At 72.7% G+C, this 54,724-nt stretch carries 56 protein-coding genes and 2 pseudogenes (1 of these 58 cut by a window edge); 30 read left to right on the plus strand and 28 right to left on the minus strand.

Annotated features, from left to right (window positions below):
• Positions 1-82: 82 nt before the first annotated feature.
• The 9 genes from AC5WRT_RS33090 to AC5WRT_RS33130 all read right to left on the minus strand — a co-directional run bounded on the left by AC5WRT_RS33090 (position 83) and on the right by AC5WRT_RS33130 (position 11,755).
• Positions 83-1,048: a pirin family protein gene (locus tag AC5WRT_RS33090; protein WP_496097763.1), complete on the minus strand. Its 966-nt coding sequence runs from the start codon at positions 1,046-1,048 to the stop codon at positions 83-85.
• A 456-nt stretch (positions 1,049-1,504) separates the two neighbouring features.
• A complete protein-coding gene (locus tag AC5WRT_RS33095; protein ID WP_496100878.1) occupies positions 1,505-2,857 on the minus strand; it encodes a vWA domain-containing protein in 1,353 nt (450 codons plus the stop codon).
• Positions 2,854-3,711: an AAA family ATPase gene (locus tag AC5WRT_RS33100; protein ID WP_496097813.1), complete on the minus strand. Its 858-nt coding sequence runs from the start codon at positions 3,709-3,711 to the stop codon at positions 2,854-2,856. Before AC5WRT_RS33100 ends, AC5WRT_RS33095 begins: the two co-directional genes overlap by 4 nt.
• A 281-nt stretch (positions 3,712-3,992) precedes the next feature.
• Positions 3,993-4,634, minus strand: a complete 642-nt coding sequence (locus AC5WRT_RS33105; protein WP_496097765.1) for a LutC/YkgG family protein — start codon at positions 4,632-4,634, stop codon at positions 3,993-3,995.
• Positions 4,631-6,109 (minus strand): LutB/LldF family L-lactate oxidation iron-sulfur protein, encoded by a 1,479-nt coding sequence (locus AC5WRT_RS33110; protein WP_496097766.1) that lies wholly within the window; start codon positions 6,107-6,109, stop codon positions 4,631-4,633. The genes AC5WRT_RS33105 and AC5WRT_RS33110 overlap by 4 nt, the downstream gene beginning before the upstream one ends.
• Positions 6,106-6,861 (minus strand): (Fe-S)-binding protein, encoded by a 756-nt coding sequence (locus AC5WRT_RS33115; protein WP_496097767.1) that lies wholly within the window; start codon positions 6,859-6,861, stop codon positions 6,106-6,108. The genes AC5WRT_RS33110 and AC5WRT_RS33115 overlap by 4 nt, the downstream gene beginning before the upstream one ends.
• A 73-nt stretch (positions 6,862-6,934) precedes the next feature.
• Positions 6,935-8,371, minus strand: a complete 1,437-nt coding sequence (locus AC5WRT_RS33120; RefSeq protein WP_496097814.1) for a rhamnulokinase — start codon at positions 8,369-8,371, stop codon at positions 6,935-6,937.
• A gap of 8 nt (positions 8,372-8,379) precedes the next feature.
• Positions 8,380-10,419 (minus strand): bifunctional aldolase/short-chain dehydrogenase, encoded by a 2,040-nt coding sequence (locus AC5WRT_RS33125; RefSeq protein WP_496097768.1) that lies wholly within the window; start codon positions 10,417-10,419, stop codon positions 8,380-8,382.
• 445 nt (positions 10,420-10,864) lie between these two features.
• Positions 10,865-11,755: an NAD(P)H-binding protein gene (locus AC5WRT_RS33130; protein WP_496097769.1), complete on the minus strand. Its 891-nt coding sequence runs from the start codon at positions 11,753-11,755 to the stop codon at positions 10,865-10,867.
• A gap of 170 nt (positions 11,756-11,925) precedes the next feature.
• Here AC5WRT_RS33130 and AC5WRT_RS33135 point away from each other — a divergent pair, with 170 nt between their 5' ends.
• A complete protein-coding gene (locus AC5WRT_RS33135; protein WP_496097770.1) occupies positions 11,926-12,789 on the plus strand; it encodes a LysR family transcriptional regulator in 864 nt (287 codons plus the stop codon).
• A gap of 379 nt (positions 12,790-13,168) precedes the next feature.
• On the opposite strand, the gene rhaI is transcribed toward AC5WRT_RS33135, so the two are convergent.
• Positions 13,169-14,329: an L-rhamnose isomerase gene (gene rhaI, locus AC5WRT_RS33140; RefSeq protein ID WP_496097771.1), complete on the minus strand. Its 1,161-nt coding sequence runs from the start codon at positions 14,327-14,329 to the stop codon at positions 13,169-13,171.
• A gap of 275 nt (positions 14,330-14,604) precedes the next feature.
• Between rhaI and AC5WRT_RS33145 the strand changes: the two are divergent.
• The 6 genes and pseudogenes from AC5WRT_RS33145 to AC5WRT_RS33170 form a co-directional block, all read left to right on the plus strand.
• Positions 14,605-15,701 (plus strand): annotated as a pseudogene (locus tag AC5WRT_RS33145) (sugar ABC transporter ATP-binding protein); the annotation flags it as partial.
• A gap of 293 nt (positions 15,702-15,994) precedes the next feature.
• On the plus strand, positions 15,995-16,315 hold the full coding sequence (locus tag AC5WRT_RS33150) for an L-rhamnose mutarotase (RefSeq protein ID WP_496097772.1): 321 nt from the start codon (positions 15,995-15,997) through the stop codon (positions 16,313-16,315).
• Entirely contained in the window at positions 16,312-17,667 is a 1,356-nt protein-coding gene (locus tag AC5WRT_RS33155; protein WP_496097773.1) for a BNR repeat-containing protein, read from the plus strand. The genes AC5WRT_RS33150 and AC5WRT_RS33155 overlap by 4 nt, the downstream gene beginning before the upstream one ends.
• 54 nt (positions 17,668-17,721) lie before the next feature.
• Positions 17,722-18,747, plus strand: coding sequence for a LacI family DNA-binding transcriptional regulator (locus AC5WRT_RS33160; RefSeq protein WP_496097774.1), 1,026 nt, complete (start codon positions 17,722-17,724; stop codon positions 18,745-18,747).
• Positions 18,748-18,844: 97 nt separating this feature from the next.
• Positions 18,845-20,146 carry an alpha/beta fold hydrolase gene (locus AC5WRT_RS33165; protein ID WP_496097775.1) on the plus strand — a complete coding sequence of 434 codons (1,302 nt, stop codon included), beginning with the start codon at positions 18,845-18,847 and terminating at the stop codon, positions 20,144-20,146.
• A gap of 52 nt (positions 20,147-20,198) precedes the next feature.
• Positions 20,199-20,354, plus strand: coding sequence for a hypothetical protein (locus AC5WRT_RS33170; RefSeq protein WP_496097776.1), 156 nt, complete (start codon positions 20,199-20,201; stop codon positions 20,352-20,354).
• Positions 20,355-20,357: 3 nt separating this feature from the next.
• Here the strand turns inward: AC5WRT_RS33170 and AC5WRT_RS33175 are convergent, their stop codons facing one another.
• Complete coding sequence (locus AC5WRT_RS33175; RefSeq protein WP_496097777.1) at positions 20,358-20,744, minus strand: hypothetical protein; 387 nt, start codon at positions 20,742-20,744, stop codon at positions 20,358-20,360.
• 234 nt (positions 20,745-20,978) lie between these two features.
• On the opposite strand from AC5WRT_RS33175, the gene AC5WRT_RS33180 reads away from it, so the two are divergent.
• Positions 20,979-21,848: a pentapeptide repeat-containing protein gene (locus tag AC5WRT_RS33180; RefSeq protein WP_496097778.1), complete on the plus strand. Its 870-nt coding sequence runs from the start codon at positions 20,979-20,981 to the stop codon at positions 21,846-21,848.
• Here AC5WRT_RS33180 and AC5WRT_RS33185 read toward each other — a convergent pair.
• Entirely contained in the window at positions 21,810-23,426 is a 1,617-nt protein-coding gene (locus AC5WRT_RS33185) for a cytochrome P450 (RefSeq protein ID WP_496097779.1), read from the minus strand. The two genes, AC5WRT_RS33180 and AC5WRT_RS33185, sit on opposite strands and share 39 nt — an antisense overlap.
• Positions 23,427-23,538: 112 nt before the next feature.
• Between AC5WRT_RS33185 and AC5WRT_RS33190 the strand changes: the two genes are divergently transcribed.
• Positions 23,539-24,144, plus strand: coding sequence for a TetR/AcrR family transcriptional regulator (locus AC5WRT_RS33190; RefSeq protein WP_496097780.1), 606 nt, complete (start codon positions 23,539-23,541; stop codon positions 24,142-24,144).
• A gap of 74 nt (positions 24,145-24,218) precedes the next feature.
• Here AC5WRT_RS33190 and AC5WRT_RS33195 read toward each other — a convergent pair whose 3' ends face one another.
• Both AC5WRT_RS33195 and AC5WRT_RS33200 read right to left on the minus strand, forming a co-directional pair.
• On the minus strand, positions 24,219-25,472 hold the full coding sequence (locus AC5WRT_RS33195; protein ID WP_496097781.1) for an FUSC family protein: 1,254 nt from the start codon (positions 25,470-25,472) through the stop codon (positions 24,219-24,221).
• A gap of 222 nt (positions 25,473-25,694) precedes the next feature.
• Positions 25,695-26,189 (minus strand): FBP domain-containing protein, encoded by a 495-nt coding sequence (locus tag AC5WRT_RS33200; RefSeq protein ID WP_496097782.1) that lies wholly within the window; start codon positions 26,187-26,189, stop codon positions 25,695-25,697.
• Positions 26,190-27,101: 912 nt separating this feature from the next.
• Here AC5WRT_RS33200 and AC5WRT_RS33205 point away from each other — a divergent pair.
• Positions 27,102-28,391, plus strand: coding sequence for an ROK family protein (locus tag AC5WRT_RS33205; protein ID WP_496097783.1), 1,290 nt, complete (start codon positions 27,102-27,104; stop codon positions 28,389-28,391).
• Between the two features lie 106 nt (positions 28,392-28,497).
• Here the strand turns inward: AC5WRT_RS33205 and AC5WRT_RS33210 are convergent, their stop codons facing one another.
• Both AC5WRT_RS33210 and AC5WRT_RS33215 read right to left on the minus strand, forming a co-directional pair.
• Positions 28,498-28,770: a hypothetical protein gene (locus AC5WRT_RS33210; RefSeq protein ID WP_496097784.1), complete on the minus strand. Its 273-nt coding sequence runs from the start codon at positions 28,768-28,770 to the stop codon at positions 28,498-28,500.
• Positions 28,771-28,791: 21 nt separating this feature from the next.
• Complete coding sequence (locus tag AC5WRT_RS33215; protein ID WP_496097785.1) at positions 28,792-29,823, minus strand: SDR family oxidoreductase; 1,032 nt, start codon at positions 29,821-29,823, stop codon at positions 28,792-28,794.
• A gap of 176 nt (positions 29,824-29,999) precedes the next feature.
• Here AC5WRT_RS33215 and AC5WRT_RS33220 point away from each other — a divergent pair, with 176 nt between their 5' ends.
• On the plus strand, positions 30,000-30,875 hold the full coding sequence (locus tag AC5WRT_RS33220; protein ID WP_496097786.1) for an alpha/beta fold hydrolase: 876 nt from the start codon (positions 30,000-30,002) through the stop codon (positions 30,873-30,875).
• 261 nt (positions 30,876-31,136) lie between these two features.
• Here AC5WRT_RS33220 and AC5WRT_RS33225 read toward each other — a convergent pair whose 3' ends face one another.
• Positions 31,137-31,793, minus strand: a complete 657-nt coding sequence (locus AC5WRT_RS33225) for an HAD family hydrolase (protein ID WP_496097787.1) — start codon at positions 31,791-31,793, stop codon at positions 31,137-31,139.
• A gap of 50 nt (positions 31,794-31,843) precedes the next feature.
• Positions 31,844-32,887 (minus strand): PHP domain-containing protein, encoded by a 1,044-nt coding sequence (locus AC5WRT_RS33230; protein ID WP_496100879.1) that lies wholly within the window; start codon positions 32,885-32,887, stop codon positions 31,844-31,846.
• Positions 32,888-33,049: 162 nt separating this feature from the next.
• Here AC5WRT_RS33230 and AC5WRT_RS33235 point away from each other — a divergent pair, with 162 nt between their 5' ends.
• Positions 33,050-33,838: an SDR family oxidoreductase gene (locus AC5WRT_RS33235; protein WP_496097789.1), complete on the plus strand. Its 789-nt coding sequence runs from the start codon at positions 33,050-33,052 to the stop codon at positions 33,836-33,838.
• Positions 33,839-33,963: 125 nt separating this feature from the next.
• Positions 33,964-34,200 carry a hypothetical protein gene (locus AC5WRT_RS33240; protein WP_496097790.1) on the plus strand — a complete coding sequence of 79 codons (237 nt, stop codon included), beginning with the start codon at positions 33,964-33,966 and terminating at the stop codon, positions 34,198-34,200.
• Between the two features lie 13 nt (positions 34,201-34,213).
• Here the strand turns inward: AC5WRT_RS33240 and AC5WRT_RS33245 are convergent, their stop codons facing one another.
• Both AC5WRT_RS33245 and AC5WRT_RS33250 read right to left on the minus strand, forming a co-directional pair.
• Positions 34,214-35,449, minus strand: a complete 1,236-nt coding sequence (locus tag AC5WRT_RS33245; protein ID WP_496097791.1) for a ricin-type beta-trefoil lectin domain protein — start codon at positions 35,447-35,449, stop codon at positions 34,214-34,216.
• A 94-nt stretch (positions 35,450-35,543) separates the two neighbouring features.
• On the minus strand, positions 35,544-36,101 hold the full coding sequence (locus AC5WRT_RS33250; RefSeq protein ID WP_496097792.1) for a VanZ family protein: 558 nt from the start codon (positions 36,099-36,101) through the stop codon (positions 35,544-35,546).
• 241 nt (positions 36,102-36,342) lie between these two features.
• Between AC5WRT_RS33250 and AC5WRT_RS33255 the strand changes: the two genes are divergently transcribed.
• The 7 genes from AC5WRT_RS33255 to AC5WRT_RS33285 all read left to right on the plus strand — a co-directional run bounded on the left by AC5WRT_RS33255 (position 36,343) and on the right by AC5WRT_RS33285 (position 42,842).
• Positions 36,343-36,537 (plus strand): hypothetical protein, encoded by a 195-nt coding sequence (locus AC5WRT_RS33255; RefSeq protein ID WP_496097793.1) that lies wholly within the window; start codon positions 36,343-36,345, stop codon positions 36,535-36,537.
• A complete protein-coding gene (locus AC5WRT_RS33260) occupies positions 36,534-36,986 on the plus strand; it encodes a monovalent cation/H+ antiporter complex subunit F (RefSeq protein ID WP_496097815.1) in 453 nt (150 codons plus the stop codon). Before AC5WRT_RS33255 ends, AC5WRT_RS33260 begins: the two co-directional genes overlap by 4 nt.
• 151 nt (positions 36,987-37,137) lie before the next feature.
• A complete protein-coding gene (locus tag AC5WRT_RS33265; protein ID WP_496097794.1) occupies positions 37,138-37,398 on the plus strand; it encodes a Na(+)/H(+) antiporter subunit B in 261 nt (86 codons plus the stop codon).
• A complete protein-coding gene (locus AC5WRT_RS33270; RefSeq protein WP_496097795.1) occupies positions 37,395-38,132 on the plus strand; it encodes an MnhB domain-containing protein in 738 nt (245 codons plus the stop codon). The genes AC5WRT_RS33265 and AC5WRT_RS33270 overlap by 4 nt, the downstream gene beginning before the upstream one ends.
• Positions 38,133-38,140: 8 nt before the next feature.
• On the plus strand, positions 38,141-38,488 hold the full coding sequence (locus tag AC5WRT_RS33275; protein WP_496097816.1) for a sodium:proton antiporter: 348 nt from the start codon (positions 38,141-38,143) through the stop codon (positions 38,486-38,488).
• Positions 38,488-40,260, plus strand: coding sequence for a complex I subunit 5 family protein (locus AC5WRT_RS33280; RefSeq protein ID WP_496100880.1), 1,773 nt, complete (start codon positions 38,488-38,490; stop codon positions 40,258-40,260). Before AC5WRT_RS33275 ends, AC5WRT_RS33280 begins: the two co-directional genes overlap by 1 nt.
• 212 nt (positions 40,261-40,472) lie before the next feature.
• Positions 40,473-42,842 (plus strand): ArnT family glycosyltransferase, encoded by a 2,370-nt coding sequence (locus AC5WRT_RS33285; protein ID WP_496100881.1) that lies wholly within the window; start codon positions 40,473-40,475, stop codon positions 42,840-42,842.
• 26 nt (positions 42,843-42,868) lie between these two features.
• Here AC5WRT_RS33285 and AC5WRT_RS33290 read toward each other — a convergent pair whose 3' ends face one another.
• Positions 42,869-43,249: an anti-sigma factor antagonist gene (locus AC5WRT_RS33290; RefSeq protein ID WP_496100882.1), complete on the minus strand. Its 381-nt coding sequence runs from the start codon at positions 43,247-43,249 to the stop codon at positions 42,869-42,871.
• A 154-nt stretch (positions 43,250-43,403) separates the two neighbouring features.
• On the minus strand, positions 43,404-43,598 hold the full coding sequence (locus AC5WRT_RS33295; RefSeq protein ID WP_496097799.1) for a zinc-binding dehydrogenase: 195 nt from the start codon (positions 43,596-43,598) through the stop codon (positions 43,404-43,406).
• Here AC5WRT_RS33295 and AC5WRT_RS33300 point away from each other — a divergent pair.
• From AC5WRT_RS33300 to AC5WRT_RS33315, 4 genes and pseudogenes are all read left to right on the plus strand, one after another.
• Positions 43,578-43,703 (plus strand): annotated as a pseudogene (locus tag AC5WRT_RS33300) (AraC family transcriptional regulator); the annotation flags it as partial. The gene AC5WRT_RS33295 and the pseudogene AC5WRT_RS33300 sit on opposite strands and share 21 nt — an antisense overlap.
• 99 nt (positions 43,704-43,802) lie before the next feature.
• Entirely contained in the window at positions 43,803-44,165 is a 363-nt protein-coding gene (locus AC5WRT_RS33305; RefSeq protein WP_496097819.1) for a hypothetical protein, read from the plus strand.
• A gap of 68 nt (positions 44,166-44,233) precedes the next feature.
• Positions 44,234-44,698, plus strand: coding sequence for a pyridoxamine 5'-phosphate oxidase family protein (locus tag AC5WRT_RS33310; protein ID WP_496097800.1), 465 nt, complete (start codon positions 44,234-44,236; stop codon positions 44,696-44,698).
• Between the two features lie 50 nt (positions 44,699-44,748).
• Positions 44,749-45,141, plus strand: a complete 393-nt coding sequence (locus AC5WRT_RS33315; protein WP_496097801.1) for a VOC family protein — start codon at positions 44,749-44,751, stop codon at positions 45,139-45,141.
• Positions 45,142-45,235: 94 nt separating this feature from the next.
• Here AC5WRT_RS33315 and AC5WRT_RS33320 read toward each other — a convergent pair whose 3' ends face one another.
• Positions 45,236-45,538 carry a DUF4235 domain-containing protein gene (locus AC5WRT_RS33320; protein ID WP_496097802.1) on the minus strand — a complete coding sequence of 101 codons (303 nt, stop codon included), beginning with the start codon at positions 45,536-45,538 and terminating at the stop codon, positions 45,236-45,238.
• A gap of 28 nt (positions 45,539-45,566) precedes the next feature.
• Positions 45,567-46,583: a glutathione S-transferase family protein gene (locus AC5WRT_RS33325; RefSeq protein WP_496097803.1), complete on the minus strand. Its 1,017-nt coding sequence runs from the start codon at positions 46,581-46,583 to the stop codon at positions 45,567-45,569.
• A 253-nt stretch (positions 46,584-46,836) separates the two neighbouring features.
• Between AC5WRT_RS33325 and AC5WRT_RS33330 the strand changes: the two genes are divergently transcribed.
• Positions 46,837-47,754, plus strand: coding sequence for a cation diffusion facilitator family transporter (locus AC5WRT_RS33330; RefSeq protein WP_496097817.1), 918 nt, complete (start codon positions 46,837-46,839; stop codon positions 47,752-47,754).
• A 79-nt stretch (positions 47,755-47,833) separates the two neighbouring features.
• On the opposite strand, the gene AC5WRT_RS33335 is transcribed toward AC5WRT_RS33330, so the two are convergent.
• The gene (locus AC5WRT_RS33335) at positions 47,834-48,283 is read right to left on the minus strand and encodes a nitroreductase family deazaflavin-dependent oxidoreductase (RefSeq protein WP_496100883.1); all 450 of its coding nucleotides are present in this window, start codon (positions 48,281-48,283) and stop codon (positions 47,834-47,836) included.
• Between the two features lie 391 nt (positions 48,284-48,674).
• Between AC5WRT_RS33335 and AC5WRT_RS33340 the strand changes: the two genes are divergently transcribed.
• The gene (locus tag AC5WRT_RS33340) at positions 48,675-49,904 is read left to right on the plus strand and encodes a cytochrome P450 (protein ID WP_496097805.1); all 1,230 of its coding nucleotides are present in this window, start codon (positions 48,675-48,677) and stop codon (positions 49,902-49,904) included.
• Positions 49,905-49,917: 13 nt separating this feature from the next.
• Entirely contained in the window at positions 49,918-50,130 is a 213-nt protein-coding gene (locus tag AC5WRT_RS33345; protein WP_496097806.1) for a ferredoxin, read from the plus strand.
• Here AC5WRT_RS33345 and AC5WRT_RS33350 read toward each other — a convergent pair.
• The gene (locus AC5WRT_RS33350) at positions 50,105-50,689 is read right to left on the minus strand and encodes a TetR/AcrR family transcriptional regulator (RefSeq protein ID WP_496097818.1); all 585 of its coding nucleotides are present in this window, start codon (positions 50,687-50,689) and stop codon (positions 50,105-50,107) included. The genes AC5WRT_RS33345 and AC5WRT_RS33350 overlap by 26 nt on opposite strands.
• Before the next feature lie 132 nt (positions 50,690-50,821).
• On the opposite strand from AC5WRT_RS33350, the gene AC5WRT_RS33355 reads away from it, so the two are divergent.
• From AC5WRT_RS33355 to AC5WRT_RS33365, 3 genes are all read left to right on the plus strand, one after another.
• A complete protein-coding gene (locus tag AC5WRT_RS33355; RefSeq protein ID WP_496097807.1) occupies positions 50,822-51,280 on the plus strand; it encodes a nuclear transport factor 2 family protein in 459 nt (152 codons plus the stop codon).
• A 9-nt stretch (positions 51,281-51,289) separates the two neighbouring features.
• Positions 51,290-51,826: a flavoprotein gene (locus tag AC5WRT_RS33360; protein WP_496097808.1), complete on the plus strand. Its 537-nt coding sequence runs from the start codon at positions 51,290-51,292 to the stop codon at positions 51,824-51,826.
• A 239-nt stretch (positions 51,827-52,065) separates the two neighbouring features.
• Positions 52,066-53,160: an IS630 family transposase gene (locus AC5WRT_RS33365; protein ID WP_496097809.1), complete on the plus strand. Its 1,095-nt coding sequence runs from the start codon at positions 52,066-52,068 to the stop codon at positions 53,158-53,160.
• Here the strand turns inward: AC5WRT_RS33365 and AC5WRT_RS33370 are convergent.
• On the minus strand, positions 53,157-54,026 hold the full coding sequence (locus tag AC5WRT_RS33370; RefSeq protein WP_496097810.1) for a hypothetical protein: 870 nt from the start codon (positions 54,024-54,026) through the stop codon (positions 53,157-53,159). The two genes, AC5WRT_RS33365 and AC5WRT_RS33370, sit on opposite strands and share 4 nt — an antisense overlap.
• A gap of 230 nt (positions 54,027-54,256) precedes the next feature.
• On the minus strand, positions 54,257-54,724 hold the 3' portion of the coding sequence (locus tag AC5WRT_RS33375) for an endo alpha-1,4 polygalactosaminidase (RefSeq protein ID WP_496100884.1). The gene runs 399 nt beyond the window's last position; the window shows 468 of its 867 coding nt (coding positions 400-867); its start codon lies beyond the right edge, outside the window — the gene reads right to left on this strand; the stop codon is at positions 54,257-54,259.

Below are 54,724 nucleotides of genomic sequence, written 5' to 3' on the forward strand. Positions count from 1 at the left end.
CTAGCCGCCACAGACACTCTTTGCGAGGCGGGCGGCGGGATCGTCTCGAACCGACCTGACCGGCAGACCAGATACTCCCAGGTCAGCGCACCCTTCCGCGTGGTTTCAACGGCACCGGCGGCAGCTCGGGTGCTGGCAGCGGAGCTCCGTCGTAGCCCTTCACCGCGCCGAAACGAACCCCCTTCATCCAGTCCTCGCGAGCCTGTACGATCTCTTCCTGGGAGCGGGCGACGAAGTTCCACCACATGATCAGCTCCTCCGCGAACGGTTCGCCGCCCAGGAGCATGATCCCGGCGTCCGACTCGGCGCGCAGCGGGAGTTCGGAGCGGCCGCAGCCGAGGTAGAGCATCGAGCCCGGCAGCACCGGCACGCCGTCGACGTGGACCTCGCCGGACATGGCGAGGACGCCGTACTCGAAGTCGGGGTCCACCGGCAGGCGTACGTCGGCGCCCCGGGTGAGGGCGAGGTCCGCGCCGACGATCGGGGTGTACGTCGTACCCGGTGAGGCGGAGCCGTCCAGGTCGCCGAGGATCACCGTGGCGGTCAGGCCGGGAGCGGTGGCGGTGGGCAGGTCGGGGTGGTACTCGAACTTCGGTTCGGTGTTGCGGTGTCCGTCGGGCAGGGCGACCCACAGCTGGGCACCGTGCAGGAAGCGGGAGTGCGGGCGGGGGCTCTCCTCGGAGTGGCTGATGCCGCGACCGGAGGTCATGAGGCCCAGCTGCCGGGGCCGGATCGTCTGCAGGCTGCCCGTCGAGTCGCGGTGCAGCACCTCGCCCTCGTGCAGCCAGCTGACCGTCTGCAGCCCGATGTGCGGATGCGGCGGCACCTGCATGCCGGGTTCGTCGGCGATGTCGTCCGGGCCGTATTGGTCGACGAATGCCCACGCGCCGATCATGCGGCGACCCAGGTTCGGCAGGAGCCGGCGCACCTCGGTGGACTCGCCCAGCTTCACCTGGCGGGGGCTCAGCAGCTCGCGTACGGGCTCGGCCACCACGAATCCGCGGCCGCCGCAGAAGCCGGGCACGGGCGCGCGGTCAAGATTGCTCATGGCGCCCAACTTAGCGGCGCGGCCGTCGTGCGGGTGAGTGCGGAAGCAGGATTTTCCTTGGCGAGTTCAATCACTGACCTGTGTCGGAGGGTCTGCACGCCTCCGCCTCGCACGCGGCCCGGACGGTCACCGTGACCCTCCTCCCGGAGGCCGGGGGTGGCGGGTCCCGGGCCTGCGGACGGTGGCGGACTCATGGGTGGGTCGCGGTCGAGGACGGCTCGGCCGTGGACGACGTGACCCGGCTCGGGACCGGGGACGGCGTGCCGGTCGGCGGATGCGGGGGCCGGGCCGGTTCGGTCGGGCGGGAGGGACCGCCGCGCACCGCCAAGAACACCAGCGCGGCGACGGTGGCCTGCGCCGGTGCGCCGGCCACCGGAGCGGGTCGCGCGCGGAGCGGCCCGGTCCGCGTGTCACCCGCCGCCGCCCTACCCCGCCCCCGCACCCGTCACCGCTCGATCACACCGGCAGCAGCCGGGCGACGAGGGCGCTGAGCTGTCGGGCCGTACGGCATTCGTGCATCTCGACCAGGTCGGCGTACGCGGGTGCGGCGGAGTCGCCGGTGCCCCACCGGCCGCGCGGCTCGGGGTTCAGCCAGTACACACGGCGGGCCCGTCCGGTGATCTCCCGTACGGCGGCCAGGTTCGGGTCGCTCCTGTTCGTACGGGCGTCACCGAGGACGAACACGGTCGTGCGCGGGCCCACCGCGTCGCCGTACCGCTCGGCGAACTCACCCAGCGCCATGCCGTAGTCGCTGCTGCCGTGCCAGCCGGTGAGTCGGGCCTCGGCGTGGATGCGGGCGCCGAGCCCGTCGGGGCCGGCGCGGCCGTGGCCGAGCAGGCCGGTCACCTCGTCCAGCCGGTTGACGAAGGCGAACACCCGGACCCTGCCGAACTGGTCGTGCAGCGCCTGCACCAGCAGCATGGTGAAATCGGAGAAGCCGGACACCGAGCCGGACACGTCGCACAGCAGCACCAGGTCGGGGCGCGCCGGGCGGCGCCGGCGCAGCACCGGCCGCATCGGCACCCCGCCCGTGGACAACGAGGAACGCAGGGTGCGGCGCAGGTCGACCGTGCCGCGCGCGGCCCGGCGCCGGCGCGCGGCGAGCCGGGTCGCCAGCTTGCGCGCGAGCGGCTGGACCGCCCTGCGCAGCTCGGCCAGCTGGTCCCGGCCGGCGTACAGGAAGTCCACCCGGTCCGCGGTCGGCACGACCCCGCGCCGGGCGATCTCGCGCCGCCCGCGCCGCTCGGCGACCCGGCGCCGCGCCTCGGCGCCGACCATCCGCCGGAACTCCTCGATCCGGCGCCGGATCTCGTCGTCCAGCAGCCGGTCGGCGAAATCCGCGCCACTGCCCTGCCCGCCCCGGACGTCCGCCCGCACCCGGGCCAGCAGAGTCTGCGGGCGCAGCCGTTCGAGCGTCTGGTACGCCGAGAAGCCGTCCGAGCCGGGTGAACTGCCGTAGCCGCCGAAGCCGTCGACCGCCTCCACCGCCAACCGGGCCATCAGGGCCCGGTCGTCGACGACCAGGGCCTTCGCCAGCCGGTCGCGCAACTCCTCCCGGTTCCCGGGGCCGCCGTCCGGGCCCCCGACCCCGCGCGGGAAGTACAGGTCGAAGACCGGGTCGAACACCGCTCGCTGTCCGGGGCCGTGCAGCAGCGTCGCGGCCAGCCCCTCACGCAGGCGTTGCCGGTCCGCGAGCCCCAGCGCCTCCGCCGCGCGGGCCGCGTCCACCGTCTCACCGGTGCCGATCCGCACGCCGTGCGCGCGCAGCGCCCCGACGAGTCCGGCGATCCGCTCGGCGACCTCGGTCACAGCGCGTCCAGGTCGAGCTTCGACGCCGCCCTCTGGATGTCGTCCTGGTGCTTGAGGAGCACGCCGAGACTGTCCCGTACGACCGTCTCGTCCAGGGTGTCGGCGCCCAGCGCCAGCAGGGTGCGCGCCCAGTCGACGGTCTCGGCGACGGACGGCGCCTTGCGCAGGTCCATCGCGCGCAGGGCGCCGACCACCCGTACCACCGACTCGGCCAGCACCGCGCCGAGACCCGGCACCTTCAGCCGGACGATCCGTCGCTCCAGCTCCTCCTCGGGGAACCCGATGTGCAGGAACAGACAGCGGCGGCGCAGCGCCTCGGACAGCTCCCGGCCGGCGTTGGAGGTGAGGACCACGAACGGGCGGCGGGTCGCGGTGACCGTGCCCAGCTCCGGCACCGTGATCTGGAAGTCGCTGAGCACCTCCAGCAGCAGGCCCTCCATCTCGACGTCGGCCTTGTCGGTCTCGTCGATCAGCAGCACCGTCGGCTCGTCGCCGCGGATGGCGGTGAGCAGCGGACGGGGAAGCAGGAACTCCTCGCTGAAGATGTCGGTGCGGGTCTCGTCCCAGCTCTCGTCGCGCCCGGCGCTGATCCGCAGCAGTTGCTTGGCGTGGTTCCACTCGTACAGCGCCCGGGACTCGTCCACGCCCTCGTAGCACTGGAGCCGGACCAGACGGGCCCCGGCGACCTGCGCGACGGCCTTGGCCAGCTCGGTCTTGCCGACCCCGGCAGGGCCCTCCACCAGCAGCGGCTTGCCGAGCCGGTCGGCGAGGAACACGGTCGTGGCGACGGCGGGCGAGGCGAGGTAGCCGGTCTCGGCGAGGCGGGCGCAGACATCGTCGACGGACGTGAACAACGGGGCCTCCGGCGGGTCGGGAGCGGTGTCCGGACTCCTATCCAAGCGCTTGTTCACGGTGCCTGTCACGCGGATCCGGGCCGTCCGCGAGGAGATCGCGACGTGGGCGGTGCGGGTCGGCGAGCGATGCACACCGATCGGTTTCCCTGCGTCCGCCGATCCGGGCGACCTCCCTCCATGGCCTCCACCGGCAAGACGTCCCCGCGCGGGCGGCCTGGACGACGGACAGGTGATGACAGCGCTGCCGGACGCGGCGGGAGTGAAGTGGCGCCAAGGATCCGTCAACCCAGCAGGATCACTTCCAGCGTGCGCGGGCCGTGTACGCCCTCCACCCGGTCGAGTTCGATGTCGCTGGTCGCCGACGGGCCCGAGATCCACGTCAACGGGCGGGCGGGATCCAGGTGTACGAGGGCCTGTGGGACCGAGGAGACCACCTGGTCCGGGACACGGACGACACAGATGTGGTGGTCCGGGACGAGCGAGATGCGACGCCGGCCCTGGTCGGGGGAGCCGTCCAGAACGATCGTGCCGGTCTCGGCGATCGCCACGGCACAGCCCGTCACCACGCTGTCCACCCGGTCCAGTTCCTGTGGTGTGCTGTCCGGCCGGTCCTCGATCCGCACCACGTCCGCTGCGGCCAGCCACTGTGCCGGCAGTCCCGGCGGCACGAGCGCCTCCCGCGTGCCGTGCTCGGCCAGCAGCCGCCCGACGAGGTCCGCGATTCCCCCGGCCTCGGTGCGGTGCACGATCGCGCGGTAGTCCGCGAGGTTCTCGGCCAGCAGCTCCACCGTCTGCTCGCCGGTCCTCGTCCCGTGCTCGCGCAGGTAGTCCCGGGCGACGGTCTCCTCGTACGGCCGCTCGTCGGCAGGCACATCGGCGAGCGCCCGCCGTACCCGGCCCAGGATCCTTTCCCTGCTGTTCACCTGGCGCCGTCCTCTCCGCCGCGCGTGCGCTGCCACCAGTCCCGGAAGGGCTCCGCCGGTACGGCCGGCAGGTCCCGGGTACCGGTCCATGCCCTGCCCGGGCCCGGCAGGGTGCGGGGGTGCAGCCGGCGGGTGCGGGAGGCGAGCCGCTGACCGGTGCGCAGGGCGGCGGGGTGGGTGAAGGCCCAGCGTGCCGCGCGCATGGCCGCCCGCTCTGCCGCGTGCCCCTTGGCGGGCTTCAGTACGACCTTGTTGCCCTGCCGTACCGCCGGGCCGCCCTCCACGACCCGCTCCCGCAGATGCACCAGCACCTCGGGGATGTCGATGGCGACCGGGCACACCTCGTAGCAGGCGCCGCACAGACTCGACGCGTACGGCAGGGAGGCGTCGATCTCGCTTGCCGTGCCCCGCAGTTGTGGGCTGAGGATGGCACCGATCGGGCCGGGGTAGACCGAGCCGTAGGCGTGCCCGCCGGCCCGTTCGTACACGGGGCAGACGTTGAGGCAGGCCGAGCAGCGGATGCAGCGCAGTGCCTGGCGGCCGACCCGGTCGGCGAGGGTGTCGGTGCGGCCGTTGTCGAGCAGGACGAGGTGGAAGGCGTGTGGGCCGTCCTCGTCCGTGGTGCCGGTCCACATGCTCGTGTACGGGTTCATGCGCTCGGCGGTGGAGGAGCGGGGGAGGGTCTGCAGGAAGACCTCCAGGTCCCGCCAGGTGGGCACCACCTTCTCGATGCCCACGACCGAGATCAGCGTCTCCGGCAGGGTCAGGCACATCCGCCCGTTGCCCTCGGACTCGACCACCACGAGGGTGCCGGTCTCGGCGACCATGAAGTTGGCCCCGGAGATCCCGACCCTGGCCCGCAGGAACTTCTCCCGCAGGTGCAGCCGGGCGGCCTCGGCGAGTTCGGCCGGTGTGTCGGTCAAGCCCTCGGGCGCGGGCCGGCCCCACGCCCCCATCTGCGACCGGAAGATGTCCCGGATCTCACCCCGGTTGCGATGGATGGCCGGCACCAGGATGTGCGAGGGCCGGTCCTTGCCCAACTGCACGATGAGTTCGGCGAGATCGGTCTCGTAGGCGCGGATGCCCTCGGCCTCCAGGGCTTCGTTGAGCCCGATCTCCTGCGTGGCCATCGACTTGACCTTGACGACCTCCGACTCGCCGGTCGCCTTCACCAGGCCCGCGACGATCCGGTTGGCCTCCTCGGCGTCCGCGGCCCAGTGGACCGTGCCACCCGCCGCCGTGACCGACTCCTCCAACTGCTCCAGATACCGGTCGAGACGGCGCAGGGTGTGCTCCTTGATCCGGCGGCCTGCTTCACGCAGCGCCGCCCAGTCGTCCAGTTCGGCCACCGCGCGGGCCCGCTTGGCGCGGATGGTGTGCGTCGCGTGCCGCAGATTGCCGCGCAGGGTGGGATTGTGTACGGCCTCGTGCGCGGCCTTCGGGAAGGCCGGCATGCCGACGAACGTTGCGCTCATGCCGCCGGTTCCTCCTCCGTGCTCGCCAGGATCTCCGCGATGTGCACCGGCCGCATGCCCACCTTCAGCCGGCTCATGGTGCCCCCGATGTGCATCAGGCACGAGTTGTCGGCCGCGCACAGCACCTCGGCCCCCGTCGACTCGGCGTTGCGCACCTTGTCCGCGCCCATCGCCGCCGACACCTCCGCGTTCTTCACCGCGAACGTGCCGCCGAAGCCACAGCACTCCTCCGCCCCCGGCAGCTCCACCAGCTCCAGGCCCTCGACCGCCTCCAGCAGCCGCCGGGGCCGGTCGCCCAGGCCGAGCGAGCGCAGCCCGTGACAGGTGGGATGGTAGGTGACCGTGTGCGGGTAGTACGCCCCGACGTCCGTCACGCCGAGCACGTCCACCAGAAACTCCGTCAGCTCGTACGTCTTCGGTACCACCGGCGCCAGCGTCCGCGCCAGCGAGTCCCCGCGCCCCTCGGCACGCGCCCGCTCGCCCATCCGCGGATACAGCTCCCGCACCATGGCGCCGCACGACCCGGACGGGGTCACGATCGCCTCGTACCCGCCGAAGACATCGGAGAAGTGCCGGGCCAGCGGCTCGGCCTCATGCCGGTATCCGGTGTTGAAGTGCGCCTGCCCGCAGCAGCTCTGGCCCCTCGGGAAGTCGACCTCGACACCCAGTCTGGTCAGCAGTTTCACCACGGCGCGACCCGTGTCCGGATAGAGCGTGTCGTTGACACAGGTCAGGAACAGGGCGACACGCATCACGGCTCCTCGGAATCGGTCATCGGACGAGTGCAGGGTAGTCGGCGGACACCGTCGAAGGGAGGGGCGCCGCTCACCGGGTGGCGAGCCGTGCCTCGGCCTCCCGCCAGCGGGTCGCGTCGCCCCGGGGCGTGTACCGGGTCAGCGGCTGGGTGCGCGTGAGCAGCCCGCGCATCGCAGGCAGATCGCCGACCAGCCCGTGGGCGCGGGCCTGGACCAGGACGTTGCCCAGGGCCGCCGCCTCCGTGGCACCGGCGACCACGGGCAGCCCGCAGGCGTCGGCGGTGAGCTGGCACAGCAGCGCGTTGCGGGTGCCGCCGCCGACGACGTACACCACGTCCACCGGATGGTCGGCGAGCCGCTGGGCGTCCTCGACGGCCCGCCGGTGGGCGAGGGCGAGGGAGTCCAGGATGCACCGGGTGACCTCCGCCCGCGTCACCGGAACCGGCTGCCCGGACGCCCGGCACGCCTCGGCGATCCGCTCCGGCATCCGCCCCGGCGCCAGGAAGCCCTCGTCGCCGGCGTCCACCACCGAGCGCAGCGCCGGCACACCGCCGGCCGCACGCAGCAGCGTCCCCAAATCCGTCTCTCCCCAGGCACGCCGGCACTCCTGGAGCAGCCACAGCCCCATGATGTTGCGCAGATACCGGACCGTGCCGTCGAGCCCCAACTCGTTGCTGAAGTTCGCGGCCCGGCTCTCCTGCGTGAGCACCGGAGCGGTCAGCTCAAGACCGGCCAGGGACCAGGTGCCCGTGCAGATGTAGGCGAAGCGCTCACCGGTGGTCGGGACCGCGGCCACCGCCGAGGCGGTGTCGTGCGAGCCGACCGCCGTCACCGGCACGGGACCGGTCAGCCCGGTCTCCTCCAACACCTCGGGGCGCAGCACGCCCGCCGCGTCGCCGGGCCGTCGCAACGGCGCGAACAGCCCCAGGTCGATTCCGAGCCGGCCGGCGACGTCGTACGACCACGTCCGCGTCCGGGGATCGACGAGCTGAGTGGTGGAGGCGTTGGTCAGCTCGGTGCCCTGTTCGCCGGTGAGCCAGTACGAGATCAGGTCCGGGACGAGCAACAGCCGCCGGGCCTGGCCGAATTGGGCGGTGGGGCGGGCGGCCACGAGCTGGTACAGGGTGTTGAACGGGGCGTACTGCAGTCCGGTGGCCGCGTACAGCTCCTCGGCCGGCGCTCTCGCCCACACCTTCTCCGCGACCCCCTCGGTGCGGGTGTCGCGGTAGTGCACCGGGTTGCCCAGCAGAGACCCGTCGGCGTCCAGCAGGCCGTAGTCCACGGCCCAGCTGTCGATGCCGACCGAGTCCACCCGGCCCGCCGCCCGCAGCCCGTCCAGCACACCGCCGTACAGCGCGAGGATGTCCCAGCGCAGTCCCTCTTCGAGCCGCACCGGCCGGTTGGGGAACCGGTGCGCCTCGCTCAGCTCCAGCGAGTCCGGGCCCACCCGGCCGACCATCACCCGCCCGCTGGAGGCGCCGAGATCGACCGCGGCGTACGCCTTCACGGGTCCGCTCACCGCAGGAAGGCGGCCGCGACGCCGGCGTCGACCGGCACGTGCAGCCCGGTGGTGCGGGTCAGCTCGCCGCCCGTCAGGGCGAACACCGCGTTGGCCACGTGCTCCGGCAGCACTTCCCGCTTCAGGATCGTCCGCTGGGCGTAGAACTCGCCCAGCTTCTCCTCCGGCACCCCGTACACCGCCGCCCGCTGCGCACCCCAGCCGCCCGCGAAGATCCCGGATCCGCGCACCACACCGTCGGGGTTGACCCCGTTGACCCGGATGCCGTGTCCACCCAACTCGGCTGCCAGGAGCCGTACTTGGTGGGCCTGGTCGGCCTTGGTCGCGGAGTAGGCGATGTTGTCGGGCCCGGCGAACACGGCGTTCTTGGAGGCGATGTACACGATGTCACCGCCCAGCCCCTGGGCGATCATCACCCGCGCCGCCTCCCGCGAGACCAGGAAGGAACCGCGGGCCATGACGTCGTGCTGCAGGTCCCAGTCGCGCGCCGACGTCTCCAGCAACGGCTTCGAGATGGAGATGCCCGCGTTGTTGACGACCAGGTCGACCCCGCCGAAGGCGAGCACGGCCGACTCGAAGGCCTGCGCGATCTGTTCCTCGGACGTGACGTCGACGGTCACCGCGAACGCCCTGTCCGGGCCGCCCAGCTCCTCGGCGACCTGGGAGGCGCTCTCGCCGTCGAGGTCCGCGACCACCACACAGGCGCCCTCGGCGGCGAGCCGCTGGGCGATCGCCTTCCCGATCCCGCTGCCCGCCCCCGTCACCACAGCCACCCTGGCCGCCAGCGGTTTCGGCTCCGGCATCCGCTGGAGCTTGGCCTCCTCCAGCGCCCAGTACTCGATGCGGAACTTCTCCGACTCCTCGATCGGCGCGTACGTCGACACCGCTTCCGCGCCGCGCATGACGTTGACGGCGTTGACGTAGAACTCCCCGGCCACGCGTGCCGTCTGCTTGTCCTTGCCGAAGCTGTACATGCCCACGCCCGGGATCAGCACGATCGCCGGGTCGGCGCCGCGCAGGGCGGGGGAGTCGGGGGTCGCGTGCCGCTCGTAGTAGGCGGCGTACTCCTCGCGGTAGGCGGCGTGCAACTCCTTCAGCCGGGTCACGGCACGCTCCAGCGGAGCGGTCGGCGGCAGGTCGAGCACCAGTGGCCGCACCTTGGTCCGCAGGAAGTGGTCGGGGCAGGAGGTGCCGAGCGCGGCGAGCCGCGGATGCTCGGTGCGACCCAGGAAGTCCAGGACGGTGTCGGTGTCGGTGAAGTGACCGACCTGCGGCTTGTCCTGGGAGGCGACGGCCCGGACGTACGGCGCCAGGGCGGCCGCCCGCTCCCGCCGCTCGGCGTCGGGGAGAGCCTCGTACCCCTCGAGCACCGGCCCGAAGGGCTCCGTCCTGCCGCGCTCGGCGAGGAACGCCTCGGCGGTGCGGATGATGTGCAGCGAGTTGCGCTCGCACTCCTCGGAGGTCTCACCCCACGCGGTGATCCCGTGGCCGCCGAGAACACACCCGATGGCCTGCGGGTTGGCCTCCTTCACCGCTGCGATGTCCAGACCCAGCTGGAATCCGGGCCGCCGCCACGGCACCCAGACCACCGTGTCGCCGAAACACTCGGCGGTCAGCTTCTCCCCGTCGGCCGCGCAGGCCAGCGCGATGCCGGAGTCCGGGTGCAGATGGTCGACGTGCGCGGCCTCGACGAGCCCGTGCATGGCCGTGTCGATGGAGGGGGCCGCCCCGCCCTTGCCGTGCAGGCAGTAGTCGAAGGCCGCGACCATCTCGTCCTCGTGGCCGACGCTCGGGTACACGCCCTTCAGCGCCCGCAGCCGGTCCAGCCGCAGTACGGCGAGTCCGGCCTCGGTGAGCGTCCCGAGGTCACCACCCGACCCCTTCACCCACATCAGCTCGACATCGCCGCCGGTCACCGGGTCGATGCCGGTGCCCTTCGCCGAGGCGTTGCCGCCTGCGTAGTTGGTGTTACGGGGATCGGAGCCTAGCCGATGGGACCGGGCCAGCAGGGCGGCGGCTTCGGGGTGGGGTGCCATGAGCGGTTCTCTTCCTCGTGTCGTCGGGAATGCAAGGTTGAATCGTTTCAGGAACCTAGTGGCCTGCAGGCCGCGTCGTCAAGATGTGGGCGTATCCGACTGTCGGTGGTAGATGGGTGTCGGTGTCTTCTTCTCGGGGCCCTCGGGGTGCTGTGCCGTGTTCGACAAGTGCTATGAAACGATTCACAACCCACTTCAGGGGTACCAACGGCGCGATGCCGCCGAGCGGTGGGCGCGCCCCGCGTGCCGGCCCGGCCTCCGGCTCGCCGCCGGGCCCGCGGGTACGACGCCGATCGGCGCAGCGGAGGACGCGGGCCGGCACGCGGGGGACGGCGAGCCGTCCGCACCCGGTTCCCACCGCCGGATGGCCACCGCACTTTCCGCCGGCCGCACCTCCCACCCGGCCGCCACTCGCGAACCGGCACCCCTGCACCGACCCGAGTGATCACACGGCGGGATGCTCACCCAGGTACGCGGGCCTGAGCACCTCCTCGCACCACTGACGGAACCCGGTCGGACCAGGGAGGGCGGTGCGGTGCTCCTCGTCGTAGGCGCCCCGGTTCTGGGCCACGGCCATGTCCGCCAGGCCTTGCGCCCAGGCCTCGCTCGCGCCGTGCTCCAGCATCGTGGCCCGGTACGCCTCGACTGGCACCTCCTGGTAGCGGACGGGCCGCTCCAGCACCTTTGCGACGATCCGCGCGATGCCGGCGGGCGTCAGGGAGTCCGGGCTGACCACGGGCACCGTCTCCTGGCCGCTCCACGAGTCGTCCAGCAGGAACCCGGCGGCCCGCGCGGCGACGTCCCGGGTGGCGACGAGGGCGAAGGTACGGTCCGCGGGATGCGGCCAGAAGATCGCGCCCTGCTGCCTGACGGTGTCGAGGCTCCGGAGCAGGTTCTCCATGAAGGCCGGAGGCCGAAGCGCCCGGAACCGCACGCCGGTGGCCCTGATCAGGTCCTCGCCGGCCTGGGCCGCCGACAGGTGGCCGGCGTTCCTGCCGATTCCCCGGCCCATGCTCGACACCGCGACGACCCGCCGAACGCCCTGGCCGCGGATCGCCTCGCACGCCGACCGCGTGGGATCCAGGACGTGGTTCCCGACGCTCGGGGCGCTCGGGTCCGGCGGCACCAGCCAGAACACGGCATCCGCGCCCGCGAACGCCTTCAGGACGACCTCATGGTCGTGATGCGAACCCTGGACGACCTCGACCCGCTCGCGCACGTCCGGGGCGAGCCGGTCCGGATCGCGCGCGATCACCCGGACCGGCCGGCCGGCGTCGAGGAGGCGGTCGACGACCTGTCGGCCGATCTGACCGGTCGGGGTGGTGATGACAAGCATGAAACAGCTCCAAGGGGGTCGGGGGAAGAGGCCGTCGGTGTCCGGCGGCATCGGCCGGCGCACCGGGCGGCCGTGTGCGTCGATCCTGCGCCGGGGCGTCCACGGCACGGAAGGACCCGCTGGATCCGGCTTGTTACCCTCTGGGACATACCGAACGGAGGTGCCAGGTCATGGAGTCCCGGGCACTGCGCTACTTCGTCGCCGTCGCGGAGGAACTCAACTTCACCCGAGCCGCCGAGCGGCTGGGCATCTCCGCCCCGCCCCTGTCCCGCGCCATCCGCAAGCTGGAGACCGACCTGGGCGTCACCCTCTTCGAGCGCACCACACACAGCGTCGCCCTCACCCCGTCCGGCACCGTCCTGCTGGAGGAGGCCAGGATCGCCCTCGACGCGCTGCACGCCGCCTGCCGGCGGGCCCAGCGGGCGGCCGGCCCGGAGCCCAAGCTCGTCCTGGCAGTCAAGGCCGACGGGGACGCGGGCCTGCTGGAACCCCTCCTGGCCCGCTACGCCACCGAGCGCGGGGCCAGGCCCGTCACCGTCCGTCTCTCCGGCTGGCGCGAGCAGACACGGCTGCTGCGCGCGGGCGAGGCCGACGCGGCCCTGGTCTACGAGCCGTTCGACCACACGGGCCTGGATGCCGAAAGGCTGGCCGTCGAACCCCGTCTCGCCGCGCTCCCGGCCACCCACCCCCTCACCGCCCGCAGCCACCTCGCCCTCGCCGACCTCGCCCTGCCCGGCGTCGATGCGGGCAGCCCCGACAGCCTGCCCCGCTACCTCGACGCGATCGTGGCGCGGCACGGCATCGCCGACCTGCCCCAACTGGTCGCCCTCGTCGAACTGGGCGAGGTGGTCACGCTGCTCCCCGAATCGGTCACCACCCGCTACCCCCGTCCGGGTGTCGTCTATCGCCGGATCCCGGACGCGCCCCCGGCCGCCCTGTCCATCGCCTGGCCCCAGCAGTCCCGCTCGACCGCCACGGCGGCACTGGTCCGTGCGGCCCTCGCGGTGGCTCCCGCGGCCGAGGCGGCGGCATGAGGCGCAGGGCGCTCGGGTGCACCGATCCCGCGGTGACCGACAGATGACGGCGGCCGAACGGGCGGAGGTGTTCCGTCGGCACGAGGCGCTCGGGACCTGGGGCACCGGGGAGATGCACAGGGGGCCGGCCTGGCCCACCCGCGGGACACCCTGCGAGGACCGTCCGTGACGGCGGCCCGCTCACCGGCACCCCCCAGCAGTTCACCGCGTACCACGTGATCGACTGCGACCCCCGAGCGGGCCGGCGACATCGCCGCGCGTGTCCTCGGCTCGGACGCCGAGGCTGTCCGTGACCCCTGACCGGGCCCGCCCTGGCCGAGTCCCGATCAGGCCCGTGCCTTTCGTGCCCCGGCCGGGCCCGAGCCCGCCGCAGGTCCGATCAGGCCCCCCAGCCCGCCTGCCGACCCCCGACCCGTTCCTCGGAGATCCTCTCGGCCCAGCCGGAACGCCGGTACGCGCCCACCGGGTCGGGGTCCAGGCCCAGTTCCTCCCGCACCACGGCCAGCAGGGGCCGTACATCCGTGTTGTACGCGTCCATCAGCACCGCGTTCGCCCCGAGCACGTCGCCCTCGCGCTGCGCGGCCGCGAGCGCCTCCCGGTCGACGAGGAGTGCCTTCGCCGTGGCCTCCTGCACGTTCATGACCGACCGGATGATCGCCGGGATCCTCGCCTCGACGTTGTGGCACTGGTCGAGCATGAAGGCGACCTCGGAGGTGAACCCGCCACCCCGGACGACCTCGTACATGATCCGGAAGAGCTGGAACGGGTCGGCGGCGCCGACCATGAGGTCGTCGTCGGCGTAGAAGCGGGAGTTGAAGTCGAAACCGCCGAGTTTACCCTCCCGCAGCAGGGTGGCGACGATGAACTCGATGTTGGTGCCGGGCGCGTGGTGCCCGGTGTCCACGACGACCTGGGCCTTGTCGCCGAGCCTGAGGCAGTGGGCGTAGGCCGTGCCCCAGTCGGGGACGTCGGTGGAGTAGAAGGCCGGTTCGAAGAGCTTGTACTCCAGCAGCATGCGCTGCCCCTCCCCGAGTCGCTCGTACACGTCGGCCAGCGCCTGGGCGAGCCGGTCCTGCCGCTCCCGGATGTCGTCCTGGCCGGGATAGTTCGTGCCGTCGGCGAACCACAGCTTCAGGTCCCTGGAGCCCGTGGCGTCCATGATGTCGACGCACTCCAGCAGATGATCGACCGCCTTGCGCCGGACGGCCGGATCCGCGTGGCAGACGCTGCCGAGTCGGTAGTCGTCGTCCTGGAAGGTGTTGGAGTTGATCGCCCCCGGTCTCAGCCCGCGCTCCTCGGCGTACTTGGCGAGGGCGGCGTAGTCGTCGACCTTGTCCCAGGGGATGTGCAGGGCGACCGTCGGGGCCACGCCGGTGAACTCGTGGACCTTCGCCGCGTCCTGCAGCTTCTCCCAGGGATCGCGCGGCACGCCGGGCTGGGCGAACACCTTGAACCGGGTTCCCGAGTTCCCGTACGCCCATGACGGCGTCTCGACGGCCTGGGTCCTGAGCGCGGCCTTCACCGCGACGAGGTCGGTCACTGCGGGGCTCCTGGTGATGGCGGTCGTAACGACACGGCGGTATGAAACGATTCAGAAACGCAAGCTATGAGTCCTCCGGCTGGGTGTCAAGCGCTCCGACCGACCCTGTTGCCCGTGACTCGGTCGCGACCTTTGGCTATCGAAAGTTTTTCGACCCGGACCCATTGACGTGACATGGCCGTGGTGCCTACGGTCCCGGCAATCCGGTTGAAACCTTTCACGACCCTGGTGGAGGCCCTCGGGGCCCTTCGGTCGGTGTCGTCGAGGAGCCTGACATGACCCACCCGCCTGACACGGGGCCGGCGCCGGTGCTGGCGCTGAAGGGCGTCTCCAAGTCCTTCGGTGCCGTACGCGCCCTCAGGGACGTCTCCCTGGAACTGCTGCCCGGCGAGGTGCACGCTCTTGCCGGCGAGAACGGCGCGGGCAAGTCGACCCTCATCAAGACCCTCGCCGGGGTGCACCGGCCGGACGTCGGCCAGGTGCTGCTCGACGGCGAGCCCGTCGTCTTCCACGGACCCGGCGACGCCCGCGACGCCGGCATTGCCGTGATCTATCAGGAACCCACGCTCTTTCCCGATCTGTCGATCGCCGAGAACATCTTCATGGGCCGCCGGCCGCGGCGCGCGCTCGGCCGGATCGACCACAAGGCCACCCGCGCGGCCACGGCCGCCCTGATGAAGCGGCTCGGGGTCGAACTCGATCCCGACCGCCCCGCGCGTGGCCTGTCCATCGCCGACCAGCAGCTCGTGGAGATCGCCAAGTCGCTCTCCTTCGACGCACGAGTCCTGATCATGGACGAGCCGACCGCCGCCCTCACCGGCAGCGAGGTCGCCCGGCTCTTCGGCGTCGTGCGCACCCTGCGCGAACAGGGCGCCGCCGTACTGTTCATCTCCCACCGCCTGGAGGAGATCTTCGAGCTCTGCCGGCGGGTCACCACGCTGCGCGACGGCGCCTGGATCTCCAGCGAGCCCATCGACGGCATGACCGAGGACGATCTGGTACGGCGCATGGTCGGCCGCGACCTCGACGAGCTGTACCCCGAGCAGGACGTGCGGCCGGGCGACGTCGCCCTGAGCGTACGGCGACTGACCCGCGAGGGCGTCTACACCGACGTGTCCTTCGAGGTGCGGCACGGCGAGATCGTCGGCCTCGCCGGGCTCGTCGGCGCGGGCCGCACCGAGGTCGCGCGGGCCGTCTTCGGCATCGACCGCTGGGACGCCGGTGAGGTCGAGGTCGAGGGACGCCGGCTGACCAAGGCGCCCCGTCCACCGCCATGGCGGCCGGGCTCGCCCTGGTCCCCGAGGACCGGCGCGCCCAGGGCCTGGCGACGGACATGTCCATCGAGCGCAACATCGGCCTCACCGGACTGCGATCGGCAAGGACGGCGTGATCACCCTCGGCAAGCCGACCGTGTCCGACGCGAAGAACATCGGCCGGTTCGACTTCTAGTGCCGCGGCGGGCAACGTGTGCCCGTCAAGGAGCGGCGTCCGGTGCGTGCTGTCGGCGTGCCGGCCCCAGGCCCTCGTACCGGACGTACTCGGGTCCGGGGCCGGTGCGGTGAGTGGGGGGCACCTCCCACGCCCTTGAGGCAGTTGGGGGAGCGTGCACGGCGTCGCGCGGCGGACGGGAATGGTCGGCCAGGCCCAGGGTCCCGGGGGTTGTGGATGCAACGGATGTGCTTTCTGCTGAAGGTCGGGGAGGACCGTCTCGACGAGTACCGTGAGCGGCACGCCGCCGTCCGGCCGGAGATGCTCGACGCCCTGAGGGCGACCGGCTGGCACAACCACTCGCTGTTCCTGCGCGAGGACGGGCTGCTGGTCGGCCATCTGGAGACGGACGACTTCGTCGCGACCCGGGCCGCGATGGAAGCAACCGAGGTCAACGCCCGCTGGCAGGCGGAGATGGCGCCGTTCTTCGAGTCGCTGGACGGCGCCCGGCCCGCCGAGGCCATGAAAGCCCTCACGGAGGTGTTCCACCTGTCATGACCGCCGTCGGCAGCAGACACCCGGCCCCTGAGATCACCTGGCTCGGTCGTACCCTCCTCGATGCCCGGGCCCTGTACTTCGTGTCGTACGACGGCCTGGTCAACACCAACTCCTTCCAGAAGAGCGGCCTGTTCACCCACCGGGGCCGGCAGTACGCGGCCTGGTACGCGGCCGACCGCCGTGCGACCGTCGCCCGCCGCGGCCCCGGTGCGGACCGGTGGTCCTCGGTGACGCTCGGCCACAGCCTCAAGAGCGACGACTCCCACAACGTGATCTCGATGGGCGTCTCCCGCGTCGACGGCCGGCTGCACATCGTCATGGACGCGCACAGCGACGGCTTCTTCTACGTGAGGTCCGTCGCCGGGCTCCTCGATACCGACCGGCCGTGGACTCCGGCCGCCTTCGGGCCCGTGCGCACCACGCTCGACGCACTCGCGCTCACGCCCGAGTTCACCTATCCGCAGTTCGTCCCCGCCCCCGACGGGGGCCTGCAGCTCAGCTACCGGGCCGGGATCTCCGGCGACGGCCGCAACGCCCTCGCGGAGTACGACGGTTCGACGTGGACGGCCCTGGGGGAGTGGACCGGTTCGGCGGGCACCTACACCAGCGCGCACGGGTCCAGCACCGCCCGCAACATGTACCTGCACGGCGTCGACTACGACGTCCACGGCCGGCTGCACGCGTTCTTCACGTGGCGCGAGCGGAGCGCGTCCGTGATGTGCGGCGCCGGCGGTCTGACCAATCATGACACCGGTTATGTCCGCTCCGACGACCGCGGCCGGACCTGGCGCGACGACACCGGCGCGGTCGTGGGCAGGACCGGAGGCCCCCAGAAGGTCGCCGTGCACACTCCTGGAGTGGTGGTGGACCCGCTCGGCCCCGACCACTGCCTGATGAACCAGGAGAGCCAGACGACCGACTCGGCCGGCCGGCCGCACGCGATCATCAGTCACGTACCCGGCCGTTTCGGCCCGTGCACCAGGGACTACGTCTCCGAGCGCACCGCCCACGGGCGGGCCTTCCACCTCCGCAAGGACGCCTCCGGAGCCTGGCGGAAGACCGAGATCCCCGTCCCGCTCGACTCCAGCCAGCGCACCGGACTCGTCCTGGACCGGCACGACAACGCCTACGCGGTCCTTCCGTTCGGGCGGGTCGCCGCCGCCTCCCGGGCCTCCGGGTACACCGACTGGACCCTGCTGTACGACGGCGGTGACCTGAACGCCTTCGGTGAAGTGGTGATCGACGAGACGCGGGTCCATGAGGACAATGTCCTGTCCTTCATGTACCAGGAGAAGTCCACCGGCACCACGCCGTCCCCCCTCCACGTGGCCGACTTCGCGCTGCCGTCATGACGGTAATGTGAAGGTCGTCCCGCCGCCCCACAGTCCCCTGGAGGTCTCCGCCCGATGGCCCAGTCGGTGGGTATCAAGGACGTCGCCCGAGCCGCCGGAGTGTCGGTGGGCACGGTGTCGAACGTCATCAACCGCCCGGACACCGTCGCCAGCGAGACCCGGGCGCGGGTGCTGTCGGCGATCGACCGGCTCGGTTATGTCCGCAGCGAGTCCGCACGCCAGTTGCGCGCGGGCCGCAGCCGGATCATGGGTCTGCTCGTGCTCGACATGGGCAACCCGTTCTTCGTGGACGTGGCGCGTGGCGCGGAGCGGGCGGCCCGCGACGCGGGACTGGGCGTGATGGTGTGCAACAGCGCCCAGAACGCGGGCGAGGAGGCCGAGTACCTGGCCCTCTTCGCCGAGCAGCGGGTGCGCGGGGTGCTGCTGACCCCGGCCGACGCCACCGGCCGGAACATCGACGCGTTCCGTCGGCACGGCATCCCGTTCGTGCTGGTCGACCGGGTCGCCGAGGGCACCACCGAGTGCTCGGTGTCCGTGGACGACGTGGCCGGCGGCGCGCTCGCCGTGCGTCATCTGGTCGAAGCCGGGCACGGGTCCATCGCCTATGTCAGCGGACCGCCCGGCCTCAACCAGGTGCGCGACCGCCGCACCGGCGCGCTGAACGCCCTCGCCGAGGCCGGGCTCGGCCCCGAGGCGCTGCGCGAACTGCCCTCCGAACGTCTCGACGTGGCCGCCGGCCGGGACGCCGGCGCCCGGCTGCTCGGCCTCGCCGACCGCCCCACCGCCGTGTTCTGCGCCAACGACCTCCTCGCCCTGGGCGTCCTGCAGGCCATGTACGCGGCGGGCGTCGCGGTCCCCGACGACCTGGCGATCGTCGGCTACGACGACATCGAGTTCGCGGCGGCGGCCGCCGTACCACTGACCTCGGTGCGGCAGCCCGCTGTCACGATGGGCGCCCTCGCCGCCGAGCTGCTGCTGGAGGAGACCGAACAGGGCGAGGGCGGGCGCACGCACGAACACCGCCGGGTGGTGCTCCAGCCGGAACTCGTGGTGCGCCGCTCCAGCCTCGCCGCCCGCTGAACCGCCGTTCAGCAGAATCGGTGATCCCGGGTCTCGGCCCGCGCCCGGTGATGTGCTGAACTGGGTCCCGTCCGTGTCGTCCGTCCCGGGAGCCCCGTTGAGTCTCAGCTACCGCCAGCCCGGCGTCATCCTCACCGACCGCCGTTTCGTCGTGCCTCTCGACCACGCCCGGCCGGACGGCGAGACGATCGAGCTGTACGCCCGGGAAGTGGTCGCGAGCGACAAGGCCGGGCGGGAGCTGCCCTGGCTGCTCTACCTCCAGGGCGGCCCGGGCTTCGGGGCGAATCGTTTCGTCGGACGTCAGGCCTGGCTCGACCGGGCCCTGAAGGACTACCGGGTGCTGCTGCTCGACCAGCGCGGCACCGGCAGTTCCACGCCCGCCACCCGGCAGACGCTTCCGCTCCGTGGCGGCCCCGCCGGGCAGGCCGACTACCTGACCCGTTTCCGCGCCGACTCGATCGTCCGGGACTGCGAGACCGTCCGCCGTCAGGTCACCGGCGGTGCCCCGTGGACCGTGCTCGGCCAGAGCTTCGGCGGCTTCTGCACGGTGTCGTACCTCTCCCTGGCCCCCGAGGGCCTGGACGCCGCCGTCATCACCGGAGGTCTGCCCTCCCTGCACGCGCACGCCGACGACGTCTACCGCGCGGCCTACCCGCGCGTCGAACGCAAGGTCACCGCGCACTACGCCCGGTACCCGCAGGACATCGAGCGGGCCCGCCACATCGCCGACCACCTCCTCACCCACGAGGTGACCCTTCCGAACGGCTACCGCTTCACGGTCGAGGCGTTCCAGTCGCTCGGCCTGATGCTCGGCACGGGCGACGGCAGCCACCGGCTGCATCACCTGCTGGAGGACGCCTTCGTGCGTACACCGGCCGGCCCGGAGCTGTCCGACGCCTTCCAGGAACAGGCCCAGTCCCTGCTGTCCTACGCCGGCCACCCCCTGTACGCCCTCGTCCACGAGGCGATCTACGGCCAGGACACCCGCCCGACCGCCTGGTCCGCCGAGCGGATCCGCGCCGAGTTCCCGCAGTTCGACGCGGCCAAGGCGCTCGCGGGCGACGCACCGGTGCTGTTCACCGGCGAGACGGTCCACCCCTGGATGTTCGACGCCGACCCGGCCCTGCGGCCCCTGCGCGAGACCGCCGATCTGCTCGCCGCCCGCACCGACTGGACGCCCCTGTACGACCCCGCCCGCCTCGCCGCCAACGAGGTGCCGGTCGTGGCCGCCGTCTACCACGACGACATGTACGTCGACACCGCCCACTCCCTGGAGACCGCCCGCGCCGTCCGCGGCCTGCGCACCTGGATCACGAACGAGTACGAACACGACGGCCTGCGCACAGGCGCGCCACGGGTGCTGGACCGCCTGCTGGCGATGGCACGCGACGAGGTGTGACGCGAGCCGTCCCACCCACGCGGTCGACGCCGAGCCCGGCCCGGAGCGTGCGGTGCGCTCGCTGCTCGAATCCCGCACCCGCATCGAGGCGTTGACCGACCAGGACGCCGAGACCCGCGCCCATGACTTCCTGACCGCGCGGACGGCAGCCACCGCCGAGCGCTTCGGCGGCGCTTCGGCGGTGGCTTTCGAGGTGTTCGGCCGCTGAGCCCTACCGGGCCGGCGTGCACACCTGGGTGACGGCTCGCGTCTCGCCCTGCGGCGTGTACGTGATGCTCTTGCCGTCCGTGTTGAAGCGCAGCTGCACCGTGCCGTCGTCGTACGCCCCTCCGGGGGAAAGGATCTGCTGCACGATATGACCGGTGCCGGAGACCACGACGGCGCGTCCCTCGGAGATCAGCACGTAGGTGTTGTCGACGCTGGTGGTGCAGGACGGGAGGCTCGCGCTGGACGGTGGCACGGCTTCGCCGACCTGGAAGGTGGGCGACGGCGACGGACTCGCGGCGGCCGTGGACGGGGCGGCGCCGGCCAGGATCTGGACGGCGAGCGCCGCACCGCTCAGCGCGGCGGCCAGGGCGAGCTGGGGCGTGCTGGGCATGAACGGCTCCTTTGCTGCGGAAAGGTTCGAGCATCGCTCCTCACACACGACTGAAGGCCTTCCGGCGCGGGGCGGCGATCTCGCGTGGGCCGGACGGGTGAAGCCGGGCTCGTCCGGCGGCCCCGGACTGCGCACCGGTGGCGCTCGCGCGGCCGGTGCGCGACCATGTACCGCGCCCCGGCCCCCGAGGCGGTGGGAGCGGCCCGGACCGGACGGCCCGGTAGGCTGGCCCGCATGCCGGATCGGTCAGCGGGCCTTCCCGAGCTGCGCGGGGACTGCGCGCGCTGCTTCGGGCTGTGCTGTGTCGCCCTGCCCTTCGCCGCCTCCGCGGACTTCGCGAGGGACAAGCCCGCAGGGAAACCGTGTCCCAGCCTCCGGGCCGACCATCGCTGCGGCATCCACGCCGACCTGCGGAAGAAGGGGTTCGCCGGATGCACGGTCTATGACTGCTTCGGTGCCGGGCAGAAGGTCTCGCAGCTCACCTTCGGCGGGCAGGACTGGCGTACGGGTCCCAAGGAGCACGCCCGGCGGATGTTCGACGTGTTCCCGGTCGTACGGCAGCTGCACGAACTGCTGTGGTACCTGACCGAGGCGCTCGCCCTGCCCGCCGCCCGCCCGGTCCACCCCGAGCTGCGGCGGGCGCTGGAGGAGACCGAGCGGCTGACCCGGCAGGCCCCCGAGGCACTGGTGGCGCTGGACGTGGCCGCGCACCGGCAGCGGGTCAACGTGCTGCTGCTGCGGACCGGCGAGCTGGCCCGGACCGGCGAGCTGGCCCGGGCCGACGCCGGCGGGGCACGGGGCGGCAGGAAGCGCAACGGCAAGGACCACCGGGGCGCCGATCTGATCGGGGCCCGGCTGCGGGGCGCCGAGTTGCGCGGGGCGAGCCTGCGCGGCGCCTGTCTGATCGCCGCCGACCTCACCGGCGCCGATCTGCGCGGCGCGGACATGATCGGCGCCGATCTGCGGAACGCCGACCTGAGCGACGCGGACCTCACCGGCGCGTTCTTCCTCACCCAGCCCCAGATCGACGCTGCGCGCGGGAACGCCGGGACCCGGCTGCCCGCGTCAGTCGCCCGGCCGGTGCACTGGACAGCGGTCGGCTGACGCCGAGTGCTCCGCCGGGACGGCCACCGCATGTGAGGGACACGAGCGGTCGTCGTCCGTGCGCGGGCCGGCCGTGGTTTCCCGCGCTCCCGCGGCGGCGGCAGCCGGGTCTGCGGCACCGTCCCGCGCCGCCTGGCGCCGGTCGCGCCGCTCCAGCCCGAGCCGCAGCCCCTCCGGCATCACCGTCAACCGCTCGGTGACGCTCAGCCGGTACGCGGGGTCGGCGATCAGGTCGTAGCGGCGCAGCAGCAGACCGAGGACCAGGGCCGCCTCGTGCAGGGCGAACTGGCGGCCGATGCAGGCCCGCGCTCCGGTGCCGAACGGCTTGAAGGTGTGCGGGGGCCTGGCCCGTACCGACTTCGCGTCGAAGCGGTCCGGGTCGAAGCGCTCGGCGTCCTCGCCCCAGACCTCCGGATCGCGGTGCAGCATGGGTGTCAGGACCAGCGCCCACGCGCCCCGGCGCATCGGGTGGTCAGCGGCCAGCACGGTGTCCCGCAGGGCCTCGCGGGCGAAGGCCGGGGCGGTCGGCCACAGGCGCAGGGACTCGTCCAGCACCCGGCGGACGTACCGCAGCTTGGCGACCTGGTCGTAGCCGGGCCGTGCCGTGTCGCCCCAGACACGGTCCACCTCTGCCCGGGCCCGGGCGGTGACCTCGGGGTGCAGGGCGAGGTAGTACAGGGCGAAGGAGAGCGCGCCCGAGGTGGTCTCGTGGCCCGCGACCAGGAACGTGATCACCTGCTTGCGGACGTTCTCCGCCGACAGTTTCTCGCCCGTCTCCGGGTGTGTCGTCTCCAGCATGCGGTCCAGCAGGTCGCCGTCCCCGCGGCCGGTGCGCCGCCGCTCCGCGACCAGGTCGTCGACCGTCCTGTTCAGGTGGGCCATGTCGGCCGCGTTGCGGCGGGCTGCGGTGCGCAGCAGCAGCGGGGCGAGCGGCGTGGGAACGCTGTTCAGACGCTGGGCGTAGGTGAGGGTGCCGACCATCGCGGTGACGAAGGGGTGGGGGCGGTCCCTCTCGAAGGAACCGAAGTCGTGCCCGAACCCGGTCCGCGCGATCGTCTCCAGGGTCAGCTTGGTCATGTCCCCGGGCACGTCCACCGTGCGTCCGGCCGCCGCCTCGCGGTCCCAGTGGTCGGTCAGCCGGCCGGCGACCGACAGCATCATGCCGTGGTAGCCCTCCATGGCCTCCCGGCTGAAGCCCGGCGCCAGGACGTCGTGTGCCAGTTGCCAGTTGGGCTCGTGGTTGTAGGCGGTGAACAGACCGTCCCCGGCGACCGGCCGCAGGTTGGCCACGCCCAGGCCGACGTGCTTGGCGAACCGGGACTCGTCGGCCAGGTCGGCGACCAGCCGCGCACCCCACACGAACACGAACTCCTTGCCGAAGACCCGCCGCCGGAAGATCGGCCCCAGGTCGCGTGCGAACCGCATGGAGTCCTGCAGCGGCCTGCGCCGGTCGACGCCGACGACGTCGCCGAGCAGCGGCAGCCGGCGCGGTGGGTGCGGGATGCGGTGCAGCTCGGGCCAGCCCTGCTCGGCGCTCCGGAAGCCCTTCGGCAGCCCGGTGTCCGTCGTGTCCGCCATGACGCCGATCTCCCTTGATCCAACCTTGGTCCAACGGACGTGTTGTACGTGGGTTCAATAGCCGTTCCCAGTGTCGACCGGTTGTTGAACCCACGTCAAGTAAAGTGGCGTCATGCCCGCGAACCAGGGGGAACGCGCCCGGCGCCGACTCAGTACCGAGGAGCGCCGTGAGCAGCTGCTGTCGGTAGGCGCGAGGCTGTTCTCGGAGAATCCGTACGACGACGTCTGGATCGAGCAGGTCGCCGAGATCGCCGGGGTGTCCCGGGGCCTGCTGTACCACTACTTCCCGACCAAGCGGGACTTCTTCGCGGCGGTCGTCGAGCGCGAGAGCGAGCGGATGCTGCGCATGACGGCGGCGGTGCCCGGCGTGCCCGTGCGCGAGCAGCTCACCGCCGGCCTGGACACCTACCTCGGGTACGTCCGGGCGCACGCGCACGGCTTTCGTGCCTTCCACCGCGCCGACGCGGCAGGCGACCAGGCGGTGCGCCGGGTCTACCAGCGGGCGCTGGCCGCCCAGGAGCAGCAGATCCTCGCGGCGCTGGCCGCCGACCCCGAGTTCGGGCCCGCCTTCGAGAGCGCCCCGCAGGTCCGTCTGGCCGTGCGCGGCTGGCTCGCCTTCACCACCGCCGTGTGCCTGGAGTGGCTGCGCGACGGCGAGCTGACCCGCGAGCAGGTGCGCGACCTGTGTGCCCGGGCGCTGCTCGGTGTCATCGCCTGACCGTCCTCACGGCTCCTCCCGTGGGGGCGTGGTCGGCGTGTCTCCCGTCCGCGCCGGGCCCGCCCGGCGTCCCGTCACCAAGAACGCCCGCCGAACCCCACACGGTTGCGCCACAGCTCGTCCTGCACGCCGATCCGCTCACGCAGCCGGGTCATCCGCGGCAGCTTGGCCCGCTGCTCCTGCGAGACCCGGTCCAGCTCCTCCAGCAGCCGGCGGGTACGGTGCTCGGTGTTCAGCTCGTCGATGATCCGGGTCGCCTCGGTCAGCACGGCCCCGTACAGCTGCCAGTGCGCCGGGTCCTTGCCGATCTCCTCCCGGAGCAGCTCGGCCAGCCGGTCCCGGGTGCCGGCCGCCGTGTGCAGCTCTGCGGTCAGCCGGGCCTCCGCCGACTCGGCGTTCTCGCTCAGATGGGTCGTGACCAGGACCGCGAAGCTGACCACCGCGTCGGCGATCTCCGACAGCAGCTGCTCCACGGTGGCCCCCACCCGGGGCGGGAACAGCTCCTCGGCGCCGCGGGCCTTCGCGAGGTCCGTGAAGGTGCGGGCGAGCACCCGCAGGACCACCGTGCAGATCTCCAGCGTGTCCAGGCCGGTGCGCAGCACCACCCGGTGCAGCAGCCCCTCCCTGACCCGCGGATTGAGTCGCAGGCTGTCCTCGGCCTGCCGCAGCGACGCGTCCACCTGCGTGATGTGGTGGTCCAGCCGACGGGCCTCGTGCAGCCGCTCGGCCGCCCGCTCCCAGGAGATCCGGCCGGCCGCCTCCTCACCCATCCGCAGCATCAACTGCCGGACCCGGCGCGCCTGGTCCTCGATCGAGTGGCCCGCCTTGTCCACCCACACCGGGGGCGGGAGCAGCAGATTGCACGCCGTCCCGACGACGGCGCCGATCAGTGTCTCCACGATGCGCGCCCAGGCGGTGAACCCGACGGTGGTGACCCCGAGCACCAGCATGGCGCTGATCGCCACCTCGGCGACGTACTCGTCGACCCGGACCAGGTGCCCCACGGCCAGCGAGGCCACGATCAGCAGCGCGAGACTCCACCAGGTCAGCCCCACCAGCACGCTGAACGCGATCGCGACGAGGACCCCCGCCACCACCGAGTTCACCCGGCGGATGCCGTTGGTGAGGGTGGCGTAGAAGGTCACCTGGACCACCAGCAGCGCGGTCAGCGGTGCGGTCAGCGGGGCCGGCTCGGGGCTCAGCCGCAGCGCGACGACATAGGCGATCGTCGCCGCCGTCGCCGAGCGCAGCGTCTGGACGACCACCGGCTCCCTGCGGTGCCGCAGCAGGCCCAGCAGTCCCGTGGTCCACTTCCGTACGTGGTGCATCCCTTGGCCTGTTCCCGTTCCTCGCACGAGTCGAACGTGGACCCGTCCCGGACTGCCGACGCCCTGTACGGCGACCGGGTGACGGAGCTGGAGGAGGCCCTGGACGTCGTGGCCGACGCCTGCGCGAGGCTGCCCCCCGACGCCGCTCGGCCCGCTGCCGCTCGCCGCCGGCGCGGCCGGGACGCCGTCGTGCACGGCTCGGACACAGCTCGCCGATGTCCGTCAGGCGTACAGCTTGTCGATGAACGCGGAGAGGTTGCCGGTCGTACGGGCGATCTGCTCCTCCGTGGTCAGGCTCTCCTCGAACCGGCCGCCGGACTCCGGCGTCCTCTTGCCCCGCACATACAGCGAACAGGCCAGATCGGTGCACATGTACAGGCCGACCGAGTTGCCCTCGCGGCCCGCCGACCCCGCCTTCCTCGCGGTCATCAGTGTCACGCCGCCACCGGGATGCGTGGTCAGGCACAGCGAGCACATGCTGCGGTGCAGAAAGCCGCGCTGCGAGGCCTGGAAGCGCAGGGCGACGCCGACGAGCCGGTCGTCCCGCTCGGTGACCAGGTAGCTGCGGTCGGGCGCTCCCGGATCCCGCCAGCCGAGGAAGTCCAGGTCCTCCCAGGGGCGTTCGCCGAGGTCACGGGGCAAGGTCAGTCGCTTGGCCTCCCCCTTGGAGCAGTTGACGAAGCAGTCGCGGATGTCCTGCTCGGTGAGCGGTCTCATGAGGGGAGTCCTTCCGGATTCGATGCCGCGAACCTGTGCCATGGGATCCATGGCCAGAACCTAATATCCTTAGGTTCAGGGCTAGCCTAGGTAGCCAAGGGGGGAGGGGGCGAATGGATTTCCGGCAGGGTCCCGCGAACGCCGGGCGCCGGACCGCATGGGCGCGGTGCTGCGGCCATCGCCGACCTCCGACGGTGGATGTCGGCAACTCCTGACCCGCCGCGTCGGGTTGCAGGAGCGGCCGAACGCGCGGCAGCGCACCCTGCTCGCCGAGGTCAACCCCTGCCCGCCCGAGCGGGCCGCCCTCGCCGCCCTGACCGGCGACGACCCGCGCTCCCTGGTCGAACCGGCCGAGGACCACCCCGCCCTGCGCGGCGCCCTCGACCGGGCGCTCCTGCTCGACCTGCTGACCCCGCTCAGCTCTTCGGCTGCGACCACCCCGACGCCGACTTCCTGCACGCCGACGAGCCGGGGCCGGCCGAGGATGCCGGCGCGGTGTCGCTGCGTCCGGCCTTCAGCGCGGCACCCGAGAATGGCGCGATGTTCGTCCAGCACCGCATCGCCGCCGAGGCCGAGGAGTTCTGGCAGCTGCTTGCACGCCGGGGCGCGGGCGTGGGTGTGCGGCGACGGTGCGAGGATGGCCCCCGGCGCCCGGGAGGCGTTCCGCACGCTGTACCGGGAGCGGACGCCGGGCGGCGACGGGGCTGCGGCCGAAGTCTCGACGCGCCGGTGGCCGAGGGGCGCTGCGTGGAGGCGTGTACGCGGCGGGGTGGGCGGCCCCGACCCCGGCCGGTACGGCAGTCCCCCACCCCCTCCTTAGCTCATACCGTGAACTAAGGGTTGGGGGAAACTCGCCTCCGCCCGGCCGAAGGGGTATGTTGCAGGTCGGGCAGGGTTCGTGAAGGGAGCGCTATGGCGGGGCGTAACGGGCGTACGGTGCGCGACCTGAGACGGGGCAACCGTACGGCCGTGCTGCAGAAGCTGTACTTCGACGGCCCCCTCAGCCGCTTCGAACTTGGCCCGGCCACCGGTCTGAGCTCCGGCTCGGTCAGCAACGTGGTCGCCGACCTCATCGCGGACGGCCTGGTCGAGGAGGCCGGCAGCGTCGACTCCGACGGCGGCCGGCCCCGTACCCTGCTGCGCGTCGCCCCCGACAGCGGACAGATGATCGGCGTCGACGTCGGCGAAACCCGCGTCCGCGTCGAGCTGTTCGACCTGGCGCTGACCGAACTCGCCCGCACTGAGCACCCGTTGACCCCGCAGGGGTACGACGTCGAGGTGATCGCCGGCCACATCCGCGACGGCATCGCCGAGGTGCTCGGCGCCGAGCAGGCCGTGGCGGAGCGGCTGCTCGGCGTCGGGATCGGTGTGCCCGGCATCGTCGAGCACGACCCGGACCGGGGCGCCGTCGTCCACGGGCAGACCATCGGCTGGGACGCCGTCCCGCTGGAGCGACTGCTCCGCTCGGCCTCCCGGCTGCCGGACGAGATCCCGTACTTCATCGACAACGGCGCCAAGACCCTGGGTCAGGCGGAGATGTGGTTCGGCGCGGGACGCGGCGCCCGCAACGCCGTCGTCGTGCTCTTCGGCTCCGGCGTCGGCGCGTGCGTGGTCACTCCCGAGGTGGAGCACGGACGGGCGGTCGAGTGGGGGCATCTGACCGTGCGGGTGCGTGGCCGCCGCTGCCGCTGCGGTGCCTTTGGCTGCCTGGAGGCCTACGCCGGTGCCGAGTCGCTGCTCGCCCGCTGGGGGGAGGAGGGCGGACGGCCGCCCGAGGGCACCGACGAGGAGACGGCGCTCACCGCGATGCTCGCCGCCGCCTACCCGGCCGACGGCGCCGCGCCCGACCCGGTCGCGCTGGCCGTCCTGGAGGAGACGGCCGAGTATCTCGGCGCCGGTCTCTCCGACCTGATCAACCTCTTCCAGCCCGAGCGGATCCTCATCGGCGGCTGGGCGGGTCTCCAACTGGGCGCCCGGTTCCTGCCCGCCGTACGCCGCCACGCGACGGCGTACGCGCTGCGGCACCCGGCCGACAGGGTGACGATCGACCTCGGCCGGCTGGGACCGGACGCGGTCACCGTCGGTGCGGCGATCCTGCCGCTGGCCGACTTCTTCGCCAGCGGCGGCCGCCGTCCGGAACCGGTCACGGAGGACCGTCTGCCGGCGTGGCGCGCGGCGCTGCGACAGCGGGCGCCGCGCTGAACGACCGTCGCGCGGGCGCCCGCTGCACGCGGCTGCGCCTCGCGTGGCCGGACACGACGGCACCGCGGACGGCCCGACGGCCTTTCCCGGGCACGGCGCCCGCGGCTCAGGCCGACGGTTCGTCCGGCGACGGGTGTTCGGGGTGGACCGTCCCCGAGAGCGGTGAGCCGCTCGGGCCCGTTCCGGCCTCGTCCGTGCCGGGAAGGTCGGCGTCCGGCCGGGAGCCGTCCGCGTCCTCCTTCGCGCCCGAGGTGTCCTCGTCGCGCCGGTCCGGGGCAACCTCCCACGGGTCCACGCCCGCTCCCGCCTGCTGGTCGGGCATGTCCCTCGGAACCGGGCCCGACCCGCGCTCCGGCTTCCGCTCGCGTTCCACGGCCATCACGTACTCCTCCCGGCCCGCTCAGCCGACCTTCCGTCCGCGCATCGGCTCGGTGTCCATGCCCGCGCCCTTCTGCAGGCCCTCCAGGAACTCCTGCAGCACCTCGGTCGCCGTGCGCCGCGGCTGCCAGCCCAGTCCGGTGTGCGCCCGGCCGCAGTCCATCAGCGGCAGGCGCAGTACGGCGTCGAACAGATGCGGTGAGGCGGGCAGCAGATGCAGTTCCCAGGCCGCGGCGATCGCCGACCGGGCCGCCGTGCGCGGCAGCCGTACCGGGCGGCTGCCCAGCAGCTCGGCGAGCACGGTGGCGTCGAGCGGCGGGTCCGCGGCGAGATTGAACGCGCCCCGCGCGCCGTCCGTGTGCACCGCCAGCCGGTAGGCCTCGGCCGCATCGTCGGTGTGCAGCGCCTGTACCCGCAGGCCCGGGACGTCCGGCAGGAACGGCAGCAGCTCCGGGCGGGCGAGCGGACCCGGCAGGAACCGCCCGCCGAAGATCCGCCGCTGCTCGCTCGCGGACTGCCGCTTGAACAGGAACGCCGGCCGCATCCGCACCACCCGCACCTCGGGATGGTCCCGCTCGAACACGTCCAGCGTGCGTTCCAGATACGCCTTCTCCCGGCAGTAGGCGGCGTCCGGCCAGCCGTGCGTCGGCCAGGACTCGTCCACCGCTCGGTCCTTCGGGCCCGGCGAGTAGGCGCCCACGGACGAGGCGTGCACCAGCACCGGCACCCGTGCCGCGGCGACCGCCTCGAACACCCGGATGCCGCCGAGCACGTTGGTCCGCCAGGTCACCGCCGGGTCGTGCGTCGGCTGGAACGCCCAGGCCAGGTGGATCACCGCGTCCGCACCCTCGAAGCGCTCGGCGAGATTCCCCTCGTCGGCGGCGAGGTCGAGCGCGGTCCACTCGGTGTTGGGCGGCGACCACCCGGGCGTACGCCGGGCCAGTCCGCGCACGGACTTGATCTGCGGGTCCTCCGAGAGCAGCCGCACCACACTCGTGCCGACATTGCCGGTGGCGCCCGTGACGACGACCCTTCTGCCCGCTGCGCTGCTCACCTTCGGCTCCTCTCGGCCCACGGTTTCGCGGACGCCCGGGTACCCGGGGCCGGGCGCGGACACACCCGGCCATGACGTGGGGGGTAATCGACCGGAGCGTCCGGTTCGGGGAGCATCGAGAACGTCAGCGCGACGACAGGCGTCGCCCTGCGTCCCCTACCGCCGAGGAGGCACCCATGCCGTACTTCGAGAGCCCCGTCGACGGCACCCGTCTGCACTACGTCGACCACGGCCCCGCGACCGGTGCCGTCGTCGTCTTCGCCGCCAGCGCCTACCTCGGCCACGAGATGTGGGAGTACCAGACGCTGCCCCTCGCCGAGGCCGGATTCCGCTGCGTGGCCCTGGACCGGCGGGGCCACGGCCGCTCCGACGACACCTGGACCGGCTACGACCTCGACACCCTCGCCGACGACCTGCACGGCCTGCTCGACCACCTGGACCTGCGCGGGGTCACCCTCGTGGGGCACTCCGTGGGCTCCGCCGAGGTGATCCGCTGCGTGACCCGGCACGGCACCGCGCGCGTGGACCGGCTCGCCCTGGTCGCCGGGGTCAGCCCCGGGATCGTCCGCTCGCCGGACTTCCCGGAGGGCATCGACCCTGCGCACGTGCGCGCCGACGAGGAGCTGTTCCGCCGCGACCGGGCCGCCTACTACACCCTGCTCGCGGACGACTTCTTCGCCGTCCAGTGCGGCAACGACGTCTCCCCGGCGTACGTCCGCCATCTGATCGACCGCTGCCTGGTCGCCGCGCCCCGCGCCGCGACCGGCGTCCGGGCCGTCGTCGCCGGGCTGGACATCGCCGACGAACTGCCCGGGCTGGACCTGCCGGTGCTGGTCGTGCACGGCACCCACGACACCTCGGCGCCGCTGGCCCTGACCGGTGAGCGCGCGGCCCGGCTGGTGCCGGAGGGCACCCTGAAGGTGTACGAGAACGCCGGGCACGGCCTGTTCGCGACGCACGCCGCACGACTCACGGCCGACCTGCGGGATTTCGCCGAGGCCGGCGGTGTCCGCACGGGCGGGCCGGTCGGTGCCGGAGTGGCCGGCCGGTGAAGGGGAACCGGCGGCCGGCCCCGAACACGAAGGAGCCCCGGCCGTGACGGGGGATTCACGGCCGGGGCGGTCAGGTGGCGGGCACGGACGGCGGTCGCCTCTCGGCGAACGGCTCCACAGGGCTTCAGCCGAACGATCGTCCCTGTGGGCAAAGGACGAGGCCCGGGGACAACGTCCCGCCCGCACCCAGGACTTGTTCAACGGGCAACCATTGCGTGGTGTTCCGGCCGTGCCTGTGACCTGTGTCACCCTCTGTGAAGTTCAGGTCAGCGGGCTGCCGTCGAGTCGTTCGAGCAGGTCGGCGGGGTCGGCGTAGACGGCCTGCGCCCCAGCCTCCTCCAGGTCGGCCCGGGGGATTCCGCCGCACAGCACCCCCACACAGCGCACCCCGGCCCTGCTGCCCGCGCGCATGTCCCACACGGTGTCCCCGACGAGCACCGCCCGCGAGGCGGGCACCCCGGCCAGTTCCAGCGCGTGCTCCACGGGCTCCGGGGCGGGCTTGCCCTCCTGCACGTCCTCCGAACTCGCGGTGGCTGCGATGGCGTCGTCGGCACCGATCGCCCGGCGCAGCGCACCCAGCTCGGCGCCGCTCGCCGAGGTGGCGAGGACGACCGCCCAGCCGTCCCGGTGCAGTCGGCGCAGCAGCTGCCCGGCCTTCGGCAGGGCGGGCAGCCGGTCGAAGTACTGGCCGTACAACGCCTTGTGCGCGGCGCTCAGCCGGGCGTCCCGATCCTTGTCGCGGCCGTCACCCAGCAGGTGGGCGATCAGATCCGTGGAGCCGAGGCCCACGGCCCGGTGCACGGCGTGCATGGGCACGTCGTGCCCGGCCTGCCGGAAGGCCTCCCACCAGGTGACGACATGCAGGTGATTGGTGTCGACCAGGGTCCCGTCGACGTCGAAGACGGCGGCGCGCTCCATCAGGGTCCTTTCCTGGCTCTCGGTGCGTGCCGGGTACCACGCAGGGCGGCTCAGGAACCCGCTGCACGGGCCGGAACCCGGCCCTCGCGGGTCCAGGCCAGCAGTTCCTCGGCGGACCAGGTCGTCACCACCCGCCCGGCGGGCACCCCGCACTCCTCGGCCCGGGCGCAGCCCAGGTTCTGCCAGTCCAGCTGGCCGGGCGCGTGGGCGTCGGTGTCGACGGAGAACAGCGCCCCCGCCTCCACGGCCCGCCGCAGCAGCCGGCGGGGCGGGTCCAGCCGCTCCGGACGGCTGTTGATCTCCACGGCCGTGCCGGACTCGGCGCAGGCGGCGAAGACCGCGTCCGCGTCGAACTCCGACTCCGGCCGCCCCCGGCCCGTCACCAGTCGCCCCGTGCAGTGCCCGAGCACATGCGCGTGCGGGTCGCGTACGGCGGCCACCATGCGGCGGGTCATCGAGCGGGCGTCCATCCGCAGCTTGGAGTGCACCGACACCACGACCACGTCCAGCCGCTCCAGCAGCTCCGGCACCTGGTCCAGCGAGCCGTCCTCGAGGATGTCGCACTCGATGCCGGTGAGCAGCCGGAACGGCGCCCAGCGGGCGTTCAGCTCCGCCACCACCTCCAGCTGCTCCCGCAGCCGCTCCGGCGACAGCCCGCGGGCCACGGTCAGCCGCGGGGAGTGGTCGGTCAGCGCGGTCCACTCGTGTCCGAGCGCGGCCGCCGCCCGCCCCATCTCCTCGATCGGGCTGCCCCCGTCGGACCAGTCGGAATGGGTGTGACAGTCCCCCCGGATCATCGCCCGCATATCGGCCCCGGCGTCCTTCGCCGCGACCGACGCCCCGGCCTCCTCCTCCAGTTTGCGCAGATAGCCGGGCACCTCGCCGGCCAGCGCCTCCCGCACCACCTGCGCGGTCTTCGGCCCGACGCCCTTGAGCGCCTCCAGCGTCCCGGCCGCCGCCCGCACGGCCACCTCCTCGGCGGGCAGGGCGGCCAGGGTCCGGGAGGCGGTACGGAAGGCCTTGACCCGGTAGGCGGGGGCCAGGGCGCGCTCCAGCAGAAACGCGATCCGGTCGAGGGCGGCCACGGGCTCCATGCACCCCAGGTTGCACCACACGCCCTGAGGGGGCGCGGGGAACGGCGCGGGCAACCACGGACGACGCGGCCCGCGACGGCGCGTGACCGGGTGGACGACTCCGGTTTGCCCACCCCCACCCCGGGTACTGCGAGGCGCACCCCCAGCCGAGGAGGCCGGCCCATGCCCGACGCAGCGATCGTCACCGGCGCGGACTCCGGCATCGGCCGCGCCACCGCCGTCCGCCTGGCCGACGCGGGCCTGGACATCGGCATCACCTGGCACACCGACGAGAAGGGCGCCGAGCGGACGGCGGAGGAGGTCCGCGCCAAGGGCCGCCGTGCCGCCGTCGCCCGGCTGGACCTCACCCGGCTGCCCGAGGCCGCCGACACCGTGGACGAGCTGTGCGCCGAACTGGGCCGTCTCGACGTCCTGGTCAACAACGCCGGCACGGGCACCATGACGCCCTTCCTCGACCTCACTCTGCGGGACGTACGCCGCGTCCTGGACATCGACCTCGTCGGCCCACTCCTGTGCGGTCAGCGCGCGGCCCGGCAGATGATCCGGCAGGGTGACGGCGGCCGGATCGTCAACGTGACCTCCGTCCACGAGCACCAGCCGAGGGTCGGCGCGGCCCCGTACTGCGCGGCCAAGGGCGGCCTTGGGCTGCTCACCCAGGTCATGGCGCTGGAGCTCGCGGAGTACGGCATCACGGTGAACGCGGTGGCGCCGGGCGAGATCGCCACGCCGATGACCGGCCAGGAGGGCACGGACGTGCACACCGAGCGCCGGCCGGGCGTACCGCTCGGGCGGCCCGGTGACGCCCGCGAGGTCGCCGCGGTCATCGCGTTCCTGGCGAGCCCGGACGCCTCGTACGTCACCGGCGCGTCCTGGAGCGTCGACGGCGGCATGCTCCGGATGGGCCCGCAGGCCGGTTCCCATCTGACCGCCGACGACTGGCGGCGTCCCTGAGGGGAGCACGGGGCCTGTTCGGGGGCCCGGTCGCCCGGTGAGCGGCCGAGGCGGACGTACTCGATCCGCGTGGACGGCTTCCCCGGACGACCCGTCGGCGCGCGATGCGTTCTAGGCTCTATTGCATGACCGAACAAGCAGCTCCCCACCCGCGGATCCTGGTGCTCGGAGTGTGCCCGGGCAAGCCCGGCGAGCGGCCGTTCAGGCTCATGGAGATCGACGGTCGTGTGGCCGCTGAGGTCAGGAACATCACCGATGTGCTCGAGGCGGCCGCCTCGTACGGCATCACCATCCACGACCTGGACGACCCCGACGTGATCCGCTGGGTCGGCGGGGACAAGCTCACCTGGACGCGGCACTGAGCGGATCGCCGCTTCAGCCGACCGTCCACTTCTGGTTCCCGCCGCCCGTGCAGGTCCAGATCTGCAGGCGCGTGCCGTTGGCCGAATCGTTCCCGGTCACGTCGAGGCACTTGTCCGCCTGCGGGTTGACGATGTCGTGCGCCGCGGTGACGGTCCACTTCTGGTTGGGGCCGCCGGTGCAGTCCCACAACTGGACGGTGGAGCCGTCCGCGGTGCCGTCGTCCGTGACGTCCAGGCACTTGCCGAGCGCCCGGATCGTGCCGTCCGAACCGACCGTCCACTGCTGGGCCGCGGTGCCGTTGCAGTCGTAGAGCTGGACCGGTGTCCCGTTCGCGGAGTTCGCGCCGGCCACGTCCGCACACTTGCCGGCCAGACCGCGGATCGGCACCCCGGCCGCCGTGTCGCTCGTCGTCACCGACACCGAGTCCACCACCAGTTGCTGCGGGAACCGGGTACTGGCGTCCGGGTCGCCGGGCCAGTAGCCGCCCACGGCCAGGTTCAGGATCAGGAAGAACGGCTTGTCGTCGAACACCCAGGTCTTCCCGCCGAGGTCGGCGGGGGTGCGCCGCTCGTAGACGGTGCCGTCCACGGACCAGGTGATGGAGCCGGGGGCCCAGTCCACGGCGAAGGTGTGGAAGGCGTCCGCGAAGGCCTGCCCGCCCGGCAGCGTGTAGGCCGCGCCGATGCCGCCGGAGCCCGAGTAGCCGGGGCCGTGGATGGTGCCGTGCACGGTCGAGGGCTCGAAGCCGACGTTCTCCATCACGTCGATCTCGCCCGAGTCCGGCCAGTTCACCGGCGTGCCGAGCATCCAGAACGCGGGCCACATGCCCTGGCCGCGCGGGACCTTCATCCGCGCCTCGACGTGCCCGTACCGGGCGTTGAACTTCCCGGCCGTGTTCAGCCGGGCCGAGGTGTACTGACAGGTGCCGTACCAGCACTGGTAGCCGGCCGGGTTCTCCCTCCGGGCGGTGATCACCAGATGGCCCCGGCCGTCAAGGGCCGCGTTGTTCGTGCCGGACGTGTAGTACTCGCGCTCGTGGTTGTTGACGTTGTCGCCGGTCTCCAGATTCCACTTGGAGGAGTCGGCCGGGGAGCCGGCGGGTCCGTCGAACGTGTCGGAGAAGGTGGTGACGGTCGCCGCCGCGGGCGCGGGGGTCCGGGCCCGCGCCGGACCGACGGCGGCGGAGCCGACGAGTGCGGCGGACAGGGCGGCGAGAAGACAGCTGCGGAGCAGGCGTGGGGAGGCCATGACTCTCCGTTCGGCGTGGGGGGTGCGATGCCTCTTGATTTAAGGAGTGAGAAAAGGCGCCGTCAATACTCCGGTACGGACCCGTTCCTGACGGTCAGTCGGTCCTGGGTGTGGGCACGCGCCGGTGCACCGCCCGCCCGAGCCGCCGCCCCAGCAACAGCCAGCCGAGCAGGGCCCCGAACGTGTTGAGCAGGACGTCGTCGATGTCGAAGGCCCGCCCGGTGATCAGCGCGCCCTGGACCAGTTCCACCATCAGCATCACCAGCGCCGTCAGCGCCACCACGTGGAGCACACCGCGCGCACGCGGGGCGAGGACCGGCACCAGCACCCCGAACGGAGCGCCGAGGAGCACGTTCCCGCCGATCTGCCGCACCGCGTCCGCAGTCCGCGCCTGCTCCATGTAGGCCCGCAGGGAGCGGCCGGGGTGCAGGTTGCTGTGCGTGAGATGTGCCGAGGCGGGCGACGGCTCCAGCGTGATCCGGGCCAGCACGACGGCGAACGCCACCATGAACGCGAACGCCAGCAGCATGGCCGCCAGCCGCACGGGCAGCGGGAGCGCGTGCCGCGCGGCCGGCCGGCGGGTGTTTGCGGCCGGCGCCCGCCTCCAGGGAGCGCTCAGCGCCGCGGACAGCCGTGTGACGGCACGGGCCATGGAACACCTCCCGGGTGTCAACTTCTGTGTCCGCCAGGCCGGTTACCCGGTAACCGGCCCGGAATGCCACCGTCCCGGCGGCTCCGGGCGCACCGCGGCGTTTCCGTTCACGCTCCGGGGGCACTCCGGATGCGGACCCGCGTGCCGCCGCCCCTCCATGGGTCGGTCGGTGCTTGGATGCCCGATCGGCAACCGGACACTTTGCCGCGCATGCGAACAGAGCGGACCGAGGAGGTGGCGGATGACCCGGTGTACGGCCCCGCGCACGGCGCTCCTCGCCCTCGGTGAACTCCTGGCCTGGTGGGTGGCGCTGACGCTGCTGTGGCTGGTGCTCATCACCCCGGTCCACCTCCTGGAGTGGGTCGTCGGTGCATCCTCCGCGGCCGTCGGGGCGCTGCTGGCACGGGCCGGCCGACGGGCGGTGACATGGCGGTGAACGGCTGGATCCTCGCGGCGACCGTCGAGATCGGCGCGGCAGGGGCTGCCGCCCTGTGGGGCGTCACCACCGGCCCGCCGGCCCGTCGGGTCATCGCCCAGAACATGACCACCTCGGCCCTGTGCCCGGCCCTGCTGCTGCTCGCCCAGGGCTACAACCGCCCGGCGTACGTCGACCTGGCGCTTCTGCTGGCCCTGCTCGGCCCCATCGGCACGCTTGTCTTCGCCCGCCTCCTCTCCGACGACCTGGAAGCCGGGCGGCCGAGCGCCTGGGGACTGACCTGGACCGCCGCCGCCTTCGGCGCGGTGGTCGTGGCCGCCGTCTGTGTCCCCACCGGTCCCGGCCGCGCCATGGTGAAGCTGCTGGTCGTCGGCGCTCTCCTGATCACCGGCAGCGTCATCGCCTCACACGCCCTGTCGGGCGGCTTCCAGCGGGTGCGGGGTGGCTGATGTGCGTGCGAGCGCGGTGTCCGGTGCGCCGACGCACCGGCAGGCAGGGAGCGAGCGGTGGTGACGTGCTCGGGCCGCCCCCCGGGGTGCGGGGCGACGGACGCCGGCCGGGACCTGACGGACCGTCGGCCGGTGGGCGGGGGAGTGGGACATGAGTGATGCCGTGATCGTCGTCGCGCTGGTGCTGACGGCGGCTTCCGCCACCGCGGCCGTCGTGCAGCGCGACCCCGCCCGGCAGGCGCTGGTGCTGTCCGTGCTCGGGACCGTGCTGGCCGTGCTGTTCACCGTGCTCCAGGCGCCGGACGTGGGCCTGTCCCAGCTGGCCGTCGGCTCCGCGATCACCCCGCTGCTGATCATGCTGAGCGTGCGCAAGGTGAGACGGCGCGGCCGGCCGCAGGACGGTGCGAGGTGAACCGGCTGCGGCTCGCCCTGCTGAGCATCGGCGGCGCCGGCCTGGCCGCCCTGCTCGTCGCCGGGTGCCTGGACCTGCCGGGCTTCGGCGGGCGGAGCCACCCCTACGGCGCCCGGGCCGTGCACGCCTCCCTCACCCGCCACACCGCCAACACCATCGCCTCCGTCAACTTCGACCAGCGCGCCTACGACACCCTCGGCGAGATGAGCATCATGTTCGCCGCCGTCCTCGGCTGCGTGGTGCTGCTGCGCCAGGCCCGCGACGAGCACCGGGCACAGCCGCAGCCCGCCGAGGTGGCGCGCCCGGTCCGCCGCTACGCGCTGATCCTGCTGCCCGTCGCCCTGGTCACCGGCCTCTACGTCATCGCCCACGGCCAGCTGAGCCCGGGCGGCGGCTTCCAGGGCGGCGTCGTCACCGCGACCGCCCTGCATCTGCTGTACCTCGGTGCCGACTACCTCGCGCTGGAGCGCGTCCGCCCGCTCGCCGAGTTCGAGACCTCCGACGCGCTCGCGGTCTCCTCGTACCTCATGCTCGGCGTCGCCGGAGTCCTGGCCGGCACTGCGTTCCTGGCCAACACGCTGCTGCCGTACGGCACCTTCAACACCCTGTCCTCCGGCGGCACCGTCCCCCTGCTGAACGCGGCCATCGGCATCGAGGTGGCGAGCGCGGTCGTCGTGCTGCTCGCGAACTTCCTCGACCAGGCCGTCGAGATCGAGGAGGAACACGGCAGTTGAGGTCCGTGATGCACGTCCTTCCCTACCTGGTCGCCGCCCATGTCTTCCTGACCGGCTGCTACGGCCTCGCCACCAGCCGCAACCTGATCCACGCCGTCGGCTGTCTCGCGGTCTGCCAGTCCTCCACCTATGTGCTGCTGCTGTCGGTCGGCTACCGCGACGGCGCCACCGCACCGGTCTTCTCCGACCTCGAGCCCGGCTCCCGGCCCGTCGTCGACCCCGTCGTGCAGGCCCTCACCCTCACCGACATCGTCGTCGGCGCCACGGTCACCGCCCTGCTGCTCGCACTCGTCCTGCAGATCGCCAAACGGCACGGCACGGTCGACCCCGACGAACTGCGGGAGCTGCGCGGCTGATGCACCATCTGCTCCCGCTGCTCGTGGCCGTCCCCCTGCTCGGCGCCGCCCTGCTGGTGGCCACCGGCCGCCATCTGCCCCGGATCGCCGCCGACATCACCGGCTTCGTGGTCTCCGGCGGTACGGCCGCCCTCGCGGTCGTGCTGCTGCTGAACTCCTCGCCTCCGCTGGTGGAATGGGTCGGCGCCTGGCTGCCCGTCGGCGGCGAGAGCGTCGGCATCGTCGTCATCGGCGACGGCCCCGCGCTCGGCATGGCCGCGCTGGTGTCCCTGCTGACGCTGGCCGCCCTCGCCTACTCCTGGCGCTACTTCGACGAACCCCCGCGCGGCCACCCCGGCGCCTTCACCGCGCTCGTGCTGGTCTTCCAGGGCGCCATGTGCGGATTCGCCATCGCCGGGGACCTGTTCAACGCGTTCGTGTTCTTCGAGCTGATGAGCGTCACCGCGTACGCGCTCACCGGCTACCGCATCGACGAGGCGAAGGCGGTACAGGGTGCGCTGACCTTCGGTGTCGTCAACTCCCTCGGCGCGTACGGCATGCTGATGGGCATCGGCCTGCTGTACGCCCGGACCGGCGAGCTCGCCATGACGAAGATCGGCCGCGGGCTCGACACCGCGGCGGGCCACGGCGGAGCGGACGCCCTGGTGCTCGCCGCTTTCGTCCTCGTGGTGACCGGGCTGCTGGTGAAGGCGGCCGCCGTACCGTTGCACTTCTGGCTCCCGGACGCGCACGCCGTCGCCCCCACCCCGGTGTGCATGCTGCTGTCGGGGGTGATGGTGGAACTCGGCGCCTACGGCGTCTGGCGGGTGTACGGCACCGTCTTCGCCGGACCCGGCGGCATCCCCGCCACCGACCTGACCCGGGCCCTGGTCACCCTGGGCACGCTCACCGCCGCGATCGGCGCCGTCATGTGCTGGTACCAGCGGCACATCAAACGGCTCCTGGCCTACTCCACCATCGCCCACACCGGACTGTTCCTCGTCGGCCTCGCCGTCCTCACTCCGGAGGGTGACGACGGCACCGCGCTCTACATCATCGGGCACGCCGGCGTGAAGGCCGCGCTGTTCGCCTGCGCGGGCGTGCTGCTGGACCGCTACGGCTGTCTCGACGAGCACACCCTGCACGGACGGGCACGGGAACTGCGCGTCACCGCGGTGACGTTCGCCGTCGGCGCCCTCGGCCTCGCGGGCCTGCCCCCCTTCGGCACGGGGCTCGGCAAGGCGGTCAGCGAGGAGGCGGTCGGCGGCCCGCTCACCGTGGTGTACGTCGCCGCATCCGCGATCACCGCCGGCGCCGTGCTGCGGGTCGCCGCGCGCGTGTTCCTCGGGCTCGGACCGCGGCCCGAGCAGGCCGGCTCCGAGCTGGAGACCAGCGGATCCGCGGAGGAGCCCGAGACCACCGGCCTGCTGCGCCGGATCCCGGACACCATGACGACGGTCCCCGCCGTGCTCCTCGCCGCCGCACTCGCCGTCGGAGTGGCCCCCGGCTTCGGCGATCTGGTCGCCCGCGCCGTGAACGAGGCGGGATCGGGCGGCGCCCACGCCCTTGCGCAGTGGACGGCGCACGGCGTCCTGCTGGGCCTGGCCTCCACCGCGCTCGCCGTCGCGCTCGCCGGCCTCGCCGTCACCCGCCCCGACTGGACCGCCGCCCCCGACTGGGCCGGCCCCCTGCGCCGGCTCCAGTCCGGACACGTCGGCGACTATGTGGCCTGGCTGCTGGTGGGCGCCGCCCTGCTGGGGGCGCTGGCCCTGCCGGGCGTTCTGGGCGGCTGACCCGAGGGCCCGTAACGCAACGGCCGACGAATCCTGTGCGACCGCTGTCCGAATTCTGTGTATCACGCGGCCGAGCCTCGGGTAAGGAACTTGCTTTTCCCGCGCAAATTTGATGTCGGGTCATTAAAGAAACGTCCTGGACGCGGTGAGAGTTTCCTTGAAGGGGGCCTCTCCGGCGCTGCGCGGGCGCGCGGTGGCCAAGACTGCTGACCATGGCCACGAACGTCCTCGACGCAACCGCGCCCGCCGGCGCCGACCGTCGCCCACCCCGGCGATCACCCTGGCAGTCCCCGGTGGACGAGCCCGCGTACGCACGACCGGCGCTGCTGGTCCTCACCGCGCTCGCCGCCGTTCTCTACAGCTGGGGCATCGACCACAGTCAGTACCACACGTTCTACGCCAGCGCCGTCCGCAGCATGACGGAGAGCTGGAAGGCATTCTTCTACGGCTCTTTCGACCCCGGGAATTCCATCACCATCGACAAATTGCCGGGATTCCTGTGGCCGCAGGCGCTGGCCGCGCGGCTTTTCGGATTCCATCCGTGGAGCCTGGTCCTGCCCCAGGTCCTGGAGGGAATGGCCTGCCTGCTGGTCCTGCACCGCCTGGTGCGCCGCTGGGCGGGCGTGAACGCGGCACTCATCGCCTGTACGGCCTTCCTGGCGACCCCCGTGGCGGTCGGCCTGTTCCGCACCGCCGTCGAGGACCCCGCGTTCACGCTGTGCCTGCTGCTCGCGGCCGAGGCCACCCAGCGCGCCGCCCGCGACGGCCGGCTGCGTCCGCTGCTGCTGTCCGGAGTCTGGGTCGGCGTCGGCTTCCAGGCAAAGATGCTGGAGGCCTGGGCCGTCCTGCCCGCACTCGCCCTGGTCCACCTGCTGTCGGCGCCGCTCACGCCGCGCCGGCGACTGCTGCATCTCGGCATGTCCGCTCTGGTGGTGACCGCCGTGTCGGCGTCCTGGATACTGGCCGTCACCCTCACCCCGGCCAGGGACCGGCCGTACGTGGACGGCACCACCGACAACTCCGCCTTCAGCATGGTGGTCGGCTACAACTTCCTGACCCGCTTCTCCTCGCTCGGCATCAGTGCCGCCTCGACGGGCAGCGTGAGCGCGACCCAGGGCGGCGGAGGCGGTCACGGCCGGTCGTTCACCCCCGCCGGCGCCGGGGAGACCGGGGGGCGCGGTGCCCGTGCGTTCGACGGTACCGGCGCGTTCGGCGCGGCCGGTGCACGCGCCGCGCAGGGCGGCACGCTGCTCCGGGGCACCCGCGCCCCGGCCGCCGACAGTGCCGTACGGCAGGCCGGCGGCGCCTTCGGCGGCGACCAGAACGGCTGGTCGAAGATGTTCGGGACGTCGCTCGCCACCCAGACCGGCTGGTTCTACCCGATCGCCGCCCTCGCCGCGGTCTGCGGACTGCTGTGGCGCCGGGGACGCCCCCGCACCGACCGGCTGCGCGCCGGATACGTCCTGTGGTCCGGCTGGCTCGCCCTGTACTTCCTGGTCTTCAGCGCGGGCAGCGTCGCCGGCCATACCTACTACATGGGCGTGATCGCGGTGCCGCTCGCCGCGCTCACCGGAGCCGGGACCGTGCTGATGTGGCGCGCCCACCGGGCCGGCGGGCGGCGAGCCTGGGCGTTGCCGGCCGCGGTCGCGGCGACGGCCGCCTGGGGCGCCCACCTCGCCGCTCGGTTCCCCGGGTTCGTGCCCTGGCTGGCGCCCGCGGTGGCCGTGCTCGGCGTCGCCGCGGCCGTACTGCTGATCCTGACCCGGCCCGGCCGGCCGCGCGCCGGAGGCCGCCTCGCCCTCGCCGGTCTGGCCGCTTCCCTGGCCGCCCTGCTCCTCGCGCCGAGCGCCTGGGCCGTCCAGGTCTTCAACCCCGCCTACCGCCCGTCCGTCATGGGCGTGGTCGGGCCGACCGGCACCGGACGCGGTCCCGGGGCGGCGCGGTCCGGGCCCGGGAGGTTCGGGCCCGGGAGGTTCGGCGGGGCGGCCTGGGCCGGTGGCACCCTGTCCGGGCGGACGGCCCGCGACGCCGTGCGCGGTGCGGACCGCGGCGGTCCCGGCGGGCGGGGCGGCTTCGGCGGCGCGGCGGGCGACGGCTCACTGACCGCGGACGAGCGCCGCCTGCTCGACTACGCCAGCGCCCACCAGGGTTCCGCCGCCTACACGTTCGCCACCAGCAGCTGGAGCACCGCGGCCCCGTACATCCTGGCGACCGGCGCCCACGTTCTGCCGCTCGGCGGTTTCAGCGGCCGGGTGCCGTTCCCCACCGAGACGCAGTTCCAGGCGCTGGTCGGCCTGGGCAAGGTGCGGTTCGTGCTGCTGGGTGGCGGCCGTGGCCCGGGCTTGTCGACCGCCGACCCGAATTCGCCTGCCGCGACGGCTGGTTCGGCCGTCCGCGCGCGGATGTCCAGCGGCGTGACGAGGAGCGCCGGCCCGGGAACGACGGCCGCCGCGGGCATCGCCCGCTGGGTGCAGTCCGCCTGCACCGCGGTGCCGGCCCGGGAGTACGGCGGTACGGCCGTCTCCGGCGGCGGGCCGACGGCCACCGCTCAGACGCTCTACCGGTGCGGCCCCGGCCGGTAGAGCGTCCCCGGTGACCCGGGGAGGCGTCACAGGGAGCCGGACGCGGCCTCGGACCGGGCCAGGGCCGCGTCCAGCGTCGGGTGCGGGGGCAGCAGCCGGGACAGCCCGGTGACCCGCAGGACCCGCAGGGTCAGCGGATGCGTGCAGACCAGGTGCAGCTGCCCGCCGACGCCCAGCACCCGGGCGCGGGCCCGGTACAGCAGTCGCAGCCCCGAGCAGTCGAAGAACTCCACCGACCGCAGGTCGATGACGATCCGCGCACCGGGCCGGTCGGTGACCCGGTCCAGGTAGGGGCCGACCTCCGTCGCCGAGACCAGGTCGATCTCGCCGCGCAGCTCCAGGACCGTGTGCGCCCGGTGTTCGTACACGCGGAGGTGACGGGTGAGTGGCGCAGGCTCGTCTCGCACGACGGCATCACCTCCCACCCGTGCCCGGACGTCGGTCTCCCGATCGTCAAGTTACCCTCGATGGAAGGAATTTGAGCATGTTCGGTTGACATATGTCTTCGACTTTGAAGCGTGTCGCCCGGTAACTGCGCCAGAACGACCGGGTGTTGGTGACTCAGTCGACCAGAAGGACCAGCTTCCCGGCCGTCCGTCCGGTGTCGCCCACTTCATGCGCCTTCGCCGCGTCGGACAGCGGGAACGTCCCGGCGACCGCCGCCTTCAGCTTCCCCGTCTCCACCAGCTCCGCGATCTTCTCCATTCCGGCCCGGTCGGCGTCCACCAGCATGCGCGCGTCGCCCGCGCCCGGCATCTGCTGGAGTCCAGCGACCTGACGGTGGACCGGATCGCCGCCGAGGTCGGCTTCGTCACCGGCGCCTTGCTGCGCCAGCACCTGCACGCCGCGATCGGGTGTCCCCGCCGGTACGCCTGCGCGGACCTTCCAGCGGACCCGCTGAACGTTCCGGCCCGCTCGCGCGTCGCAGGACCGTACAGGGCACAGGGGAACAGGGGGGACATGCGCACGGGGCTGCTCGCGGTGGCGGTGCCGACGGTCGTGACGGTGGCGGGGTGCGACGACGCGCCCCGGCCGGACCTGGCGGTGCAGGGCACCCCTTCGGCGTCCCCGTACGAGGGACCGCTGTACGTACGGCTCGGCGACGCGCTGCTCACCGCACCGTACCGCGGCCACGTCCCCATGCCCGCCGACGCGCACGACACCGGATACCGCTACCGCGACCGGCGCCTCTGGCTCACCCCCGACCGTGCCACGGCCTACGTGCGCACCCCGATGGCGTCGAGGCCCGGCCGCGGCTCGGCCGGGACGTCGGCTGCAAGTGAGCCCCTGCCCGCCTTCGGCGTGCGCCGGGACACGCCTTGATCACATCCGTGCGGGGACCGGGGGCCGACGGTCACACTGGACGCCGTTCGCGAACCCGAGGAGGCGTCATGACCCCACCGCCCGCCCGCACTCCCGCAGAGCGCAAGAAGGACACCCTCCACCGACTGGAGAACGACGTCGACGTCTGGGTCGCCACCGCCTCGTCCGACGGCGGCGTCCCCTACCTCGTCCCGCTGTCCTTCGTGTGGGACGGCGCCACGCTGCTGATCGCCACCCCGGCCGACAGCCCCACCGGCCGCAACCTCGTCGCCACGGGCCGAACCCGCCTCGGCCTCGGCCCGACCCGGGACGTCGTCGTGATCGAGGGCACGGCCCAGGCGGTGACCCCGGAGGACCTCCCCGAGGAGGACGCCGAGGTCTTCGCCGGCAAGACCGGCTTCGACCCCCGCCGACTCTCCCATCCCTACCTGTACTTCAGGATCCTTCCGCAACGCGTCCAGGCCTGGCGCGAGGAGAACGAGCTCAGGGGGCGGGAGTTGGTGCGCGACGGGCGGTGGCTGCCGGCCGAGTGAAGACGGCCGCCCGGGATATCCGCAGGAGGAGGACATTCCCGGGAGGACACATGACACTGGTGAACAGGGGCGTCGTGGTGCTGGACTGCGCCGAGCCCGAGAAACTCGCCCAGTTCTACAAGCAGTTGCTCGAGGGCGAGCAGTCGTACGCCTCGGCGAACCTGGTTGAGGTCCGGGGCGCCGACGGCATCCGGCTGGCATGCCGCCGTGATGTGAACGCCACCCCGCCGAGCTGGCCGCGTCCGGAGAACTCCCTCCAGGCCCATCTGGACTTCCTGGTCGAGGACCTGGACGAGGCCGAGCGACGGGTGGTGGAGCTCGGGGGCCGGCCGCTCGAGACGAAGGACGCGTCGGGACCGTACGAGGAACGCGGCTACGCCGACCCCGCAGGCCACTCCTTCACTCTGCGCCTGCTGCCGGCCACGGCACCGAAGCAGGGCTGAGCAGCGTCCTGAAGGGGGCCCGGCTCCGCCGGGACGCGTCACGAGGCGCCCGGAGCCGGGCGCGGCCGGCAACGCCGCGTCCGGCTGCCCCGCCTCAGTCGCGGCCGCCCTCGCCGGCCACCGGCCACTGCCCCGTGGACCGGGCGATCGCCTTCGCCCCCGTGCGGTTCACCGCGCTCTGCACCACGGCGAAGATCGCCCCCTGCACCGCCGCGGCCAGGAGGATCTCCCCCCACCCCCGGTCCTGGTCCAGCGCATCCGGCGCCTGCTCCTCGTGCCGGATCGCCATCCAGGCCTTCCGGAAGGCCATACCGGCCAGCGCACCGCTCGCCCAGCTGAGCACGAAACCGATCGGCTGGTAGACGAACGGAAGCTTCTTCTTCTTTGTCTTGCTCATATGTGACTCCTTCCTCGCCGGACGACCCTCATGCGGGCCGTCCCTCGGGGGCCACCCGTTCGCCCGGGGGCACCGGTCCCGGCGGCGTACCGTCCCCGAACGGCCGTCCGCCCAGCTCCTCGCGGCGGTGCGGGCTCAGCCAGCCCGCCAGGTCGGGGCCGAGCGGCACGATGCCGGTGGGGTTGATACCGCTGTGCACCTGGTAGTAGTGCCGCTTGATGTGATCGAAGTCGACCGTGTCACCGAAACCGGGGGTCTGGAACAGGTCCCGGGCGTACGCCCACAGCACCGGGTTCTCCGACAGCTTCCAGCGGTTGCACTTGAAGTGGCCGTGGTAGACGGCGTCGAACCGGACCAGCGTCGTGAACAGCCGGATGTCCGCTTCCGTGAGGGTGTCGCCGACCAGATACCGCTGCCCGGCCAGCCGTCCGGCGAGCACTTCCAGCCGCCGGAAGACGCCCGCGCACGCCTCCTCGTACCCCTTCTGGTGTGTGGCGAACCCGGCCCGGTACACCCCGTTGTTCACGTCCTCGTACACCTCGGCCATCACCTGGTCGATCTCGTCACGCCGGTTCGCCGGGTACAGGTCCGGCGCGCCGCGGCGGTGCAGGGCCGTCCACTCGGTGGCCAGGTCGAGAGTGAGCCGCTGGTAGTCGTTGGTGACCAGCCGTCCGCTGGGGACGTCCACCACCGCGGGCACGCTGACCCCGCCCGGGTGACCGGTCTCGCGCCGGTCGTACGCCTCGCTCAGGAACCGGATGCCGAGCACCGGGTCACGCCCGTCGGGGTCCAGGGTGAACCGCCAGCTGCGGTCGTCCTGGATCGGATCCGCCACGGCCATCGGCAGCGCGTCCTCCAGTCCCAGCAGCCGGCGGGAGATCACCGCCCGGCTCGCCCACGGACAGGCGCGCGAGACCACCAGCCGGCAGCGGCCCGGCTCGACGGGCCAGCCGTCCCGGCCGTCGGCGGTGATCCGGTCGGTGAAGTGGCTCCTGGACCGGGTGAACGTCTTGTGGCCGTACGCCCGGTTGCCGTCGCCGTCCATGTCTCCTCCTCGCCGCCCGGTGCGCCTCCTCGCCGACACGTTCCCCGATTTCCGCCGCCCGCACGGTGTGATCCGCCCGTCGGCGGGCAGTCGGCGTGGGGTGAGCGGGACATCCTCGGAACGGGAACAGGCCGCACGCACGGCCGCCGCCGGCGCCCCGGCCGCCGTGCCCCCCGCCGCGGACAGCGGTGGGCAGAGCCGCGAGAGGCCCGGTACGGCCTCGGGAGGCGACCGGCACACCCGGGTCACCGTCCTGGTGGCGCTCGCCGCCAACCTGGTGATCGCCGTGGCCAAGGCGGTCGGCGGCGTCCTCGCGGGCTCGCCCGCCCTGCTGTCGGAGGCCGCGCACTCCGTCGCCGACAGCCTCAACGAGGTGTTCCTGCTCGCCGCGTTGCGTCGCAGCCGCCGCCCCGCGGACCGGCGGCACCCCTTCGGCTACGGCAAGGAACGCTTCTTCTGGTCCCTGCTCGCCGCCGTCGGCATCTTCGTCATGGGCGGTTGCTTCTCCTTCTTCCAGGGCGTCCAGGCGCTGCGCCATGGCGCCGAGGAGAAGTTCACCGGCTTTGTGGTGGGCCTGAGCGTGCTGGGCGTGGCTCTCGTCGCCGAGGGCGTCTCGCTGCTGCGGGCCCTGCACCAGGTGCGCCGGCAGGGCGGCGGCCCCGGCGCACTGAGCGACCCGGCGCTGCGCACCGTGGTCGCCGAGGACGGCACGGCGGTGCTCGGCGTGACGCTCGCCCTCGCCGGGATGGGACTGCACATGGCGACGGGCCAGGTCGCCTGGGAGGCCTCCGCGTCACTGGCGATCGGTGTCCTGCTCGTGTACGTCGCCTACCGGCTGGGCCGTGACGCCCGCGACCAGCTCATCGGGGAGGCCGTCGATCCGGAACTCAGCGGCAGGATCCGTGCGCAGCTCGAGGCGCAGCCGGAGATCGACAGCGTCGAGGCGCTGTTCACGATGAAGCTGGGCCTCGACTCCACGCTGGTGGCCGCCCGCATCGACCTGGTGCCGGGCCTGGAGAGCGAGCGGCTGGAGCAGGTCGCCGTACGCATCAAGCGGTCCCTCGCCCGGACGTTTCCCGAGGCCGACCAGATCTTCCTGGACGTCACCGACCGGCCGGCGGGCGAGGCACAGGAAAGCCCCGCCGCGACGGGGGAACGCGGCGGGGCCTGACGCACGAGTGCCCGCCCCGAGGGCGGCTCACACCTGTCCGGCGCGGATATTTCCGAAACCGGCCGGTCCCCGGCGCGAATCAGCTCCCGTCGAAGGGGTCCAGCACGAAGAGCGGGATCTCCCGCGAGGTCTTCTTCTGGTAGTCGGCGTACGGCGGGTACGCGGCGACCGCCCGCTCCCACCACACCGCCTTCTCCTCGCCGGTGACCTCACGGGCCCTCATGTCCCGCTTGACCGGCCCGTCCTGCAGCTCGACATGCGGATCGGAGGTGATGTTGTGGTACCACACCGGGTGCTTCGGCGCGCCGCCCTGCGAGGCGACCACGGCGTACCTCCCGTCGTGCTCCACCCGCATCAGCGGTGTCTTGCGGATCTTTCCGCTCTTCGCACCCCGGGACGTCAGCACCACGACGGGCAGCCCGGTGTCCAGCAGCGTCGTGCCCTTCGTCCCGCCGGAGCTCTCGTACAGCTCGACCTGCTCGCGCACCCACTGCGTCGGGCTGGGCTCGTACTCGCCCTCAAGAGGCATGGGATCCGTCCCCTTCGTCGGTCCAACGGTGTCTGTCACCCGCATTCAACATCGGCGGCCCCCCGGATCATCCGCGCCGCGGACCCGTGGGGCCGACCGGGTGACGATCCGCGAGGTCGCGCCGGGGCGAGCGCCCCCTTCACCCCTCCACCCGTGTGCCGCCCTGTTTGACCTGCAAGTCCCCGTACAGGGCGGTATGGTCGTACGACGGGGAGCCGAAGGGTGCCCTGACCGCGGGTGTGCACCCCGGCCGGAATCGGATCCTCCGGCCGCTTGTCTTCGGCCAGATGGCCCGCGTCACCGAACTGGCCGAACTTGACGTCGACCCATAGATGCCCGAGGCATCTAATGAAGATCGGCACGACGCACTCCTTCGTCTGCGAGGTCTTCCATGACGGAACTGACGGACCCCACCGGCCCGGCGACCCCGGCCGCCGCCGTCGCCTTCCCGCAGGACCGCACCTGTCCCTACCACCCGCCCACCGGGTACGAGCCGCTGCGCCACGAGCGGCCCCTCACCCGCGTCACCCTGTACGACGGCCGCGAGGTCTGGGCGGTCACCGCGTACGCCACCGCCCGCGCCCTGCTCGCCGATCCCCGGCTGTCCACCGACCGCCGTCATCCAGGATTCCCCGTCCCCGCCGAGCGGTTCGCGGGCATCCGCGACCGCCGGGTGGCGCTGCTGGGGATGGACGATCCGGAACACCACCGGCAGCGACGGATGATGGTCCCGTCGTTCACCGTCAGGCGCGCGGCCGAGCTGCGGCCGTGGATCCAGCGGACCGTGGACGATCTGCTCGACGCGATGATCGCTCAGGGACCGCCCGCCGAGCTGGTCTCCGCCTTCGCGCTGCCCGTGCCGTCGACCGTGATCTGCGGCCTGCTCGGGGTGCCCTACGACGACCACGAGTTCTTCGAGGAGCAGTCCCGCAGGCTGCTGCGCGGCCCCCGGGCGGCCGACTCCCTGGACGCCCGCGCCCGCCTGGAGGCCTACCTCGGCGGGCTGATCGACGACAAGGCGAAGCAGCCAGGGCCCGGCAACGGCATCCTCGACGACCTCGTCCACCATCAGCTCCGCGACGGCGCGCTGGACCGCGCCGAACTCGTCTCGCTGGCCCTCGTCCTGCTGGTCGCCGGGCACGAGACGACCGCCAACATGATCTCCCTCGGCACCTTCACCCTCCTTGGGCACCCCGACCGGCTGGCCGAGCTGCGCGCCGACCCCGCGCTGCTGCCCGCCGCCGTCGAGGAGCTGATGCGGATGCTGTCCATCGCCGAGGGGATGCAGCGGGTGGCGCTGGAGGACATCGAGATCGCCGGCACCACCATCCGGGCCGGCGAGGGCGTGCTCTTCTCGACCTCGGTGATCAACCGCGATCCGACCCGCTACGACGACCCCGACACCCTGGACTTCCACCGGCCCTCCCGCCACCACGTGGCCTTCGGCTTCGGGATCCACCAGTGCCTGGGCCAGAACCTGGCCCGCGCGGAGCTGGAGATCGCCCTCGGCAGTCTGCTGACCCGGCTGCCGGGGCTGCGCCTGGCCGTCCCGGCCGAGGACATCCCCTTCAAACGCGGCGACACGATCCAGGGGATGCTGGAACTCCCCGTGACCTGGTAAGAGGCTGACGCTCATGCACATCGACATCGACATCGACATCGACAGGGACGTCTGTATCGGCGCGGGTCAGTGCGCCCTCGCGGCGCCGGGTGTCTTCACCCAGGACGACGACGGCTACAGCACCGTGCTGCCCGGACGGGAGGACGGTGCGGGCGACCCGATGGTCCGAGAGGCGGTCCGTGCCTGCCCGGTCGGCGCGATCAAGCTGTCGGAGACCGCCGGCTGACCTCCCGGCCCGCGTCAGCCATCAGCGCCCGTGCCGCCTCGCGGGCCTCGGCCGCCGGCCGGGCGCTCCCGGTGATGCCGGCGGTCGTCATGGCTCCCTCGGCGAGCAGGAAGAGGGGTCCGGTCAGCGCCGCCGGCAGCCCGGCCTCCGCCACCAGGCGGGCGAGGTGGTCCCGGAACGCCTCCTTGTGCGCCCGCACCTGCGCGGCGACCAGGGGTGAGGTGGCGCCCAGCTCGCCGTGCACGTTGATCCAGGCGCAACCGCGGAAGCCCTCCTCACCGAACGACTCCTCCAGCCAGTCGAACACGGCCGGGATCCGCTCCCGCGGGTCCCGCCGCCGCGCGACGTACGCGGTCAGGCGCCCGCGCCAGCGTTCGTCCCGCCGCGCCAGACAAGCCGCGACCACCTGCTCCTTGGCGGGGAAGAGCTGGTAGAGGCGCTTGAGTGAGACCCCTGAGACGGCGCGCAGCTCGTCCATGCCCACGGACTGCACGCCCCGGGCGTAGAACAGCTTCTCGGCGGCGTCGAGCACCCGCTCGCGGGCGGCCGCGCTGTCCACCGGCGACACCACCACTCCTCACACGCGGGACGGGCCGCCCCGTTCCTTGACGAGAGAACGATCGTTCTCCTACCGTAGCAGCCGCCCGGAGAACGAACGTTCTCCGATGTCGGGCGAGCCCAGGAGGAGACCATGGCCGACCGTCCGCCGCTGCCGCCGTTCACCCGCGAGACCGCCGCGCAGAAGGTCCAGGCCGCCGAGGACGCCTGGAACACCCGGGACCCGCACAAGGTGGCGCTCGCCTACTCGGAGGACTCGGTCTGGCGCAACCGTGACACCTTCGTCACCGGCCGCGCCGAGATCGTCGCGTTCCTCACCGCCAAGTGGGAGCGCGAGCTGGACTATGCGCTCCGCAAGGACCTGTGGGCCTTCGACGGCAACCGCATCGCCGTCCGCTTCCAGTACGAGTCCCACGACGCCGACGGCCGGTGGTGGCGCTCCTACGGCAACGAGCTGTGGGAGTTCGACGAGCACGGCCTGATGACCCGGCGGGAGGCCAGCATCAACGACGTGCGCATCGAGGTGGGCGAACGCCGCATCCACGGTCCGCGCCCCGAGTCCGAACGAGGGGTGTCCTTCCCGCTTCAGTAGGGTTCCCGGATGACCGAACAGGCCGGGAGACCCTTCCTCTACGTCGTCGTCTGCGCCGCCGGGATCGCCGCGGGCGTCAGCAGGCTGATCAGCGCCGCCCAGGAACGGGACTGGGCGGTCGGCGTGATCGCCACCCCCGTCGCCATGGGCGGCTTCTTCGACAGCGAGGCGGTGCGGGCGCAGACGGGCCGCCCGGTCCGCTCGGCCTGGCGGACCCCGGCCGACCCCCGCCCCTTCCCGCCGCCGGACGCCGTCGTGGTGGCACCCGCCACCTTCAACACCGTCAACAAGTGGGCGGCCGGCATTGCCGACACCCTCGCGCTCGGCACGCTGTGCGAGGCCCCGGGCCTGGGTGTACCGATCGCCGTCCTGCCCTGCGTCGCCGACGCGCTGGCCGCCCATCCCGCCTTCCGGGACAGCCTGGAACGGCTGCGCCGCCTCGGCGTCCGCTTCGGCGACCGGTACACCGGTGAAGCCCGGCCGGACGGCGGCCGGCCGGACTTCGCCTGGGAACGGGCGCTCGATCTGCTCGACGGGCCTGTCTGACCATGCGCGTCGTCGACCGAAGGGCGGCCGCGCGGCGTCACGTGCGTGCTCTCGGCGTCCGGCCCCAGGCTTTCGTACCGTGGACGTACCTGGGTCCGGGGCCGGTGCGGCGAGCGGGGCACCTCCCGCCCTTGAGGCAGCGGGGGAGCGTGCATTCCCGTCGCGCGGCAGACGGGAATGGCCGGACAGGCCCTAGTGTGCTGCGCCTTAAGTTCGTCAGCTAATTGTAGGATCGGCGGATGGCGGGTCGTGGACGGCCGAAGGCCGAGTTGGTGTTGACGGATGAGGAGCGCCGCGCGCTGGAGCGCTGGGCGCGGCGGGCGAAGTCGTCGCAGGCGTTGGCGCTGCGGTCGCGGATGGTGCTGGCCTGTGCTGCGGGCGGGCTGTCGAACCGTGAGGTCGCAGACGAGTTGCGGGTGCACCGGGACACCGTGGGCAAGTGGCGCAGTCGGTTCCTGGAGCGGCGGCTGGAGGGGCTGCTCGACGAGGAGCGGCCCGGGCGCCCGCCGTCGGTCACTCTGGATCAGGTCGAGGACGTGGTCGTGGCGACGCTGGAACAGGCGCCGGCGAACGCACCCCACTGGTCGCGGGCCTCGATGGCCAGGCGGGCCGGTCTGTCGAAGTCGACGATCGGCCGGATCTGGCGGGACTTCGGCCTCAAGCCGCACCTGGCCGACACCTTCAAGCTGTCCACCGACCCGCAGTTCGTCGACAAGGTCGTCGATGTCGTCGGGCTCTACCACAACCCTCCCGAGCGCGCGGTCGTGCTGTGCGTGGACGAGAAGTCCCAGGTCCAGGCGCTCGATCGTTCCCAGCCGGTGCTGCCGATGATGCCCGGCCTGCCCGAACGCCGCACCCACGACCACGTACGGCACGGCATCACCAGCCTGTTCGCCGCCTTCGACATCTCCGACGGCACAGTGGTCGGCGAACTCCACCGTCAGCATGGGGCGGTGGAGTTCAAGAAGTTCCTGGCCACGATCGACAAGACGGTGCCCGCCGAACTCGACATCCATCTGATCTGCGACAACTACGGCACCCACAAGACCCCCGCGATCAAGCGGTGGCTGGCCGCACATCCGCGCTTCCACGTGCACTTCACTCCGACCGGCTCCAGCTGGATCAACCAGGTCGAGCGGCGGTTCGGCTACCTCACCGACCAGCTCATCCGGCGTGGCACCCACAGGTCCGTCCAGGCCCTGGAGAAGGACATACGGGCCTGGATCAAGGCGTGGAACGAGGAGCCCAGGCCGTTCGTGTGGACCAAGACGGCCGACGAGATCCTGGACTCACTCGCCCGATATTGCCGACGAATTTCCGGCGCAGCACACTAGCGGCAGGTCAGCGTCGGCCCCGCCAGCATGTTCCCGGTGAACATGTCCTGACCCTTCGGCACCCAGTAACCGAGCTTGGACACCACCGTGGAGCACTTCGACCCGACGGTGAAGCGCACCTTCAGCTCCTCCGGGTGGCCGGGCTGCAACTCGGTGACCGTGCAGTCCAGGGAGTGCGCCACCCGGGACTTCGACGGGTACCGGCCCACCAGCGGGTTCACACAGCGGTGGTCGGCCGTGCTGATCCGCAGCCCCGTGCCGTCCTCGCCGATCATCCCGAGGCGTGCGTTGCCGTCGCCCTCGTCGCTGTTCCGCCGGATCGTGTAGGTCACGGTGGTCGTGGCGTTGCGGCGCAGCACGCTCTTGTCGACGGTGACGGAGTGCGTGGCCTTCGCCTTGGGCGCGGTCAGCGACACGGTGCCCTTGACGGTGCCCTTCAGGTCGACTCCCGAAGGGGCCGACCGCACGCGCACGGTGGCGCTGATGTCGTAGGTGCCCGGCCCCGGGTACAGGCCCGAGCCGGGCAGCGTGCCGGAGCCCATGGCCTTGCCGGACCGAGTGGCCTTCCAGGTGCCCTCGGTGCGACAGGCGTAGCGCACCCGGGCGCCGGCGCTCCGGCAGATGGCCGGGGCTGTGATGTTGAACCGCGGGGCGCCCGTGTCCGCACACAGGCTCACCTCCGCCTGCTCTCCATGGGCCCCACGCAGCGTGCCGGCGGCCGAGCACACCGTCGCCGGGGCCTCGGGCGCCGCCGCGGCGGCGCCCGAGGCCCCGGCGGTGGACTGTGCGCAGGCGGGGGTGACGAGGGCCAGCGGCAGCAGTGCCGTTCCGGCCAGGGTTTTCAGGGTGGTGGGACGAATCGGCACCGCTTTCCTCCGGGGCGGCCGAGACCGGCCGGATGCCGGTCGTCTGCGCCGAGGATGAGCCGACAGTACGACGATCGGACGCCTCCCACGCCGGGCGGTCACCTGGCGGCACCAACGCAACACCCCGAAGGCCGCGCACCCGGAGGGACGCGGGGCCACATCGGTGCGCGGGTCCGCCGCGGGGCGGCCCCGGCCTCAACCGCCCGGCGGACGGCGGCACATCACGCCACTCACCCGGGCGCACCCTTCCGTACGTACCCGTCGCTCCCGGGAGTGGACACGTCCCGGTCCCGCCGTACGATGCTCAGCCGGTCACCCCAGTGGGCGACGGCCGACCGCAGGCCGGAGTCGGTGTACTCGACGTCCACCACCCGGTCGTCGAACGCCTTGGCGTACACCTCGCACTCGTCGTACTGCCCGCACTCCTCGGTCACCGCGAAGTCCAGCCCGGCCCGGCGCCGCGCACCGGCCAGATCGGCGGTGTTCTTCTGCGCCACGGCCAGATGCCGGGCGTGGGCGTGCCGGGACAGCAGGGTCATGAAGGCGGTCGCGTCGCCCGCGGTGAGCAGGTGGCGCGAGCGGCTGTAGCTGTCGTAGTTGTCCGGCTCGACGGCGTCGAAGCCCTTCTTCGCGCAGCCGTCGATCCACCGGTCCACGCGCTCGGCCACCCGCTCCCGCTTGGCCGGGGTGCGGATGTC

It is taken from the genome of Streptomyces sp. NTD91 (assembly GCF_059510455.1).

Excerpts from the sequence above, each read along its gene's own strand:
- AC5WRT_RS33325 (WP_496097803.1), bottom strand. The coding sequence starts at position 46,583 with ATGGACGGCGACGGCAACCGGGCGTACGGCCACAAGACGTTCACCCGG.
- AC5WRT_RS33265 (WP_496097794.1), top strand. The coding sequence starts at position 37,138 with ATGAGTGATGCCGTGATCGTCGTCGCGCTGGTGCTGACGGCGGCTTCC.
- AC5WRT_RS33255 (WP_496097793.1), top strand. The coding sequence starts at position 36,343 with ATGACCCGGTGTACGGCCCCGCGCACGGCGCTCCTCGCCCTCGGTGAA.
- AC5WRT_RS33245 (WP_496097791.1), bottom strand. The coding sequence starts at position 35,449 with ATGGCCTCCCCACGCCTGCTCCGCAGCTGTCTTCTCGCCGCCCTGTCC.
- AC5WRT_RS33220 (WP_496097786.1), top strand. The coding sequence starts at position 30,000 with ATGCCGTACTTCGAGAGCCCCGTCGACGGCACCCGTCTGCACTACGTC.
- AC5WRT_RS33355 (WP_496097807.1), top strand. The coding sequence starts at position 50,822 with ATGGCCGACCGTCCGCCGCTGCCGCCGTTCACCCGCGAGACCGCCGCG.
- AC5WRT_RS33315 (WP_496097801.1), top strand. The coding sequence starts at position 44,749 with ATGACACTGGTGAACAGGGGCGTCGTGGTGCTGGACTGCGCCGAGCCC.
- AC5WRT_RS33280 (WP_496100880.1), top strand. The coding sequence starts at position 38,488 with ATGCACCATCTGCTCCCGCTGCTCGTGGCCGTCCCCCTGCTCGGCGCC.
- AC5WRT_RS33235 (WP_496097789.1), top strand. The coding sequence starts at position 33,050 with ATGCCCGACGCAGCGATCGTCACCGGCGCGGACTCCGGCATCGGCCGC.
- AC5WRT_RS33195 (WP_496097781.1), bottom strand. The coding sequence starts at position 25,472 with ATGCACCACGTACGGAAGTGGACCACGGGACTGCTGGGCCTGCTGCGG.
- AC5WRT_RS33250 (WP_496097792.1), bottom strand. The coding sequence starts at position 36,101 with ATGGCCCGTGCCGTCACACGGCTGTCCGCGGCGCTGAGCGCTCCCTGG.
- AC5WRT_RS33230 (WP_496100879.1), bottom strand. The coding sequence starts at position 32,887 with ATGGAGCCCGTGGCCGCCCTCGACCGGATCGCGTTTCTGCTGGAGCGC.
- AC5WRT_RS33240 (WP_496097790.1), top strand. The coding sequence starts at position 33,964 with ATGACCGAACAAGCAGCTCCCCACCCGCGGATCCTGGTGCTCGGAGTG.
- AC5WRT_RS33320 (WP_496097802.1), bottom strand. The coding sequence starts at position 45,538 with ATGAGCAAGACAAAGAAGAAGAAGCTTCCGTTCGTCTACCAGCCGATC.
- AC5WRT_RS33155 (WP_496097773.1), top strand. The coding sequence starts at position 16,312 with ATGACCGCCGTCGGCAGCAGACACCCGGCCCCTGAGATCACCTGGCTC.
- AC5WRT_RS33185 (WP_496097779.1), bottom strand. The coding sequence starts at position 23,426 with ATGGCGGACACGACGGACACCGGGCTGCCGAAGGGCTTCCGGAGCGCC.
- AC5WRT_RS33305 (WP_496097819.1), top strand. The coding sequence starts at position 43,803 with ATGCGCACGGGGCTGCTCGCGGTGGCGGTGCCGACGGTCGTGACGGTG.
- AC5WRT_RS33310 (WP_496097800.1), top strand. The coding sequence starts at position 44,234 with ATGACCCCACCGCCCGCCCGCACTCCCGCAGAGCGCAAGAAGGACACC.
- AC5WRT_RS33275 (WP_496097816.1), top strand. The coding sequence starts at position 38,141 with ATGCACGTCCTTCCCTACCTGGTCGCCGCCCATGTCTTCCTGACCGGC.
- AC5WRT_RS33125 (WP_496097768.1), bottom strand. The coding sequence starts at position 10,419 with ATGGCACCCCACCCCGAAGCCGCCGCCCTGCTGGCCCGGTCCCATCGG.
- AC5WRT_RS33190 (WP_496097780.1), top strand. The coding sequence starts at position 23,539 with ATGCCCGCGAACCAGGGGGAACGCGCCCGGCGCCGACTCAGTACCGAG.
- AC5WRT_RS33360 (WP_496097808.1), top strand. The coding sequence starts at position 51,290 with ATGACCGAACAGGCCGGGAGACCCTTCCTCTACGTCGTCGTCTGCGCC.
- AC5WRT_RS33345 (WP_496097806.1), top strand. The coding sequence starts at position 49,918 with ATGCACATCGACATCGACATCGACATCGACAGGGACGTCTGTATCGGC.
- AC5WRT_RS33285 (WP_496100881.1), top strand. The coding sequence starts at position 40,473 with ATGGCCACGAACGTCCTCGACGCAACCGCGCCCGCCGGCGCCGACCGT.
- AC5WRT_RS33335 (WP_496100883.1), bottom strand. The coding sequence starts at position 48,283 with ATGCCTCTTGAGGGCGAGTACGAGCCCAGCCCGACGCAGTGGGTGCGC.
- AC5WRT_RS33090 (WP_496097763.1), bottom strand. The coding sequence starts at position 1,048 with ATGAGCAATCTTGACCGCGCGCCCGTGCCCGGCTTCTGCGGCGGCCGC.
- AC5WRT_RS33205 (WP_496097783.1), top strand. The coding sequence starts at position 27,102 with ATGGCGGGGCGTAACGGGCGTACGGTGCGCGACCTGAGACGGGGCAAC.
- AC5WRT_RS33200 (WP_496097782.1), bottom strand. The coding sequence starts at position 26,189 with ATGAGACCGCTCACCGAGCAGGACATCCGCGACTGCTTCGTCAACTGC.
- AC5WRT_RS33110 (WP_496097766.1), bottom strand. The coding sequence starts at position 6,109 with ATGAGCGCAACGTTCGTCGGCATGCCGGCCTTCCCGAAGGCCGCGCAC.
- AC5WRT_RS33225 (WP_496097787.1), bottom strand. The coding sequence starts at position 31,793 with ATGGAGCGCGCCGCCGTCTTCGACGTCGACGGGACCCTGGTCGACACC.
- AC5WRT_RS33160 (WP_496097774.1), top strand. The coding sequence starts at position 17,722 with ATGGCCCAGTCGGTGGGTATCAAGGACGTCGCCCGAGCCGCCGGAGTG.
- AC5WRT_RS33180 (WP_496097778.1), top strand. The coding sequence starts at position 20,979 with ATGCCGGATCGGTCAGCGGGCCTTCCCGAGCTGCGCGGGGACTGCGCG.
- AC5WRT_RS33150 (WP_496097772.1), top strand. The coding sequence starts at position 15,995 with ATGCAACGGATGTGCTTTCTGCTGAAGGTCGGGGAGGACCGTCTCGAC.
- AC5WRT_RS33175 (WP_496097777.1), bottom strand. The coding sequence starts at position 20,744 with ATGCCCAGCACGCCCCAGCTCGCCCTGGCCGCCGCGCTGAGCGGTGCG.
- AC5WRT_RS33210 (WP_496097784.1), bottom strand. The coding sequence starts at position 28,770 with ATGGCCGTGGAACGCGAGCGGAAGCCGGAGCGCGGGTCGGGCCCGGTT.
- AC5WRT_RS33340 (WP_496097805.1), top strand. The coding sequence starts at position 48,675 with ATGACGGAACTGACGGACCCCACCGGCCCGGCGACCCCGGCCGCCGCC.
- AC5WRT_RS33115 (WP_496097767.1), bottom strand. The coding sequence starts at position 6,861 with ATGCGTGTCGCCCTGTTCCTGACCTGTGTCAACGACACGCTCTATCCG.
- AC5WRT_RS33135 (WP_496097770.1), top strand. The coding sequence starts at position 11,926 with ATGGAGTCCCGGGCACTGCGCTACTTCGTCGCCGTCGCGGAGGAACTC.
- AC5WRT_RS33295 (WP_496097799.1), bottom strand. The coding sequence starts at position 43,598 with ATGCCGGGCGCGGGCGACGCGCGCATGCTGGTGGACGCCGACCGGGCC.
- AC5WRT_RS33130 (WP_496097769.1), bottom strand. The coding sequence starts at position 11,755 with ATGCTTGTCATCACCACCCCGACCGGTCAGATCGGCCGACAGGTCGTC.
- AC5WRT_RS33365 (WP_496097809.1), top strand. The coding sequence starts at position 52,066 with ATGGCGGGTCGTGGACGGCCGAAGGCCGAGTTGGTGTTGACGGATGAG.